This is a genomic window from Streptomyces sp. 2131.1 (genome assembly GCF_900105515.1).
GTDB classification, from domain to species: Bacteria; Actinomycetota; Actinomycetes; order Streptomycetales; family Streptomycetaceae; genus Streptomyces; species Streptomyces drozdowiczii.
On the sequence record NZ_FNSY01000001.1, the window covers coordinates 617,846 to 675,516 of the forward strand.

The 57,671-nt window shown below is 72.2% G+C and carries 45 protein-coding genes, 1 tRNA gene and 2 pseudogenes (1 of these 48 cut by a window edge); 16 read left to right on the forward strand and 32 right to left on the reverse strand.

Features of this window, described 5'->3' with window-relative positions; all coding sequences use genetic code 11:
• Positions 1–1,264 (reverse strand): annotated as a pseudogene (locus BLW14_RS03005) (AAA family ATPase); it reaches 1,369 nt to the left of the window's first position.
• A gap of 110 nt (positions 1,265–1,374) precedes the next feature.
• Here BLW14_RS03005 and BLW14_RS03010 point away from each other — a divergent pair.
• Together BLW14_RS03010 and BLW14_RS03015 are read left to right on the forward strand one after the other, a co-directional pair.
• Positions 1,375–1,863 carry a DUF309 domain-containing protein gene (locus tag BLW14_RS03010; protein WP_093704013.1) on the forward strand — a complete coding sequence of 163 codons (489 nt, stop codon included), beginning with the start codon at positions 1,375–1,377 and terminating at the stop codon, positions 1,861–1,863.
• 87 nt (positions 1,864–1,950) lie between these two features.
• Positions 1,951–2,349 carry a hypothetical protein gene (locus BLW14_RS03015; protein WP_177153886.1) on the forward strand — a complete coding sequence of 133 codons (399 nt, stop codon included), beginning with the start codon at positions 1,951–1,953 and terminating at the stop codon, positions 2,347–2,349.
• A gap of 12 nt (positions 2,350–2,361) precedes the next feature.
• On the opposite strand, the gene BLW14_RS03020 is transcribed toward BLW14_RS03015, so the two are convergent.
• Genes BLW14_RS03020 through BLW14_RS03030 form a run of 3 tightly spaced genes read right to left on the reverse strand, consistent with a single transcriptional unit; the run spans position 2,362 to position 6,486 of the window.
• Positions 2,362–3,576 carry an NAD(P)/FAD-dependent oxidoreductase gene (locus BLW14_RS03020; RefSeq protein WP_093704016.1) on the reverse strand — a complete coding sequence of 405 codons (1,215 nt, stop codon included), beginning with the start codon at positions 3,574–3,576 and terminating at the stop codon, positions 2,362–2,364.
• Positions 3,573–4,997 carry an NAD(P)/FAD-dependent oxidoreductase gene (locus BLW14_RS03025; protein WP_093704018.1) on the reverse strand — a complete coding sequence of 475 codons (1,425 nt, stop codon included), beginning with the start codon at positions 4,995–4,997 and terminating at the stop codon, positions 3,573–3,575. Before BLW14_RS03025 ends, BLW14_RS03020 begins: the two co-directional genes overlap by 4 nt.
• A 55-nt stretch (positions 4,998–5,052) precedes the next feature.
• The gene (locus tag BLW14_RS03030) at positions 5,053–6,486 is read right to left on the reverse strand and encodes an FGGY family carbohydrate kinase (RefSeq protein ID WP_093704020.1); all 1,434 of its coding nucleotides are present in this window, start codon (positions 6,484–6,486) and stop codon (positions 5,053–5,055) included.
• Positions 6,487–6,815: 329 nt separating this feature from the next.
• Between BLW14_RS03030 and BLW14_RS03035 the strand changes: the two genes are divergently transcribed.
• Together BLW14_RS03035 and BLW14_RS03040 are read left to right on the forward strand one after the other, a co-directional pair.
• Entirely contained in the window at positions 6,816–7,802 is a 987-nt protein-coding gene (locus BLW14_RS03035; protein ID WP_093704022.1) for a hypothetical protein, read from the forward strand.
• Positions 7,803–7,855: 53 nt separating this feature from the next.
• Positions 7,856–9,385 carry an amino acid permease gene (locus BLW14_RS03040; RefSeq protein WP_093704024.1) on the forward strand — a complete coding sequence of 510 codons (1,530 nt, stop codon included), beginning with the start codon at positions 7,856–7,858 and terminating at the stop codon, positions 9,383–9,385.
• A 63-nt stretch (positions 9,386–9,448) separates the two neighbouring features.
• On the opposite strand, the gene BLW14_RS03045 is transcribed toward BLW14_RS03040, so the two are convergent.
• From BLW14_RS03045 to BLW14_RS03055, 3 genes are read right to left on the reverse strand one after another with little or no spacing between them, the layout of a single operon-like run.
• Positions 9,449–10,081 (reverse strand): LutC/YkgG family protein, encoded by a 633-nt coding sequence (locus BLW14_RS03045; protein ID WP_093704026.1) that lies wholly within the window; start codon positions 10,079–10,081, stop codon positions 9,449–9,451.
• Positions 10,078–11,616: a LutB/LldF family L-lactate oxidation iron-sulfur protein gene (locus tag BLW14_RS03050; RefSeq protein ID WP_093704028.1), complete on the reverse strand. Its 1,539-nt coding sequence runs from the start codon at positions 11,614–11,616 to the stop codon at positions 10,078–10,080. The genes BLW14_RS03045 and BLW14_RS03050 overlap by 4 nt, the downstream gene beginning before the upstream one ends.
• Positions 11,613–12,380: a (Fe-S)-binding protein gene (locus tag BLW14_RS03055; protein WP_093704030.1), complete on the reverse strand. Its 768-nt coding sequence runs from the start codon at positions 12,378–12,380 to the stop codon at positions 11,613–11,615. Before BLW14_RS03055 ends, BLW14_RS03050 begins: the two co-directional genes overlap by 4 nt.
• 198 nt (positions 12,381–12,578) lie before the next feature.
• Between BLW14_RS03055 and BLW14_RS03060 the strand changes: the two genes are divergently transcribed.
• Positions 12,579–14,255, forward strand: coding sequence for an L-lactate permease (locus BLW14_RS03060; RefSeq protein WP_093704032.1), 1,677 nt, complete (start codon positions 12,579–12,581; stop codon positions 14,253–14,255).
• An 18-nt stretch (positions 14,256–14,273) separates the two neighbouring features.
• Here BLW14_RS03060 and BLW14_RS03065 read toward each other — a convergent pair whose 3' ends face one another.
• From BLW14_RS03065 to BLW14_RS03080, 4 genes are all read right to left on the reverse strand, one after another.
• On the reverse strand, positions 14,274–15,020 hold the full coding sequence (locus BLW14_RS03065; protein WP_093704034.1) for a FadR/GntR family transcriptional regulator: 747 nt from the start codon (positions 15,018–15,020) through the stop codon (positions 14,274–14,276).
• A 91-nt stretch (positions 15,021–15,111) separates the two neighbouring features.
• Entirely contained in the window at positions 15,112–16,152 is a 1,041-nt protein-coding gene (locus BLW14_RS03070; RefSeq protein ID WP_093704036.1) for a S66 family peptidase, read from the reverse strand.
• 9 nt (positions 16,153–16,161) lie between these two features.
• Positions 16,162–16,581, reverse strand: a complete 420-nt coding sequence (locus tag BLW14_RS03075; RefSeq protein ID WP_177153887.1) for a nuclear transport factor 2 family protein — start codon at positions 16,579–16,581, stop codon at positions 16,162–16,164.
• A gap of 32 nt (positions 16,582–16,613) precedes the next feature.
• Positions 16,614–17,354 carry a class I SAM-dependent methyltransferase gene (locus BLW14_RS03080; protein WP_093704037.1) on the reverse strand — a complete coding sequence of 247 codons (741 nt, stop codon included), beginning with the start codon at positions 17,352–17,354 and terminating at the stop codon, positions 16,614–16,616.
• Positions 17,355–17,528: 174 nt separating this feature from the next.
• Here BLW14_RS03080 and BLW14_RS03085 point away from each other — a divergent pair, with 174 nt between their 5' ends.
• The 3 genes from BLW14_RS03085 to fusA all read left to right on the forward strand — a co-directional run bounded on the left by BLW14_RS03085 (position 17,529) and on the right by fusA (position 21,302).
• Positions 17,529–18,452, forward strand: coding sequence for a DUF2510 domain-containing protein (locus BLW14_RS03085; protein WP_093704039.1), 924 nt, complete (start codon positions 17,529–17,531; stop codon positions 18,450–18,452).
• A 150-nt stretch (positions 18,453–18,602) separates the two neighbouring features.
• Positions 18,603–18,890: a hypothetical protein gene (locus BLW14_RS03090; RefSeq protein WP_093704041.1), complete on the forward strand. Its 288-nt coding sequence runs from the start codon at positions 18,603–18,605 to the stop codon at positions 18,888–18,890.
• A gap of 318 nt (positions 18,891–19,208) precedes the next feature.
• The gene (gene fusA, locus BLW14_RS03095) at positions 19,209–21,302 is read left to right on the forward strand and encodes an elongation factor G (protein ID WP_093704043.1); all 2,094 of its coding nucleotides are present in this window, start codon (positions 19,209–19,211) and stop codon (positions 21,300–21,302) included.
• Between the two features lie 59 nt (positions 21,303–21,361).
• Here fusA and BLW14_RS03100 read toward each other — a convergent pair whose 3' ends face one another.
• Together BLW14_RS03100 and BLW14_RS03105 are read right to left on the reverse strand one after the other, a co-directional pair.
• A complete protein-coding gene (locus BLW14_RS03100) occupies positions 21,362–22,807 on the reverse strand; it encodes a glyceraldehyde-3-phosphate dehydrogenase (RefSeq protein WP_093704045.1) in 1,446 nt (481 codons plus the stop codon).
• A gap of 80 nt (positions 22,808–22,887) precedes the next feature.
• The gene (locus BLW14_RS03105) at positions 22,888–23,874 is read right to left on the reverse strand and encodes a Gfo/Idh/MocA family protein (RefSeq protein WP_093704047.1); all 987 of its coding nucleotides are present in this window, start codon (positions 23,872–23,874) and stop codon (positions 22,888–22,890) included.
• A gap of 92 nt (positions 23,875–23,966) precedes the next feature.
• Between BLW14_RS03105 and BLW14_RS03110 the strand changes: the two are divergent.
• Together BLW14_RS03110 and BLW14_RS03115 are read left to right on the forward strand one after the other, a co-directional pair.
• Positions 23,967–24,564 (forward strand): annotated as a pseudogene (locus tag BLW14_RS03110) (GntR family transcriptional regulator).
• 132 nt (positions 24,565–24,696) lie between these two features.
• Positions 24,697–26,403 carry an RICIN domain-containing protein gene (locus BLW14_RS03115; RefSeq protein ID WP_093704049.1) on the forward strand — a complete coding sequence of 569 codons (1,707 nt, stop codon included), beginning with the start codon at positions 24,697–24,699 and terminating at the stop codon, positions 26,401–26,403.
• A gap of 61 nt (positions 26,404–26,464) precedes the next feature.
• Here the strand turns inward: BLW14_RS03115 and BLW14_RS03120 are convergent, their stop codons facing one another.
• The 4 genes from BLW14_RS03120 to BLW14_RS03135 form a co-directional block, all read right to left on the reverse strand.
• Complete coding sequence (locus tag BLW14_RS03120; protein ID WP_093704051.1) at positions 26,465–28,288, reverse strand: glycoside hydrolase family 2 protein; 1,824 nt, start codon at positions 28,286–28,288, stop codon at positions 26,465–26,467.
• A 67-nt stretch (positions 28,289–28,355) separates the two neighbouring features.
• A complete protein-coding gene (locus tag BLW14_RS03125; protein ID WP_093704053.1) occupies positions 28,356–29,255 on the reverse strand; it encodes a carbohydrate ABC transporter permease in 900 nt (299 codons plus the stop codon).
• Between the two features lie 2 nt (positions 29,256–29,257).
• On the reverse strand, positions 29,258–30,193 hold the full coding sequence (locus BLW14_RS03130) for a carbohydrate ABC transporter permease (RefSeq protein WP_093704055.1): 936 nt from the start codon (positions 30,191–30,193) through the stop codon (positions 29,258–29,260).
• 22 nt (positions 30,194–30,215) lie between these two features.
• Positions 30,216–31,589 (reverse strand): extracellular solute-binding protein, encoded by a 1,374-nt coding sequence (locus BLW14_RS03135; protein WP_093704057.1) that lies wholly within the window; start codon positions 31,587–31,589, stop codon positions 30,216–30,218.
• Between the two features lie 248 nt (positions 31,590–31,837).
• Between BLW14_RS03135 and BLW14_RS03140 the strand changes: the two genes are divergently transcribed.
• Positions 31,838–32,896 carry a LacI family DNA-binding transcriptional regulator gene (locus BLW14_RS03140; RefSeq protein ID WP_093704059.1) on the forward strand — a complete coding sequence of 353 codons (1,059 nt, stop codon included), beginning with the start codon at positions 31,838–31,840 and terminating at the stop codon, positions 32,894–32,896.
• A 61-nt stretch (positions 32,897–32,957) separates the two neighbouring features.
• On the opposite strand, the gene BLW14_RS03145 is transcribed toward BLW14_RS03140, so the two are convergent.
• From BLW14_RS03145 to BLW14_RS03180, 8 genes are all read right to left on the reverse strand, one after another.
• Positions 32,958–33,560 carry an HAD family hydrolase gene (locus BLW14_RS03145; protein ID WP_256332663.1) on the reverse strand — a complete coding sequence of 201 codons (603 nt, stop codon included), beginning with the start codon at positions 33,558–33,560 and terminating at the stop codon, positions 32,958–32,960.
• 132 nt (positions 33,561–33,692) lie between these two features.
• A complete protein-coding gene (locus BLW14_RS03150) occupies positions 33,693–35,174 on the reverse strand; it encodes a DHA2 family efflux MFS transporter permease subunit (protein ID WP_093704063.1) in 1,482 nt (493 codons plus the stop codon).
• Between the two features lie 378 nt (positions 35,175–35,552).
• A tRNA-Pro gene (locus BLW14_RS03155) sits at positions 35,553–35,626 on the reverse strand.
• A 119-nt stretch (positions 35,627–35,745) separates the two neighbouring features.
• Positions 35,746–37,941 (reverse strand): right-handed parallel beta-helix repeat-containing protein, encoded by a 2,196-nt coding sequence (locus tag BLW14_RS03160; protein ID WP_093704065.1) that lies wholly within the window; start codon positions 37,939–37,941, stop codon positions 35,746–35,748.
• A complete protein-coding gene (locus tag BLW14_RS03165) occupies positions 37,938–39,404 on the reverse strand; it encodes a M1 family metallopeptidase (protein WP_093704067.1) in 1,467 nt (488 codons plus the stop codon). The genes BLW14_RS03160 and BLW14_RS03165 overlap by 4 nt, the downstream gene beginning before the upstream one ends.
• Positions 39,401–41,074, reverse strand: a complete 1,674-nt coding sequence (locus BLW14_RS03170; protein ID WP_093704069.1) for an extracellular solute-binding protein — start codon at positions 41,072–41,074, stop codon at positions 39,401–39,403. The genes BLW14_RS03165 and BLW14_RS03170 overlap by 4 nt, the downstream gene beginning before the upstream one ends.
• A gap of 48 nt (positions 41,075–41,122) precedes the next feature.
• Positions 41,123–41,983, reverse strand: a complete 861-nt coding sequence (locus BLW14_RS03175; protein ID WP_093710634.1) for a carbohydrate ABC transporter permease — start codon at positions 41,981–41,983, stop codon at positions 41,123–41,125.
• 82 nt (positions 41,984–42,065) lie between these two features.
• Positions 42,066–43,085 carry an ABC transporter permease gene (locus BLW14_RS03180; protein ID WP_093704071.1) on the reverse strand — a complete coding sequence of 340 codons (1,020 nt, stop codon included), beginning with the start codon at positions 43,083–43,085 and terminating at the stop codon, positions 42,066–42,068.
• A 340-nt stretch (positions 43,086–43,425) separates the two neighbouring features.
• On the opposite strand from BLW14_RS03180, the gene BLW14_RS03185 reads away from it, so the two are divergent.
• The 5 genes from BLW14_RS03185 to BLW14_RS03205 all read left to right on the forward strand — a co-directional run bounded on the left by BLW14_RS03185 (position 43,426) and on the right by BLW14_RS03205 (position 51,520).
• Complete coding sequence (locus BLW14_RS03185) at positions 43,426–44,415, forward strand: hydroxyacid dehydrogenase (protein WP_093704073.1); 990 nt, start codon at positions 43,426–43,428, stop codon at positions 44,413–44,415.
• Between the two features lie 95 nt (positions 44,416–44,510).
• Positions 44,511–45,605 (forward strand): LacI family DNA-binding transcriptional regulator, encoded by a 1,095-nt coding sequence (locus BLW14_RS03190; protein WP_093704075.1) that lies wholly within the window; start codon positions 44,511–44,513, stop codon positions 45,603–45,605.
• Positions 45,606–45,762: 157 nt separating this feature from the next.
• Complete coding sequence (locus BLW14_RS03195) at positions 45,763–47,154, forward strand: M60 family metallopeptidase (RefSeq protein WP_093704077.1); 1,392 nt, start codon at positions 45,763–45,765, stop codon at positions 47,152–47,154.
• 29 nt (positions 47,155–47,183) lie between these two features.
• A complete protein-coding gene (locus BLW14_RS03200) occupies positions 47,184–49,571 on the forward strand; it encodes a polysaccharide lyase 8 family protein (RefSeq protein ID WP_093704079.1) in 2,388 nt (795 codons plus the stop codon).
• A 26-nt stretch (positions 49,572–49,597) separates the two neighbouring features.
• Positions 49,598–51,520 carry a DUF2264 domain-containing protein gene (locus tag BLW14_RS03205; RefSeq protein ID WP_093704081.1) on the forward strand — a complete coding sequence of 641 codons (1,923 nt, stop codon included), beginning with the start codon at positions 49,598–49,600 and terminating at the stop codon, positions 51,518–51,520.
• Here the strand turns inward: BLW14_RS03205 and BLW14_RS03210 are convergent, their stop codons facing one another.
• The 7 genes from BLW14_RS03210 to BLW14_RS03240 all read right to left on the reverse strand — a co-directional run bounded on the left by BLW14_RS03210 (position 51,521) and on the right by BLW14_RS03240 (position 57,573).
• The gene (locus BLW14_RS03210; RefSeq protein ID WP_093704083.1) at positions 51,521–52,108 is read right to left on the reverse strand and encodes a GAF domain-containing protein; all 588 of its coding nucleotides are present in this window, start codon (positions 52,106–52,108) and stop codon (positions 51,521–51,523) included.
• Complete coding sequence (locus BLW14_RS03215; RefSeq protein ID WP_093704085.1) at positions 52,105–52,839, reverse strand: GTP-binding protein; 735 nt, start codon at positions 52,837–52,839, stop codon at positions 52,105–52,107. The genes BLW14_RS03210 and BLW14_RS03215 overlap by 4 nt, the downstream gene beginning before the upstream one ends.
• Entirely contained in the window at positions 52,817–53,188 is a 372-nt protein-coding gene (locus BLW14_RS03220) for a DUF742 domain-containing protein (RefSeq protein WP_093704087.1), read from the reverse strand. The genes BLW14_RS03215 and BLW14_RS03220 overlap by 23 nt, the downstream gene beginning before the upstream one ends.
• 2 nt (positions 53,189–53,190) lie before the next feature.
• Entirely contained in the window at positions 53,191–53,625 is a 435-nt protein-coding gene (locus BLW14_RS03225; protein WP_028444308.1) for a roadblock/LC7 domain-containing protein, read from the reverse strand.
• Between the two features lie 7 nt (positions 53,626–53,632).
• Positions 53,633–55,540 (reverse strand): sensor histidine kinase, encoded by a 1,908-nt coding sequence (locus BLW14_RS03230; protein ID WP_256332664.1) that lies wholly within the window; start codon positions 55,538–55,540, stop codon positions 53,633–53,635.
• Positions 55,541–55,864: 324 nt separating this feature from the next.
• A complete protein-coding gene (locus BLW14_RS03235) occupies positions 55,865–56,863 on the reverse strand; it encodes an alpha/beta hydrolase (protein WP_093704091.1) in 999 nt (332 codons plus the stop codon).
• Positions 56,860–57,573: a C39 family peptidase gene (locus tag BLW14_RS03240; RefSeq protein WP_093704093.1), complete on the reverse strand. Its 714-nt coding sequence runs from the start codon at positions 57,571–57,573 to the stop codon at positions 56,860–56,862. The genes BLW14_RS03235 and BLW14_RS03240 overlap by 4 nt, the downstream gene beginning before the upstream one ends.
• Positions 57,574–57,671: the final 98 nt, after the last annotated feature.

Here is a 57,671-nt window from a genome sequence, read left to right on the forward strand (position 1 = left end):
GCGCGCTCCAGACAGCGCCGGGCGGCCTCGGGGCGCCGACGGCGAGGTGCTGCTTCGCGGCGGCCCGCAGTTGCGCGACGAGCTCCTGATCGTCGTCCGGGTGCACTTCGAGCAGGTGGCGGGAGGCCGCGGCGGGGCCGAGACCGGCGTCGGTGATCGCCCAGGCTGCCCTTCCGTGCATGGCTGTCCGGGTGGCCGGCGGAATCGAGCGGTAGATGGCGGAGGCGATCAGCGGGTGCACGAATTCCAGCGGGTCGAACCCGGTGACGATGCGGGCCTCGCGCAGCCGGGCGGTGCAGTCCGCCGCCTCGGCCGGGCTCATCCCGGCCAGCCTCGCGGCGAGGTCCTGCGAGATGTCGGTGCCGAGGACGGCGGCGGCCCAGGCGAAACGGTTGGCGTTGGTGCCGAGCCGTTCGAGGCGGGCGACGAGGCCGCTGCCCCGGGCGGACGCACCGAGTTCGCGCAGCAGCCCGGCGGACTCCTCCAGCGGGACCAGTTCCTTGTCCTGGACCTTGGCGACGAGCTCGACCGCCTCGTACGGGTTGCCGCCGGTGACGGCCCAGACCTCGCGGCAGAACGGGTCGTCGGCGTGCTCGCCGAGGGTGGCGCGGACCAGCTCGGCGGTGGCGTCCGGGGTGAGGGCGCGCAGGGCGACGCGGATCTGCGCGGGGTGGCCGCCGGCCGCGTTGCGCGCGGCCTCGCGGGCGGCGAGTTCCTCGGGGCGGTGCGCCTGGACGACGAGGACGCGCAGGTCGCCGAGGCGGGCGGTGAACGAGGAGAGCCAGGCCAGGGATTCGCCGTCCGCCCAGTGGGCGTCGTCGATGACGAGGAGCAGCGGGCGGTGGCTCAGCCGGGAGGCGAGCCGCTTCACGACGTAGTCGAGGCCGTCGCGCACACCCTGCGGATCGGTCTGCGGTCCGGACGGCTCGGCGAGGCCGAGTGCCGGGGCGGCGATGTCGAACCAGGGGCCGAACAGGGCCCGCACGTCGTCCGGCGGGAACTGGTTCAGTGCGGGCTGGAGCAGCTGCCGTACGACGTGGAACGGCACCGAGGTGACCGTCTCACCGCCGCGCGCCGACCAGATCGTGCACCGGTCGGCCGCCATGGCCTGGATCTCCTCCAGGAGCGCGGTCTTGCCGATGCCTGCCTCGCCGCTGTAGATCAGCAGCCCGCCGGTGGCCTGCGCCCCGCAGAGCGCGTCGATGGCTTGTGCGGCAGTGGCGAGTTCCGGTTCGCGCTCATAAAGCGGCCGGGACGGCTTCATGCCTACCCTCCCCCAAAGTGGTGACCATGGTGGCCGAGCCTAGTCGCGCGCGGGGTCGCACCGACAGGGGTTCGGACAGTTCGCCGCAGGTGCGGGGCACAATCGGGGGTGTGAACGAGACACGCAGGGACCGGGATGCCGAGGGCAGGGCGCACAACGCGCGCCCCCGCGACGGGCTGGGGCGCCCGCTGCCGTACGGGGCCCCGGGGGTGGAACGGCAGCCGGAGGGTGTCGAACGCACCGCCGGTGAGACCGTGCGCGAGGCGCAGCGCCTGCTGGACGCGGGCATGCCCTTCCACGCGCACGAGGTCTTCGAGGACGCCTGGAAGTCGGGCCCGGACGGGGAACGGGAGTTGTGGCGGGGGCTCGCCCAGCTGGCCGTGGGTCTGACCCATGCCGCCCGGGGCAACGCGACGGGCGGGGCGCGGCTGCTGCGGCGGGGTGCGGCGGCGCTGGAGGCGTACGGGGCGGGCGAGGCGCACGGGATGGGGATCGGGGAGCTGACCGGCTGGGCGCGTGGGCTGGCGGCGCGGGTGGAGCGTGCGGGCGCGGGCCCGGTCGACGCGGCGGCCGAGGCGCCGAGGCTCCGGACGGGCTGATTCCGGCGCCGCGAACTCGGCCTGGTTTCGACGGCGTTGGTTGACAACGGCGAACAGGCCGGGGTGGACGCATTACGATCCGGCGTCATGAGCACTTCTGACCAGGACCGGGCCGTGGACGCACCGATAGCCGAGGAGACCGCCGACGACGCGGCGGAGGCGAAGACCGAGGACGTCGTGACGGACGACCTCGCCGACGACTTCGCGGAGGGTGAGGACACCGGCGAGCGCCGGCTGACCCCGCGCCAGGCCAGACGGCTGCGCATCGTGCTCTCCTCGGTCGGGATGGTGGCGATGGCGGTGGTGCTCGGGCTGCGGCTGGCGAGCCGCGCCTCCGTCCTGGTGGTGGGGGTGTACGGGCTGGCGCTGGTCCTCTGCGGGATCGTGATCGAGCTGAGCCGCAACGGACGTACCCGGCTGGGGAGTTGGCTGCTGGCGGTCGGGCTGGTCGCGGCGATCGGTTCGGACTGGCTGCTGATTCCCTGAGCGGTACGGGGGTCAGGCGATCCGGAGGCACACCGCGCCGCCGTCCGGGGCGACGCGTTCCAGCCAGGCGGCGGTGAGGGCGAAGGAGCTGCCGGGCGGGACCGACCGTGCCAGGCGCCGGCGGTGCAGCGGTGTCCCGTCCTGGCTGACGACGAGCAGTGGCGCGGTCAGCCGCCGGCCGGTCCGCAGCAGGAAACGGCCGCCGCCGGGCCCGGCGAGGTTCGGCGCGATCCATTCCAGCGGCGGCGTGACGGTGAGCGGCGGTCCGCCCGCCGGCCAGGCGCCGGTGGCGAGGTGGCGCAGCACGGGTCCGGTGACGGCCCGGCCCTCGCGCGCGGCGGTCGCCGCGCTCTCCCCGCCGTGCAGGAGGTTCCCGACGGCGAAGACTCCGGGCTCCCGGGTGCGGTACGCGGGGTCGTGGGCGGGACCCTTGGTACCGGGGTCCAGCGGCAGGCCGCCGCGCCGGGCGAGTTCGTGGTCCGGGATCCAGTCGGCGGTGAACACCACGGTGTCGCAGGCCAGCGTGGTGGTGCGGCCGTACTCGTGGCGCACCCGGACGCCTGTGAGGCGCGGGCGGCCGGTGAGTGCGGTGACGGTGGTACGGGTGAGAAGGGGTGCGCCCCCCGCTTGTCGTACGGCGGCGAAGGGGCGGGGCGGGTGCTCGGTGACGCGGGCGACGAGGTGGACTCCGGCGGTGCGCAGGGTGTCGGCCGCGGCGAGGGCGACCGGCTCGTCACCGACGACCACCGCGCGGGTGCCGACGTGCTGGTGGTGGAGATGGACCGCCTGCTGGAGTTCGCCGGTGGTGTAGACGCCGGTGGGCCGGGTGCCGGGGACGAGCCGGGCGGCGCGGGGGCGTTCGCGGGCGCCGGTGGCGAGGACGACGGCCCGGGCGGTGATGCGTTCGAGGCCGCCGGGGCCGGTGGCGTCGAGGGTGCGCGGCCCCGCCCAGCCGGTGACGGTGACGCCGGTACGGAGGGTGGCGCCGGCCATCGTGGCCTCGGCCGCGCAGTGCAGGGCGTACGCGGGTCCGCCGAGGTCGCCGGTGCGGCGTGTACCGAATCCGCCGTGGGCGCAGTGCCGCGGGATGCCGCCCGCCTGCTGCTCGCGCTCCAGGACCTCCACGTCCGGCACTCCCGCTGCGGCGAGGCCGGCGGCCGCGGCGAGTCCGGCCGGTCCGGCGCCGACGACCAGGACGTCGACGCGGCGTTCGCGGCGGGTGGTCATGGGCGGGCCTCCTCGATGCGGGCGCGGAGCGCGGCCCCGCAGTGGAAGCCCTGGCAGCGGCCGTTGCCGGCCCGGGTCCTGCGGGCGAGCCCTTCGGCCGAGCGGGGCGGGAGCGTCGAGGCGAAGGCGTCGCGGATCTCGCCCTCCGTGACGCGTTCGCAGTGGCAGACCACGGTGCCGTGGGCGGGGTCGCGGGCGATGAGTGCGGCGTCGAGATACGGGCGCCCGCCGGCCTCGCCGAGGTTCGGCATCGTGAGCGGGGCGAGTTCACCGGGTTCGCCGGGGTCGAGTCCGGCCTCGGGGAGGAGGGAGACGACGTACGCGGCGATAGCCATGGAGGCGGTGAGCCCGGTGGAGCGGATGCCGCCGACGGTGATGAGGCCCCGGTCCGGATGGGCCGTGATCCGGTAGTCCTCCTGCCCGGTGGCCGCCCGCAGACCGGCGTAGACGGCGGTGACCTCCTCGTCGAGCAGCCGGGGCAGGACGCGGCGTCCCTTCTCGCGGAGCAGGGCGAGTCCTTCGGCGGTGGACTCGGTGGCCGTCTTGTCGTCGATGTCCTCGGCGGTGGGGCCGAGCAGGACGTTCCCGAAGACGGTCGGCGCCACCAGGACGCCCTTGCCGGCGGCGGTGGGCACGGGCAGCAGGATGTGGTGGACCAGGTCGCGGGCGAGCTTGTCGAAGACGATGAGCTGGCCCCGGCGCGGGCGCACGGTGAAGGTGTCGAGGCCGAGCAGGCGGTCGACCGCGTCGGCGTGCAGCCCGGCGGCGTTGATCAGCAGTCGGCTGCGCAGGGTGCCCCGGCCGGTGGTGAGGGTGTGCAGGCCGTCGTCGTACGCGAGGTCTCGGACGGGGCAGTCCAGGTGGAGGTGGACGCCGGCCCGGACCGCCTGGGTGGCGTAGGCGAGCGGGGTGGTCCAGGGGCAGATGACGGCTTCGTCGGGGATCTCCAGGGCGCCGAGCGCGCCCGGCCCGAGGTGGGGTTCGCGCGCGGCGGTCTCCTCGGCGTCCAGCAGCCGGGCCGCGTGGTGGCCGTTGCGTTCGGCCTTGGCCAACAGGCCTGGCAGCGCGTCGAGTTGTTCCCGGTCCCAGGCGACGAGGAGGGCGCCGACGGGTTCGACGGGGATGCCCGTGCGGGCGGCGTACCCGGCGAGCAGCCGCTGCCCCTCGCGGACGAGGCGGGCCTCCAGGGTGCCGGGGACGGCATCGAAGCCGGTGTGCAGGATCGCGGTGTTGGCCTTGGAGGTGCCGTTGGCGATGTCGTCGGTGGCCTCGACGAGGGCGGTGCGCAGGGGGTGGCGGGCCAGTTCGCGGGCGATGGCGGTGCCGACGACCCCGGCGCCGATGACGGTGACGTCGTACGGCGGGCCGTCGGGCAGCGGTTCTCCGGCGCGGGTGACGGTGGGCGTGGTCGCGGCTACCACGGAGGCCCCGTCCGGCGGACCGGGGTTGCGCCCCGGCCGTGATCCGCCGGACAGCTCACGACCGCTCCAGGAGCGTGCGGACATCCGCGCGGAAGGCGTCGAGGCGGGCGGCCGCACGGTCGGGGCCGATGCGGGGTTCGTAGACCGCGGCCGGTTTCCAGTCGGGGACGGCCCGGTCGAGCGGGAGGCCGGGGTCGGCGCCCATGCGGGCGGCCGCGCCGACGCCGAGCGCGGTGACGTCGGGCAGTGCGGACACCTCGACGGGGCGTTGCAGCAGGTCGGCCTGGGTCTGCATGAGGAGGGCGGAGCGGGTGAGACCGCCGTCGACGCGCAGGACGGACAGCGGTGCGCCCCGGTCGGCGGCGACCGCGTCGGCCAGCTCGACCACTTGCGCGGCGATCCCCTCGCACAGGGCGCGCACCAGGTGCCCGGCCGAGGTGTCGAGGCCTAGTCCGGTGACCGAGCCGCGCAGGTCGCCGCGCCACCAGGGGGCGGCGAGGCCCGCGAGGGCGGGGACGAACGTGACGCCTCCGGAGTCGGGGACGGTGGCGCCGACGGGGTCGAGGTCGGCGGCCCCGGAGATCACGCCGAGGTCGGTGAGCCAGCGCACCGCGGAGGCCGCCGTGTAGACCTGGCCGTCCAGGCAGTAGCGGGTGTGCCCACCGAACCGCCAGGCCACGCAGCTGACGAGGCCCCCGGCGCCCCGGCACGGCGTCGCCCCGGTTCCGGCGAGGAGGAACGCGCCGGTCCCGTAGGTGCACTTGGCGACGGACGGGTCCTGGGCGCTCTGGGCGAGCAGGGCGGCCTGCTGGTCGACGAGGAGGCCGGTGAGCGGGAGGTCGCCGCCGAACGCGCCCGTCGTGCCGAAGTCTCCGGCGGCGTCGACCACGGCCGGCAGCCGCTCGTCGCCGAGGCCGTAGGCCTCCAGCGCGGCCGGTGACCAGGCGACGCGGTCCAGGTCGAGGAGCTGGGTGCGTCCGGCGGTGGAGGCGTCCGTGACGAAGGCGCCCGTGAGCCGGTGGACGAGCCAGGCGTCGCTGGTGGTGACGACGCCTTCCCGGGTCCGTTCGCGGCGGATCCAGGCCATCTTCGGCGCGGCGAAGTAGGGGTCGAGCGGGAGGCCGGTGAGCCGCTTCAACTCGTCGCTCCGGTCCATGAGTTCCGCGCAGACGCCCGCGGATCGGCGGTCCTGCCAGACGATCGCCCCGGTGAGCGGGCGCCCGGTGTCCGGGTCCCAGGCGAGTACGGTCTCGCCCTGGTTGGCGAGCCCCACGGCATCGACGGTGCCGCCCGATTCGGCCAGCGCCCTCCGCCCGGCTTCGACGACCGATGCGAGTAATTCGGCCGGGTCCGTCTCGACCGCTCCGCCGGGACCGTACCGGGGCCGCACGGGGGCGGAGCCGGAGCCGATGACGCCTCGCTCGGGGCAGATCACGAGCGCTTTCGTTCCCGATGTGCCCTGGTCGATTGCCAGCACCGGGCCTGTCATCGGTTCTCCAGCGGTACGCAAGCCAGGGGCTTGAACGGAATCGTGATCTTCGGTCGCGGCCCCCCAGGGTGGTGCAGCCCAGCGGCCACGTCAAGCGTGCACCGGCCGTATGTCCGGAACCTTTCGGAGGTGGCGGGACGGCATCAACACGAGTCAGTTGCAAGCGACTTGAGCAGAATCAATGATTCGTTCGAGAGTTCCCCGCAAAGGGCTCTACACTCACCGCCGAGCAACAACCGGACGCCAAAAGCGGTTCGCACTTCAACTGTTCCTACGCCGCAATAATTCCTGAGGATCGATGAATTCAGCACCCAGTTCCGAGCGCGTCCATGGCCAACGGTGAGTTCCGGCCGGTTTACCATCCGGCCGGCCACGACAACGAACTCCGCGCGGTATTGCAGGAGTTACGCACCGGTCGCTGGCTCGCCATGCGCGACCTGCTGGCCCGCACCCCGGACTGGGCCCGGTGGACCCAGCGCACCCAGGTGCTCGGTGCGGTCGCCGCGGGATCGGACGCGGTCCGGGCCTGGCTGACCGAGGAGCCCGGCAGCGCCGCTGCCCTCGTGATGCGCGCCCGGGTCGCCGTGGAGCGGGCAGTCCGGGCCAATCGCGCCGGCCACCCCAGCGGCCGGGAGCTCTGGCAGGAGGCGTGGGAGGCGTGCCGGTCGGCGGCCCACGCCGCACCGGCCGACCCGGTGCCCTGGGTGTGCCTGCTGGCCCTGTCCCAGCTCGACGACGACCAGCGCCTCGCCGAGCACCGGATGCCGCCGCCCGGGCCCATGCTGTTTCCCGGTCCGTGGGGGCTGCTGGCCGAGGCCGACCGGCGCGACCCGCACAACCGCGAGGCCTACCACCGCATGCTCCAGTTCGTGTACGCCCGCAGGGCCGGCAGCGTGCTCTCCGAGGCGGTGAACTTCGTCCAGTGGGCGTCGTCCACGGCGCCCGAAGGCTCCCCCCTCCATGTGCTCCCGCTGTACGTACGCGTCGAGCGCTACCGCCGGGAGCACGACCACGACAAGGCCCTCGACCTGCACTGGGTCACCGAGGACGCCGAGCGTGAGGCCCTGCGCGCGCTGGAGATCTGGTACCACCGCTCCCCCGCCGCCACCCGCACCCTGCCCGACCTCAACCACCTGGCGCACGCCCTGTGGGGGGCGCTCCGGTTCGCGGAGGCCGCCGTGGTGTTCAGGGAGCTGGGCCCCTACTTCACCTCGCTGCCCTGGGCCTGTCGCTCGCGTACGGCCGAGGACACCGGCGGCGCCGAGGAAGTGTTCTTGCGCGCCCGAGCCCGCGCGCTGGCGGCGGACCCCGGCTGAACAGGCCCTCGCCACCCTCTCTTTCAGTTATCCGTCCCCCCAGGAGGTCCCCCATGTCCGTGTCCACCTCGCCCCGGAAGGGTGCCGAGAACCCCGCGCCGAAGGACGAGGAACAACGGCTCCGCGAGCTCGGCTACCAACCGGTCCTGGCCCGCCGCATGGGCGGGTTCGGCAACTTCGCCATCAGCTTCTCCGTCATCTCGATCCTGTCCGGGTGCATGACCCTGTACGGGTTCGGCATGTCGACGGGCGGACCGGCCGTGATGCTGTGGGGCTGGGCCGGGGTCGGCCTGTTCGTGCTGTGCGTCGGCATGGCGCTGGCCGAGGTGACGAGCGCGTATCCGACCTCCGGGGCGCTGTACTACATGGCGGACCGGCTGGGCGGCCGGAAGTGGGGCTGGTACACCGGCTGGCTGAATCTGCTCGGGCTGCTGGGTGCCATCGCGGGCATCGACTACGGCGCCGCGCTGTTCACCGGTGCGCTGATGAACCTCCAGTGGGGCTTCACGCCCACCGCGGGCAAGACGATGATCATCTTCGTCTGCATCCTGCTGCTGCACGCGGTGCTCAACCTGTTCGGCGTGCGGCTCGTCAGCATCCTCAACTCCATCAGCGTGTGGTGGCACCTGGCGGGTGTCGCGGTCATCGTCTCCGTACTGGCGATCGTGCCCTCGCACCACCAGTCGCCCTCGTTCGTCTTCACCGAGTTCGTCAACGACACCGGCTGGCACAACCCGTTGTACGTGGCGGCGATCGGGCTGCTGCTCGCCCAGTACACGTTCTGCGGTTACGACGCCTCCGCTCACCTCTCCGAGGAGACCTCGAACGCCTCGGTGTCTGCGGCACGCGGCATCGTCCGGGCGATCTGGGTGTCGTGGGTGGCCGGTTTCGTACTGCTGGCCGGGCTCACCTTCGCCATCCAGGACTACGTGGGTACGCAGAAGAGCGCCACCGGTGTGCCTCCCGCCCAGATCCTGATCGACGCGCTCGGCACCTCGGGCGCCACGGCGATGCTGCTGATCGTGATCGCGGCGCAGCTGTTCTGCGGCAACGCCGAGGTCGCCGCCGCCAGCCGGATGGTGTTCGCCTTCAGCCGGGACAACGCGCTACCGGGCTCGTCGCTCTGGCGCAAGGTGAGCGCGCGCACCCAGACGCCGGTGCCGGCGGTGTGGCTGTCGGTGATCGTCGCCGGGGTGCTCGCCCTGCCGTCGCTGTACTCGGCGACCGCGTACGGCGCGGTGACCGCGATCAACGTCATCGGCATCACGCCCGCGTACGCGATCCCGATCTTCCTGAAGCTGCGTGCCGGGGGCCGGTTCCAGCGGGGGCCGTGGCACCTGGGCCGCTGGTCGAAGCCGGTCGGCTGGATCGCCGTGGTGTGGGTGGCGATCGTGACCGTGCTGTTCCTGCTGCCGCAGTCGTCGCCGGTGACCATCGACTCGATGAACTACGCGTCGATCGCCCTGGTCGCCGTGCTGGTCCTGGCCACCGTCTGGTGGTTCGTCGCGCGACGCTCGTACGGCACGCCGTCGGCGTACGGGAACGCGCGCGAGCAGGCCGAGATCGAGGAGGACATCGTCTGACGGCCGCCGTCGCGCCCGCGGCCCCTCCGGACGACTGTCCCGAGGGGCCGCGGGCGGGCGTTCCTACGCGTCCGTGCGGATGACGACCGCGAGGGTGCGCGGGCCGTGGACTCCCTCGACCCGTTCCAGTTCGATGTCGGACGTGGCCGAGGGGCCGCTGATCAGGGTGGTGGGGCGCTCCGGCACCAGCCGGGCCACCGCTTCCGGTACACCCACCTCGACGGTCGACAGGTCGACGACGCACACATGGAGGTCGGGCACCAGGGACAGCGCACGGCGCCCCTGGTCGGGCGAGCCGTCCAGGAAGATGGTGCCGGTCTCGGCGCAGCTGACGGCGGACGCGGTGACGACGCCGTCGAGGACGTCCAGGCCGGGCGCCGGGATGTCCTCGGAGTCCTGCCGCACCTCGCCGTCGTACGCGGTCAGCCAGGCGGGGTCGAGCCCCTGGGGCACGCCGATCCGCGTGGCGCCCTGCTGCCGCAGCACCTCGGCGAGGACCTGGGCGGTCCGGTCGGCGGTGCAGGGGTGGACCTGCGCCTTGTAGTCGACGAGGCGGTCGGTGAAGAGCGCGAGGCGCTCCTCGTCGGGGAAGGTTCGCCCGGTGCGGTAGGCACGCGGTACGGGGGTGTCCTCGGCGGGTGCGAGGGCGAGCGCGTCCCGGATGCGGCCGAGCACGGTCTCACGGGCGGTGGTCACTTGCCGTCCTCCTGCTGCTGGTCACGGGTGTGCTCGGCGGACGCCTCGCGCATGGCCGCCGCGCCTTCGGCCGAGGCGAGCCACGCGCGGAAGCTCTGCTTGGGCGGGGCGGGGGTGTCGCGGCTGTCGCTCCAGCCGTTGAGCGGGGGCGGCAGCGCCGGGAGCTTCCCGTCCCGGGCCAGGGCGCGGCCGAGGCGTGACGCCTTCTGCGCGGCCGTGTACACCTTGGGCCGGCTCATCACCGCGCCCGCCGCCTTCATGGCCAGCTTCTCGGCCGTCGTGCCGGACTGCTCGGTGTGCTGGTGGCGCAGTTCGACCAGGAGCGACGGGATGTCGATCTTGACGGGGCAGGCGTCGAAGCAGGCCCCGCAGAGGCTGGAGGCGTACGGCAGCGAGCTGTTGGGGTCGTCCTTGGCGGCGTGCATGCCGGCGAGCTGCGGGGTCAGCACGGCACCGATCGGTCCGGGGTAGGTGGACCCGTAGGCGTGGCCGCCGGCCCGCTCGTACACCGGGCAGACGTTGAGGCAGGCCGAGCAGCGGATGCAGTTGAGGGCCTCGCGCCCGATGCGGTCCGCGAGGGCCGCGGTCCGGCCGTTGTCGAGGAGGACCAGGTGGAAGGTCTGCGGCCCGTCCCCGGGGGTGACGCCGGTCCACATCGAGGTGTACGGGTTCATGCGCTCGCCCGTGGAGGAGCGCGGCAGGAGCTGGAGGAAGACCTCCAGGTCCTGATAGCGCGGGAGGACCTTCTCGATGCCCATGACGGTGATCAGAGTGTCGGGGAGGGTCAGGCACATGCGGCCATTGCCCTCGGACTCGACGACGGAGAGGGTGCCGGTCTCGGCGATGCCGAAGTTGGCCCCGGAGACGGCCACCTTGGTCGTCATGAACTTCTCGCGCAGGTAGGCGCGGGCGGCGCCGGCCAGGTGCGCGGGAACGTTGTCCAGGGACGGGTCGACGCCGGGGATCTCCTTGAGGAAGATCTCCCGGATCTCGTCCCGGTTGCGGTGGATCGCGGGGACCAGGATGTGCGAGGGCTTGTCATGGGCGAGCTGCACGATCAGCTCGGCGAGGTCGGTCTCGTGCGCGGTGATGCCGAGGGATTCGAGGTGCTCGTTGAGCCCGATCTCCTGGGTGGCCATCGACTTGACCTTGATGACCTCGTCGCTGCCCGTCTCCCGGACCAGCCGGGCGACGATCTCGTTGGCCTCGACGCCGTCGCGCGCCCAGTGGACGGTGCCGCCGCGCGCGGTGACGTTGCGCTCCAGCTCCTCCAGGAGTTCGGGGAGCCGGTTCATGGTGTCGGTCTTGATGGCCGATCCGGCGTCGCGCAGCTCCTCCCAGTCGGGCAGCTCGCCGGTGACGTGCAGGCGCTTGGCGCGGATGGTGTGCGTGGCGCGGCCGAGGTTGCTCCGCAGCTGCTCGTTGCGCAGCTCGTCGTGGGCGGCGGCGGGGAACTTGCGGTCGCCGCGCAGGTTTCCGGTGCCGTACGGGGAGCGGGGCGGGGTCGCGGGCATGCCGAGAAACGTCGCGCTCATCGGGCGGCCTCCGTCAGGACGTACGGCGAGGTGCGGGTGGAGGAGAGGATCTGCGCCAGGTGCAGGGTGCGGGCACCGGCCTTGATCCGGGAGAGCCCGCCGCCGATGTGCATCAGGCAGGACGAGTCGCCCGCGGTGCACACGGCGGCGCCGGTCGAGGTGACGTTACGCATCTTGTCCTGGAGCATCGCGGTCGAGGTCTCGGCGTTCTTCACGGCGAAGGTGCCGCCGAACCCGCAGCAGGAGTCCGCCTCGGGCAGCTCGACTAGGTCGATGGAGTCGACGGCCCGCAGCAGCCGCAGCGGCTTGTCCCCGACCCGGAGCATCCGCAGCGAGTGGCAGGTGGGGTGGTAGGTGACCCGGTGCGGGAAGTAGGCACCGACGTCGGTCACGTCGAGCACGTCGACCAGCAGCTCGGAGAGTTCGTACGTCTTCGCCCTGACGGTGGCGACCCCGGCGCGCAGGGCCGCGTCCCCGTACCGCTCGGCGACGAGTTCGTGCTGGTGGCGGACCGAGCCGGCGCAGGAGCCCGACGGCATGACGACGGCGTCGATGGAGGCGTCGCCGAACTGGTCGGCGAAGTTGCGCACCAGCGGGACCGGCTCGCGCTGGTAGCCGGTGTTGACGTGCATCTGGCCGCAGCAGGTCTGGCCCGGCGGGAACACCACCTCGTGGCCCAGGCGGGCCAGCAGCACCGCGGTGGATTTCACCGCCTCGGGGAAGAGCGTGTCTCCCAGACAGGTGGCGAAGAGTCCGATACGCATGGAGTCTCCCCGATCGCAAGTTGTGGTCCGACCATACTACCCTCTGGCCGATTTCGTCAGGCTTGCACACGCTCCGTCCAACCCCTCTCGGACGTGGAGTGACCTGCCCGGCATTTGGTCTGACCTTATTGACATACGACATCTCCGGTGTCCTACTGATCGCTGAATCAGCTGCGTCACTCAGCGAGGAGTAATTCCGTGGCTTCCGCACCACCGGCCGGCGTGCCGGCTTCGTACACGCCCGATGTTCACGCCATCGGGGGCAGCCTCCTGGCGACCGCGCTGGTGAGCCTGGTCCCGCTCGCCGTGTTCTTCGTGCTCCTGATGGCGGCGAAGCGCTCGGCACTGGTGTCCGCGCTGGGCTCGGTCGTCACGGCGCTGCTCGTCGCGGTGATCGGCTTCGGGATGCCGGTCGGACTGGGACTGCTCTCGGCGTCCCAGGGGCTCGTCTTCGGCCTCTTCCCGGTGATGCTGATCGTCGTCGCGGCCATCTGGTTCTACGAACTCACGGTCGTCAGCGCCCGGTTCGAGGATCTCCGGCGTTCGTTCAGCGCCGTCGGCCGGGGCGACCTGCGCGTGCAGGCGATGCTCATCGCGTTCTGCTTCGGCGGCCTGCTGGAGGCGCTGGCCGGCTTCGGCGCGCCCGTCGCCATCACGGCCGTGATGTTGCTGGCCCTCGGGCTGCCCCCGGTCAAGGCGGCGGTGACCGTGCTCCTCGCCAACACCGCGCCGGTCGCGTTCGGCGCCATGGCCATCCCGGTCACCACGGCCGGCAACCTCACCGGCATCCCCGCCGAAGACATCGCCTCGGTCATCGGCCGCCAGTCGCCGCTGCTCGCGGTCTTCGTACCGCTGCTGCTGCTGTTCGTCGTGGACGGCATCCGCGGCGTCCGTCAGCTGTGGCCGATCGCCCTGGTGACCGGTGGCGTCTTCGCCCTGACCCAGTTCTGGTGCGCCAACCACTTCGCGTACGAGCTGACCGACGTGGTCGCCTCGCTCGTCGGGTTCGGCGTCGCCGTGCTGATGCTGCGCTTCTGGAAGCCGCGCACCCCGGACGACCAGCGTTCCCAGGTGGAGAACGAGCCGCTCACCCGGCGCCGGGTCACCTACGCCGTCCTTCCGTACCTCCTGGTGATCGCGGTTTTCGGCATCGCCAAGCTGAACGTGGGCGGGCTGGACGTCCCCGAGGCGCTGAGCCACGCCAACCTCAGGATCGAGTGGCCGGGCCTCCACGGCGAGCTGATGACCACCGGCGGGACGCCGTCGTCCAGCGCGGTCTACACGCTGGAGGTCCTGGGCAACCCGGGGACCCTGCTGATCCTCTCGGGCATCCTGGTCACGCTGATCTACCGCTTCGCCAAGGACCGCGACACGTACCCGATGAGCGCGGGCACGGCGCTGTCGGCGGCGGGCCGGACGCTGGAGAACATGCGGACCGCCATCGCGACGGTCGCCACGGTGCTGGCGCTGAGCTACGTGATGAACCAGTCCGGCCAGACCGTCGCCATCGGCACCTGGCTGGCCACGGCGGGCGGCCTCTTCGCCCTGCTCTCGCCGGTGCTCGGCTGGCTGGGTACGGCCGTGACCGGCTCCGACACCTCCGCCAACGCGCTGTTCGCCAACCTCCAGCAGACGGCCGGGCAGACCGCGGGGATCGACCCGACGCTGCTCGTCGCGGCGAACACCTCCGGCGGCGTGGTCGCCAAGCTGGTGAGCCCGCAGAACCTGACGATCGCCGCCACCGCGGTCGCGATGCAGGGCTCGGAACGCATCCTGCTGCGCAAGGTCGCCGGATACAGCCTGGCCATGCTGGCCGTCCTCTGCGTCCTGGTCTACCTGCAGTCCACGGCCGCGCTCTCCTGGATGCTGCCGTAGGACCGGGGCGGCGGGGTGCTACTCGGCGCCCTCGCCGCCGGTCCGTTCGTCGTCGACCAGCGTGCCGTGGAAGCCGCGGATGTGGAGCTCGGCGAGATCGGCCGCCTCCTCGCCGTGCCCGGTGCGCACCAGCCGCAGCATCTCGGCGTGCTGGGCGTTGAGCCGGGTCCGGGTGGCGGGCCAGTCGTCCACCTCTTCGAGGGCGCGCAGGATGAGGGGCCGCACGGACTCCCGGACCGCGGCCGTCAACGTGGAGGTGAGCGCGTTGCCCGAGCTGCTCGCCACCTCGACGTGGAACTGCGTGTCGAGCTCGTTGAACTCCTCGGGCCCGATGTCCTCCCGCGACATCCGGTGGACCACGTCGGCCGCCGCGTCCAGGTCCTCCTCGGACGCGTGCTCCGCGGCGGTCGCGAAGCTGGAGCGCTCCAGGGCGACCCGGGCCTCCATCACGTCGTGGAGGCTGTAGCTGCCCAGGGCGAAGTGCAGGCGCAGCAGCCGCCCGAGCGCGTCGTCCGGGTTGCGCACGATCCGGGCCCCGGAATCATGGCCCCGGCCGGGCTGGGCGACCAGCACACCGATGGTCTCCAGCACGCGGAGCGCTTCCCGGAGCGCGGACCGGCTCACCCCGAAGACCGGGGCGAGCTCGCGCTCGGGCGGCAGCCGGTCCCCGGCCCTCAGCTTCCCGGCGAAGACCTGCTCCTCGATGCTCTGGAGCACGAGTTCATGGGTCCGGGCCTGCCGCACGGGCTGCCACTCGACAGGCATCCGCTCCTCCACTCCCCGTCCGGGCGTATGCGTACATCCCGACTATGTCACACACGCCATGTGGTCGGACCGCAAGCGAGGAGCGCGGTGATCAGTAGGTGACGGTGATACGGCGGGCCGTGCCGTCCACCCGGACCCGGCCGCCGAACGGGATGATGGCCTGCGGGTCGGTGTGGCCGCAGTCGACGTCGAAGACGGCCATGGTGCCGGGTGCGTACTCCGCGAGGGCGCGCAGCACCGCCTCCCGCTGCTGCCGCCGGTACAGCGCACCGGCTTCGGCGTCGAGCGGCTTGTCGAAGGACCAGTTCTTGGCGCGCGCCATCAGCAGGGCGGGGAACCGCCGCAGCAGTCCCCGCTCCCCCATGTTGCGCAGGATCCGGTACACCTCGTCGGCGCTCGGCAGCTCCTCGGAGGTTTCGAGGAACAGCACCCGGCCGTCGTACGCCTCCGGCGGCAGGATCTCCCGGTCGGCCATCAGCATCCAGGCCAGGATCTCCAGGTTGCCGCCCCAGCTCGCCCCCTCCACCACCCGGTGCGGGTTGTGCCAGGTCCAGCCGTCGGCGGGGAGCAGGTCGGGCTCCTGCTCGAAGGTGTGCGGGTCCTTCCAGTCCCGGTCGACGCTGCCGCTCTCCTTCGCGGGCGCCAACTCGTACTCGCCGTGGGTGAAGAGCGCGGCCCGCAGTGACTCGGCCGTCTGCGGGTGCAGCGCGCCGGGCCGGCCGAACTCGACCATGAGCGAACCGCCGTGGTAGCCGACGATGCCGAGGTTGTCGAGCAGCACCAGCAGGTTGGTGTTGTCGCTGTAGCCGAAGAACGGCTTGGGGTTGGCCCGCAGCAGTTCGCGGTCCAGGTGGGGCAGCAGCGTGATCTGGTCGTCGCCCCCGATGCTGGCTATGACCGCCTTGATCTCCGGGTCGGCGAAGGCCGCGTGGAGGTCGGCGGCGCGCTGCTGCGGCGTGGAGCCCATCTTCCGGGTCGCGGGGTATTCCACCGGCTCCAGGCCGAAGTCCTCGCGGAGCCTGCGCAGTCCCAGTTCGTACGGCAGCGGGAGGAGGCCGGGAAGTCCGGAGGAGGGCGAGAGCACGGCGACGCGGTCGCCGGGCCGGGGCTTGGAGGGATACGAAGATGTCATCCGGTGAGCTTAGGCAGCGTCCCCGGGAACGACCTCCGGATTTTCCCCACCGGGACGCAACGGGCCGGCCGGGGTGCCCTGGTGGAAGTACATCCGCCAGGCGCCGCCGCTGCGGCGCCACACCGAACTGCGCCTGAACAGAAGGCCGTCGCGCACGGTGGCGTACGTCAGATGGACCAGGTCCGGGGCCAGCAGCCGGCCGGAGAGGTCGGTGACCTCCGGGCCGGGACCGTACTCCTCGACGGCGGAGGTGACGGCGAGGATGGAGGCGCGGTCATAGCGGCGTCCGGACGCGCCGAATTCGGTGAACTCCGGGTCGAGCAGCTCGCTCACCGCCTCGGGTGACGCCCGCACCTCGGGTTCGAGCAGCCGCAGTTCGCCCCGCATGGCGGCCCGTACGGCCCGCCCCTCCTCGTCGCTGAGTTTCATGCGGCCCGACTCTACGTCGACGATGTGCGGTGTCAGACCAGGACCAGCAGGTCCATCCAGCTGACGGCGGGCCGGTCCGGCTCCTGTTCCGCCGCCGTCCGCAGCCGGCGCATCCCGCGCTCGAACTCCTCGTCGTCCAGACCGCGCAGCTTGGCGTCGGTGTCCCGCCTGATCCGGTCGGCGAACTCGGCGAGGCTCGGCGCGCTCTCCTGCGGTACGGCGTGCAGCGCGACGCGGGTGAAGCCGGCCCCGGCGAACGCGGCGCACGTCTGCTCCACGGTCGGGTAGCCGTCGACGATGCGCTCGGCACCGGGGAAGAACCGAACCCGCAGGTCACGGGCGCACCTGCCGGGGAAGGAGTTGCGGACGAGCACCGGGGCGCCGGGCTTCAGCGCCCTGCGCAACTCCCGCGCGGCGGCGGCCAGGTCACCGATGTGGTGGACGACCGAACCGAGCCAGGCCGCGTCCGCGCAGCCGTCCGGCACGGGCAGCGCCTCGGCCCGCCCGTCCAGCGCCTCGATCATTTCGTGGCGGGGGATCAGCTCCCGCATGGCGTGGGCCGGTTCCACGGCCAGCACCCGGACACCGAACCAGTCGGCGAACGCGGAGGCGAAGGAGCCGGTTCCCGCGCCCACGTCAAGGACGGTGGCACCGGGTGCGAGGTCCACCTCCGCGGCAACGGCGGCGCGCCATGCGGTCAGCCCGTCGCGCGGAATCTCACGGGCGAGGCGGTAGTCCTCGGCGAAACGACGGTCGGGAGCGGTCGCTTCCATGGGCCCTCACTTCCGGGGGCGCTCAGGCCGGTCCGCCGCGCCTCGTGGGCGGATGTTAGCTACTGGCCCTTCAGTTGTCTAGACCAAGGGTGGTGGAGGTCGGCCGCCCCTGCTGCCCGAGAATCCGTCCACCCAGTTCATAGGATTCTCAGGCAACCCGGATACGGTGTCGGCGTGACCCAGACGAGCCCGCCCGGCTGGCATCCAGACCCCGGGTATTCAGGATTTGGCCCCCGCCAGGAGCGCTGGTGGGACGGCACCCAGTGGACCGACCACCTGCGCGTACCACCGGCGGCCGCCCGCAGCCGACGCATACGCATGGGGGCCGGCATCACCGCGGCCGTGGTGGTGCTCGCCGCTGTCGGGGGTGGTGTCTATCTGCTCAACGACGACTCGGGCGGCAGTAACGATTCCGCCTCCTCCCCGTCGGCGTCCCCGTCCCCCGGTCCCGACCGGCAGCGCGGCGGACCCGGCGACAGCGGCGGAAACGGTGACGACCGCGGTGACGGTGGCAGCAGCGGCGGCAGCGAGTCGCCCGAGCAGGACCAGCCGGAGATCGAAAAGGGTTACGCGACGGACCTGGCCAGCGGCATCAGCATTCCGGTGCCCGCCGGCTGGAAGGGCGAGTCGGGCATGGGCGCCGGGGTGACCACCGGTTCGTACGCCTGCCCGGGCGACACCGGCGAGAAGTGCGTGCGCGGCGGGGTGTTCTCCGCCCCCGCCGAGGCGCTGAAGCTGACGACCAAGACCGCGAAGGCCACCGCCGAGAAGGACATCGAGGCCAACGCCGAAGCGTCCTACGGCGAGAAGATCTACGGCGGCATCACCTCGCACGAGGAGCTGAAGTCCGAGGCGGTGACCGTCGCCGGGCAGCAGGGCTACCGGGTCCGCTGGAAGGTGGTGACCAAGAACGGCGACGACGGCTACGTCGAGTCGCTGGCCTTCCCCTCCCCGCTGGCCAAGGACATGCTGGTGGTGGTCCGCTCGGGCTTCGACATCAACGCCAAGGCCCCCGCGCTCTCCGTCCTCGACGACATGACCAAGGGCATCAAGGCGGCCTCGGGCGGCGGTACCGGCGGCGGCGGTACCGACGCCTGACCGTCCGAAGGTCAAGGCCGGTACAGAGCCGGACCGCACGGCCCCGGGTGCGCCCCCGGGGCCGCGGGCGGTCCGGCTGAGTACCCGGGCCGCTCGCTTCTGAGTACGTCACCCGATCCCCAGCCCGGCCGGCCCCGCTGGAATGGGGTCATGGCTCCCGACGCACAGCGCCTCCGCATCCGGCACGTCACCAGCGCCGGCACGACCCTGGCCCTTTCGCTCGCCCCGCTCGTGATCGGTGTGCTGTTCGCGCGCACGATGACCCTGGACCCGCACACGCCGGTGAACGCCCTGATCACCAGGGGTGGCAGGGGCGCGGTCCCGTCGCCCGCGCAGTGGGGCGGCTGCGGCCGGACCGCGCTGCGCCGGTGCCGGAGCGCGTGCCGCCCCCTCGCCCGGCCGAAAATCCGGTTCCCTCGCGTGCGCCGCCTTCCCTAGACTCGCCCCACACCGCGCGCCGGCCGTCCGCCGTCGCGTCCGCCGTGACCGTTGAGGGGAGACCGCCGTGCGCCACCGCACCGCCGCCGTCGTCCCCCCGTCGCGGTTCGAGGTGATCCTGGTGTCTCGTACCGCCCGGCGCCGGCTGCGCGGCCGGCCCCGGACCCCGTGACGAACACCCGGGCCTCTCAAGTCTTCTGACTCGTTGTCACCGCCCCCCGCACGGGAGCGGTGACGGGCTCCGCAGGCCCCTCTCCGGGCCGGTTCGTCCGGGCATCGCGCCGTCTTCTTCCGGATCATCCCGAAAGGCCACCGGCCGTGCGTACCCACCAGAACCGTTCCGTCGTCGCCGCACTCGACACCGTCCGCAACCTGGGCATCCTCGCCCACGTCGACGCCGGCAAGACCACCGTCACCGAGCGCATCCTGTACACCACCGGCACCACCCACAAGCGCGGCGAGGTGCACGACGGGACGACCATCACGGACTTCGACTCCCAGGAACGCGACCGGGGCATCACCATCTTCGCCGCGGCCGTCAGCTGCACCTGGGCCGGTCACCGCATCAACCTGATCGACACCCCGGGGCACGTCGACTTCGCCGACGAGGTCGAGCGTTCGCTGCGGGTGCTCGACGGCGCGATCGCGGTGTTCGACGCGGTGGCAGGGGTCGAGCCGCAGAGCGAGTCGGTGTGGCACCAGGCGGACCGGCACGCCGTCCCGCGCATCGCCTTCGTGAACAAGCTGGACCGGGCCGGCGCCGACCTGGACAGCGCGGTCGCCTCCATCCGGGAGCGGCTGCACACCGTTCCGCTCGTGGTGCAGCTGCCCATCGGGGCGGAGGACGCCTTCCGCGGAGTGGTCGACCTGGTGCGCATGCGGGCCCTGGTGTGGGCGGACGGCGCCGACACGTACGAGGAGGGCGAGGTGCCCGACGGGCTCCGCGAGGAGGCGGCCCGGCGCCGGCGGCTCCTGGAGGAGGCGGTGGCGGAGCTGCACCCGGCGGCGCTCGAGGAGTTCTGCGTCCGCTCCGAGCTCTCGGCGCGGACGCTGGCCGGGGCGCTGCGCGACCTGACGCGCACCGGCGAGGGAGTGGTGGTGCTGTGCGGTTCGGCGTACCGGAACCGGGGTGTCGAACCGTTGCTGGAGGCGGTCGTCGCGTACCTGCCCTCCCCTCTCGATGTGCCGCCGGTACGCGGCATGCTCGACGGGGCGGAGCAGGAGCGGGCCGCCGATCCGGAAGGGCCGTTCGCCGCGCTGGCGTTCAAGGTGAACGCGACCGCGACCGGCCGGCTGACCTATCTGCGCGTGTACTCGGGGACGATCGGGAAGGGGGAGACGGTGCTGGACGCGAGCACCCGGCGCGGTGAGCGCGTCGGCCGCATCCTGCGGGTCCAGGCGGACCGGCATGTGGACGTGGACGCGGCGGTGGCGGGCGACATCGTCGCGGTCATCGGCCCCAAGGCCGTCCGCCCCGGTGCCACGCTGTGCGCTCCCGGCGCCCCGCTGGTCCTGGAACCGCCCACGGTGGCCGACCCGGTCGTGTCCGTGGCGGTCGAGGCGAAGCGGAGCACGGACACGGAGCGGCTGATGGCCGCGCTGGTCCGGCTGGCCGAGGAGGACCCGTCGCTGGTGGTGCGTACGGACCCCGAGACCGGTCAGACCGTCCTCTCGGGCATGGGCGAACTGCATCTGGAGGTGGCCGCGGAGAAGATCCGCCGTGACCACGGTCTGGACGTAGGAATCGGCCGGCCACAGGTCGCGCACCGGGAGGCGCTGGTGCGCGGGGTGTCCGGGCTGGTCTACCGGCACGTCAAACAGGACGGCGGGGCCGGGCAGTTCGCGCATGTCGTCATCGACGTCGAACCGCTGGAAGCCACCGGCGGGGACGGCGGCGAGGGGGCCGCGGGGTTCGCGTTCCGTTCGGCGGTCGTCGGCGGCCGGGTGCCGCAGGAGTACGTGCGGGCGGTCGAGGCGGGCTGCCGGGACGCGCTGGCCGAGGGTCCGCTCGGCGGGCATCCGGTGACCGGGGTGCGGGTGACGCTGACCGATGGCGCCACCCATCCCAAGGACTCCTCGGAGATGGCGTTCCGCACGGCCGGGCGCTTCGCGCTCCGGGAGGCGCTGCGGGCCGGCACGACGGTGCTCCTGGAGCCTGTCGTCGAGGTCACGGTCACCGTGCCCGGTGACGCGGTCGGCGGGGTGCTCGGCGACCTGGCCGCCCGGCGCGGCCGGGTCTCCGGGTCCACCACGCGGGGCGGCGCGGCGGTGGTGACGGCGACCGTGCCGCTGGCCGAGCTGTTCGGTTACGCGACACGGCTGCGGAGCCGTACGCAGGGCCGGGGCACGTTCACCACCCGGGCCACGGGGTACGCGCCGGCCCCGGCCGTCACAGCCACCGGGACCGGCTGACGGAAACGGGTCCCGCCCGCCTCATCGGCGGGCGGGACCTGTCGTCGTCGCGGCCGGGGTCAGGCTCCCGGTACGGGGTACGTCGGGTACTCGACGCCGGAGACGTGCTGCACGACCCGGATGACCTGGCACGAGTAGCCGAACTCGTTGTCGTACCAGAGGTAGAGGATCGCGTTGTCGCCGTCGACCTGGGTGGGTCCCGCGTCGACGATGGAGGCGTGGCGCGAGCCGATGAAGTCGCTCGACACCGCGTCCGGGGCGGTCGTGAAGTCAATCTGGCGCTTCAGCGGGGAGGTGAGCGACACCTCGCGGAGGTGGTCGAGGACCTCTTCGCGGGTGGCCTCGCGGCCCAGCTTCAGGCTGAGGATCGCGATCGAGACGTCCGGCACCGGGACGCGGATCGAGCTGCCCGTGATCGTCGCCTCCAGGTCGGGCAGGGCCTTCGCCACGGCGGAGGCGGCACCCGTCTCGGTGATGACCATGTTGAGCGGCGCGGAGCGGCCACGGCGGTCGGAGCCGTGGTAGTTGTCCAGCAGGTTCTGGTCGTTGGTGAACGAGTGGATGGTCTCCACGTGTCCGCGCAGCACCCCGTACTCGTCGGCCATCGCCTTCAGCGGCGGCACGATCGCGTTGGTGGTGCAGGACGCGCAGGAGATGATCTGCTCGTCCGGCTTGATCATGTCGTGGTTGACGCCGTGCACGACGTTGAGGACGTCGCCCTTGCCGGGCGCGGTCAGGACGACCTTGGCGACACCGGGCCGCAGGTGCTTCGAAAGGCCCTCGCGGTCGCGCCACTTACCGGTGTTGTCGATGAGGATGGCGTCGTCGATGCCGTACGCCGTGTAGTCGACCGACGTCGGGTCGTCCGAGTAGATGACCTGGATCTCGTTGCCGTTGGCGATAATCCGGTCGTTGGCCTCGTCCACGGTGATCGTGCCCTGGAACTGGCCGTGGATGGAGTCGCGGCGCAGCAGCGAGGCACGCTTGACGATGTCCTGGCCCGCGCCCTTGCGGACCACGATCGCGCGCAGCCGCAGGCCGTTGCCGGAGCCCGCCTTCTCGATGAGCAACCGGGCCAGGAGGCGGCCGATGCGGCCGAATCCGTAGAGGACGACGTCGCGCGCCTCGCGGCGCTCGATCTTGTTGTCCCCCGTGGCGCCGGCGACGGCCTCCGCGGTGAACTCGGCGGCGGTCAGGCCCCGGTCGTCGGCCTTGTGCAGGGCGGCGAGCATGCCGATGTCGATCTGGGAGGGGCCGAGGTCCAGCGTGGTGAGGGCCTGGAGGAAGGGCAGGGTCTCGGTGACCGAGAGCTCCGCGCCGTCGATCTGCCGGGCGAATCGGTGGGTCTTGAGGATGCTCACCACCGATTTGTTCACCAGCGAGCGGCTGTGCAGGAGGACGGTGACGTCCCGCTCGCGGTGCAGCTTCCCGATGATCGGAATCATCGACTCCGCGATTTCCTCGCGGTTCTTCCAGTTGGTGAACGCGTCGTCATTGACAGTCACAGGTTTATCTTTCGAGCTAGGAGGCGCTCATATGGTAACCGGACCTTCATTCGAGCACTCACCCGGTCCGACCTCCGCCCTCACGCCTCGACGCGCACCGGCCGACCCGTGCGCAGCGACCGGTCGGCGGCCTCCGCGATCAGCAGCGCGGCCAGCGCGTCGCCCCCGGTGCAGGGGCTCGGCCGCAGTCCCGAGGCGACCTCTGTGAACGCGGCCATCTCGGCGACGTATGCCTCGTGGAAGCGGCTGAGGAACCCGTCGTACGGAGCGGCGGAGGACACCGCGCCGGTGGTGGTCCGCAGCGGGGCGCGCTCGTCGTATCCGGTGGCCAGGGTGGAGCGCGAGCCGGCGACCTCCATGCGCACGTCGTAGCCGGCGCCGTTGTAGCGGGTGGCGGTGCAGCTGACCAGGGTGCCGTCGTCGAGCGTGAGGACGGTGACGGCGGTGTCGACGTCCCCGGCCGCGGCGAACGCCGGATCGCCCCGGTCGGCCCCGGTGGCGCTGACCTCGACGACCTCACGGCCGGTGACCCAGCGCACGCTGTCGAAGTCGTGCACGGCGCAGTCGCGGAAGATGCCGCCGGAGAGCGCCAGGTATCCGGCCGGCGGCGGCGCGGGATCGGCGGTGCACGCCCGTACGGTGTGCAGCCGGCCCAGGTCCCCGGCGGCGACCGCGTCGCGCAGGGCGGCGTAGCCGGCGTCGAAGCGGCGCTGGAAGCCGACCTGGAGCGGCACCCCGGAGCCGGACAGCTCGGCGAGCAGGGCGCGGGTCGCCGCGGGGCCGACGGCGATCGGCTTCTCGCAGAAGACGGGTACCCCTGCGGCGGCGGCCGCGCGGACGAGCGTGTCGTGGACGGCGGTGGGGGCAGCGACCACGACCCCGTCCAGACCGGAGCCGAGCAGCCCGTCCAGGTCGCCCGCCCAGTCGGCGCCGATCTTCCCGGCCAGTTCGCGGGCCTGCTGCTCGACGGCGTCGTGCAGGACCAGGCGGCCGACCGCGGGCAGGGCGGCGAGGGTGGCGGCGTGGAACGCGCCGATGCGGCCGGTTCCGATGAGTCCGATGCGCATGCGCGGTGCCTCCGGGTCGGGAAGGGGCCGGCTGGCCGATGCCCCTGATCTTCGTCCTTGTATCCTCGCCGATCACGCATAGGGAGCCCGGCGTGGAACCGCTCACCAGGCTGCACCATCGACCGGACCAGCCCGGTTCCGCTGTACTTCCAGTTCGCCCAGCAGCTCCAACACCTCATCGAGACCGGCGTGTTGGCGCCCGGAGCGCCGGCGGGTGGAGCTGACCGGCCTCTACGGGGATCTGCAACGCGAGAACCGCCGCCCGCGCACCGAGGTCCTGTCGCTGCGCACCCGGCCCGCCGAGGGGCGGATCGCCTCGGCCCTCCGCCTCGGACCCGGGGCGGACACGCTCGTGCTGCGCCGGCTGCGGTACGCGGACGACGAGCCCATGGCGCTCCCGGAGAACCACCTCCCGGCCGGCCTGCTGGACCCGGGCGAGAAGGAGCTCTCGGCGCACGGCCTGTACGCCCTGTTCCGGCGGGCCGGCCTCGCCCTGCGCTCCGCCGAGCAGACCATCGGGGCCCGCCGGGCCACAGCGTCCGAGGCCCGGCTGCTGGCGGAGGCGCGCGGCGGCGCCCTGCTCACCATGGCGCGCACGGTCCTGGGCGACGGGGGCGCCCGGTGGAGTTCGGCTCCCACCTCTACCGGGCGTCCCGGTACTCCTTCGAGATGACGCCGACAGGCTCCTGACGGGATCGGGCAGCTACTGAAGCGGAAGCTGTCCGCCTTGTTTACATCGATGTACATGCGGCTTTACTGTTTCGCCGTCAGCAGCCCCACTCGGCCACCCCCCACGCCTCCGTGCCCCGAGGAAGGAAGCCCGTGCTCTCCTTGCGCCGACCCCCCGGACCCGCATCTCACCGCTCCCCCGCGCCGACCGGCCGCCTCGCCCGCTGGGCGGCGCGCGCCGCCGCCCCGGTCCTGGCCGCGGCAATCGGCCTGTCCTCCGGCCCCGCTTCGGCCGCTCCCGCGGCCTCCCTTTCCGCACCCGCCGTCGCCGCGGCCAACGGCACGCCCCTGGGCAGTGGCACCGGCCTCTACCCCAGGGCCATCCGGCTGGAGCACAACGGCGCCGCCAACGGCCGGGTGCTCGCGAGCGTCGTGAGCTTCAAGGGCAACAACGGCATCGGCGCCATCCACGAGAGCACCGACGGCGGGGCGACCTTCCGGCAGGTGGGCAGCGTGGCCGACCCGGAGTCGTCGGGCGGACAGGGCCTGTGCTGCTCCACCCTCTTCGAACTCCCCCGGCAGGTCGGCATGTTGGCGCCCGGGACCCTGCTGTGGGCCGCCTCATCCGGCGCGGACGAGCAGAACCGGCGCATGGCGCTGCGCGTCTGGCGGAGCAACGACGTGGGCCGGACCTGGTCCTACCTGTCCACCTGCGCCACCGCGAACGGCACGGGCGGGCTCTGGGAGCCCGAGTTCTCCGTCGCCGCCGACGGTGCACTCGTCTGCCACTACGCGGACGAGACGGACCCGGCGCACAACCAGAAGCTCGCGGCCGCCCGCAGTCACGACGGGGTCACCTGGCAGGACCGCCGCGACACGGTCGCCAGCTCCTGGGAGCCGGACCGGCCCGGCATGCCCATGGTGCGCCGGCTGCCGAACGGCACGAACTTCATGAGCTACGAGATCTGCAATCCCGGCGGCCAGTACCAGTGTGTCGTGCACTACCGGACCTCCCCCGACGGCTGGAACTGGGGCGACCCCGCCTCGCTCGGCTACCGCCCGGAGACCGTGGACGGCAAGTACTTCCGCGCCGCGCCCACCATCGCCTGGGCCCCCGCGCCGGGCGGCGGCGCGAACGGCCGGCTCCTCCTGATCGGCCAGCAGCTCCTCAACCGCGACGGCACCCCCGCCGCCGACAGCGGGCGCACGATCCTCGCCAACACGGAGAACGGCACCGGCCCGTGGTATGAGATCGAGGCCCCCGTGGAGGTCGCGGCACCGACCGCCACGTACTGCCCGAACTACAGCTCCCCGCTGCTGCCTTCGGCCGACGGCCGCACCGTCCTTGAGATCGCGACGGACTGGGACGGCGGGGTCTGCCGCCCGTACGTGGCCACCGGGCCGGTCACCGGCAGCGGTGACGCGGCCGGGGTCGCGGACGGGGCGCGGTACCGGCTGGTGAACGCCAACAGCGGCCACTGCCTGGACGTCGCCGCCGACTCACGGGACGCCGGCGGCAACGTACAGCAGTGGACCTGCAACGGCCTCGGCCCGCAGGCGTGGACGCTGCGGTCGCACGGCGACGCCTTCACGCTCACCGGTGTCAACAGCGGCTACTGCCTGGACGTGGAGAACGGCTCCGCCACGCCCGGCGCCAACGTCCGGCAGTGGTACTGCAACGCGGCGACGGCCCAGGACTGGCGGCTTCAGAACGCCGGACGGGGCTACTACCGCCTGGTCGTGAAGTCCTCCGGGCAGTGCCTGGACGTGTCGCAGGGCTCCCGTACGGCGGGGGCCAACGTCCAGCAGTGGACGTGCAACGGCCAGCAGCCGCAGCTCTGGCGGCTCGAACGGGTCTGACGACGACGGATTGCCCGCCCCCCTCCCGGCGGAGGGGGCGGGCATCCGTGGTGCGCTGCCGTCAGCCGGCGTCCGGTCCCTCGATCGCGGCGGGCCGCAGCTGGGCCTCCCGTATACGGGCGATGTCCAGCTTGGTGCCCCGGTCGAAGCGGTAGACGCCGTTCTGCTCCTGGAAGACGTCGGTCAGCTGGGTGTAGCAGTAGCCGAACATGTCCGGGTCCTCCAGCAGCGCACCGGTCAGGCCGGCGAACCGCTCGTGGAACTCGTCCTCGGCGCGCACCCGGTCGCCGTAGCCCCAGGAGACCGTACGGTCGCTGCCGGACTGTTCCGCGGCGGCCTCCGGGTCCCACCAGATCCCGCCGAACTCGCTGACGAAGTACGGCTGCCCCCGGTACGGCTGCGAGTACGGGGCGCCGTTCTCGTACGTGTTGACGAACGGCTCCCCCTCGGCGAGTCCGGAGACCAACTGCCGGAAGGCGGCCGGGTCCTGCTCGTAGGTGTGGGAGTCGTAGATGTCGGTCTCCAGGACCCGGTGCGCGTAGCCGGAGGCGTCGATCACCGGGCGCGAGGCGTCCATGGCCTTGGTGGCGAGGAACATCGCCCGGGTCACGTCGTCGAGCTGGGTGATCCGGTCGTGGAGCTTCTGGTACGTCTCGTTGAGCGGGCACCAGCCGATGATCGAGGGGTGCGAGTAGTCGCGCTCCACCGCTTCGAGCCACTGGGCCACGAACGACGCGTCCGGCCGCTGGTTGTCGCCGGAGGAACCGCCGGTCTCGCAGCCCCAGTCGCCGAACTCGCCCCACACCAGGTAGCCGAGCCGGTCGGCGTGGTGGAGGAAGCGCTCCTCGAAGACCTTCTGGTGCAGCCGGGCGCCGTTGAAGCCGGCTTCCATGGCCAGTTCGATGTCGCGGACCAGGGCCTCGTCGGAGGGGGCGGTCATCAGCCCGTCCGGGTACCAGCCCTGGTCGAGGACGAGGCGCTGGAAGCGGGGGCGGCCGTTGAGGAGGACGGCCTTGCCCCGGATGCCCACCGCGCGCAGGCCCGCGTAGCTCTCGACGGTGTCGGCCGCCTCGCCGTCGGGGCGGAGGAGTTCGAGGCGCAGCCCGTACAGGTGGGGGTCCTCGGGGCTCCACTCGCGGCGCCGGTCCTGCGGGACGGGCAGGTGCAGGCGGGGTGCGAGGTCGAGGTCGGCGCGGGCCTCGGCGCGGCAGACCTCGCCGGTGTCGTCGCTGAGGACGGCGCGCACCCGGAGGCCGGGGCGGTTGGCGGACAGGGGCAGTTCGAGGTGGAAGGCGCTGCCGGCGAGGTCGGGGGTGATGCGGGGGCGGCGCAGGTGGGCGTCGGTGACCGGCTCGGCCCAGACGGTCTGCCAGATCCCTGTCGTACGCGTGTAGCTGCAGTCGTGGTTGGCGTACTGGACGGCCTGCTTGCCGCGCGCCTGCGGGCCGGACTTCGGGTCGCGGGCGCGGACGGTGATCTCCACCTCGCGTCCGGCCGGGGCGAGTTCGCCGAGGTCGGCGGTGAAGGGGGTGAACCCGCCGCGGTGGCGCACGACTTCGGTGCCGTCCACCCAGACGGTGGTGTCGTGGTCGACGGCCCCGAAGTGCAGCAGGACCCGGCGGCCGGCCCACTCGGCGGGCGGGGTGAACCGGCGCCGGTACCAGACGGCCTCCAGGAAGTCGGTGTTGCCGACGCCGGACAGCTCGGACTCGGGGGCGAAGGGTACGAGGATCTCGCCGGTCAGGTCGCGGTCGAGGAGGCCCCGTTCGAGACCGCTGTCCCCCTGGTCGGTCTCGAACTGCCAGGTCCCGTTGAGGTTGAGCCAGTCGCGCCGTACGAACTGCGGGCGCGGGTACTCCGGACGGGGGACGGAGGGGGTGTGCACAGGTACTCCAGGTGGATCGTGGTGGCGGCCGGGAGGCGGGCGCCGGGGCAGGGACAGTCGGGCGGGGTCAGCCGCCGCCGAGGCCGGTGGTGGCGACGGAGTTGACGATGCGCCGCTGGAAGAGCAGGAACATCACGATCAGTGGGAGCGCGGCCAGCAGGGCGGACGCCATGGACTGGGCGTACTGGATGCCGTACGCGTCCTTCACGGTGGCGAGGCCGACCGGGAGCGTCATGAGGTCCGGGTCGTTGGTGACGATGAAGGGCCACATGAAGTTGTTCCACGCGCCGATGAACACGAAGATCGCGACGGCGGCGACGATCGGCCGGGACAGCGGGAGCACGATGGATGTGAAGACCCGCAGTTCGGAGGCGCCGTCGATGCGCGCGGCGTCCTCCAGTTCGCGGGGTATCCCGTCGAAGAAGCGCTTCAGGATGAAGACCATCATGGGTGCGACGACCTGCGGCAGGATGACCGCCGTGTAGGTGTCGACGAGGTGGAACATCGTCATCTGCTCGAAGAGCGGGACGATGAGGAGCTGTGGCGGCACCATGATCGCGGCGACGGTGATCGCGAGGAGGGCGCGGCGGCCGCGGAAGGTGCCGCGCGAGAATCCGTACGCGGCGAGCGTCGAGACGGCCGTGGTGAGCACGGTGACGAGGACGGATATGAACAGGCTGTTGAACGCCCAGGTCGGCACGTTCCCCCGGTCCAGGATCTGCCGGTAGGCGGAGAGCGTCAAGGCGCCCTTGAACGGCGAGAGCCCCGACCTCATCACGTCCTGCTCGCTCTGGAGCGAGGTGGCGACGGCCCAGAGGAAGGGCAGCAGCCAGACGACGGCGAGGACGGTCAGCGTGCTTCCGGCGAGCACCTTCGGCAGGCGCCCGTGGCCGAGCAGCAGGGGCGAGCCGGACTCCTCGCGGCGTGGCCGGCGCGGCCGGCGCACGGGGGTGGAGATGGCGGACACGGTCAGCCCTCCTGACGGAAGAAGCGGAGTTGCAGGACGGAGACGACGATGACGATCGCGAAGAAGATGTAGCTGACCGCGGAGGCGTAGCCCAGCCGGTATCCGGTGAACCCGACGTCGTAGACGTACTCCAGGATCGGGCGGGTCGAGCCGTTGGGGCCGCCCTTGGTGAGGATGTAGATCTGGTCGAACACCTTGAGCGACGCCAGGACTTGGAGCATCGCGACCAGCACGGTGGTGTGGCGCAGCTGCGGCAGCGTGACGGACCACAGCCGCCGCCAGGCGCCCGCGCCGTCGAGCGCGGCGGCCTCGTCGTAGGTGACGGGCAGGGACTGCAGGGCGGCCAGGTAGAGCAGGAAGTTGAAGCCGACGGTCCACCAGACGGTGAGCGCGGCGACCGACCACATCGCCACCGACTCGTCGGAGAGCCAGCCGACGGGCTCCATTCCCAGCGAGGTCAGCAGTTGGTTGCCGAGGCCGATGTCCGGCTGGTAGAGCCACGTCCAGATGAGCGTGACCACCGTGACCGGCAGCAGGTACGGGGCGAAGTAGGCCAGCCGCCACACCCACTGGCCGGCCAGTCCGCTGTGCACGAGCAGCGCCATGCCCAGGGCGACCAGGACGAGCGGTACGCAGGAGATGAGGGTGAAGAAGGCGGTGTTGCCGAGGCTGCTCCAGACGTCCGGGTCCCCGAACGCCTCGGTGTAGTTGGCGAATCCGACGAACTCGGTGCCGCGCAGGCTGAGCGAGGCGTCGGTGAGGCTCATCCAGAGGCCCTGGACGACGGGCCAGACCAGGAAGAGCGCGAAGACGACCAGGAACGGCAGGACGAACAGCCCGCCGCCCCGGGTCAGCGAGCGGCGGCGCCCGGGGGCAGCCGGTTTCGCGGAGGGGGGCTGCGGGGGCGCCGCGGCTCCGGCGGGCGCGGTGGTGGTCACGATGCGGCTCCTTCGGCTGTCGTCAGGCGACCGGGTTGGGCCGGCGCAGCAGGGTGTCCGCCTCGCGGACCATCTGCCGTACCGCCTTCTCGGCGGAGGTGTTGCCCAGCAGCGCCGACTGGAGCGGCTGGCACATGCGGTTCTGGAAGTTGCCGCCGGCTCCGGCGAACCAGTTCGGCGGGTCGAGCACGGCGATCTCGCCGGCGGCCGCGTAGGACGACTGGGGGTCGAGCTTCGCGTACTCGGGGCGGGCCTGCACCGGCAGGTAGGCGGGGATGTGGCCCGCGCTCGCCCAGGTCAGGCTCTGCTTGACGATCTCGGCGATGTACCGGTGGGCCTGCCGGCGCCGGGCCGGGTCCGGGTCGCTCTGGTGCGGCAGGACGAAGCTGTGCGAGTCGGCGTAGACGGCCGGGCGGGCGAAGACCTGCGGGAAGGGGGCGGCGCCGAGGTGCTTGATGCCGGACTTGCGGAACGTGGGCAGCTCCCACTCCCCCGCCATGATCATGCCGCCCCGGCCGTCCATGAAGGCGGCCATCGCGCCGTTGTAGTCGAGGTTGTTGGGGTTGGTGCGCCCGTCGAAGAGCTGCTTCATGAAGGTCACGGCCTTCACCGCGGCGTCGATGTCGATCTTCGGCGGCCCGCCGTCGGGCAGCGTGAAGGAGGCGCCGGTCTGGGCGTACAGCGCGGCGAACTGGCGCCAGCTCTGGGCGGTGTCGGTGACATGGCCGAAGAGCACACCGGACTTGCCGGTGACCTCGGCGAGCTTCTTGCCGGCGTCCAGGAACGCCTCGGGCGATCCCATCGGCGCCAGGTGGCCGGAGGGGTCGAGCAGACCGGCCTTGTCGGCCACGTCCTTGTCGTAGAAGACGATGAAGGGGTGGACGTCCAGCGGGACCGCGTAGACCGTGCCCTTGTGCTGGGCGCGCTTCCAGACGGCGGGCGCGAAGTCCTTCTCGCTGACGCCGAATTCGGCGAGGACGTCCAGGTCGAGCGGGTCGAGCAGGCCGCCGGGTGCGTAGCCGGCCAGCCGTGACAGGTGCATCACCGCGACGTCGGAGGCCCGGCCGCCGGCGGCCGACATGGCGAGTTTCGTGTAGTACGACGGGCCCCAGTCCAGGATCGTCCGGTCCACGTCGAAGCCGTCGGCGCCCTTCGAGACGGTGGCGATCATCTCGTCCATGAGCATGCCGTCGCCGCCCTGGAACAGGTCCCAGACCTTCAGCGCGGACGCCTCACCGGCGCGGGCCGGCGAGGCGCAGCCGGTGAGCGGGCCGGCCGCCAGCAGCGCGGCCGCTCCGGCGGTCCCGTAACGCAGCAGCTCACGGCGGCCGAGGCCGGGCGACCGGTCCGGGTACCGGGCTCCGGGCAGCCCTCGTGCGGGAGGTGCAGAGTTCATCACTGACCTTTCGACGCCGGACGACGTGCCCGGCCGACGGCAGGCCATCGGCACGGCAGCCGTCGGCCGCCCGTGCACATCGGGGGTGATCCGCGCCGGTCTCCCGATGCGGTGCCCTGTTTTTACATCGATGTACATTGGCTGTAAAGAGCTGGGTCATCACCTGTGCCGGATGCACCGCCCATCCGGCCCGGGCCGCCGGAGTCCACGGCATAGACTCGGCGCGGACCGAGGGTGGGGAGCTACGGGTGGCACGACCGAGGATCAAGGACGTCGCACGGCACGCGGGGGTGTCGGAGAAAACGGTGTCCAACGTGCTCAACGACTATGTGCACGTCTCCGAACGGACGCGGCGCGTGGTGCAGGAGGCCATCGACCACCTCGGCTACCGCATCAACCTCGCCGGACGCCACCTGCGCAGCGGACGCACCGGGATCATCGCTCTTGTGGTGCCCGAACTCGACGTCCCGTACTTCGCCGAGCTGGCCCGGCACGTCGTCCGGGAGGCCGAAAAACGCTCCCTGACCGTGCTGATCCACCAGTCCGGCGCCGACCGGGAACGCGAGAAGGCCGCCCTGGCCGGATTCGGCTCCGACTTCGTGGACGGCGTCATCCTCAGCCCCCTCGCCCTCGCGCCGGACGACTTGCGCGCCCACACCGGGCCACCCCCGACCGTCCTGCTCGGCGAGCTGCTCAACGAGGGCGCCGACCATGTCGCGATCGACAACGAACGCGCGGCCCATGAGGCCACCGCGCACCTGCTGGCCCTGGGCCGCCGCCGCATCCTCACCGTCGGCGGCCGGGAGGACGGCTGCGTCGGCACCGCCCAGGCCCGCACCCGGGGCTTCCGCCTCGCGCTGGCCGCGGCGGGCGTGCCGTACGATCCGGCTTCGCTGCTGCCGGTCGAGGCGTTCCACATCGGCGACGGCGCCGAAGCGGTGCGCCGGGTGCTGAGCGAGGGCGTCCGGCCGGACGCCCTGCTGTGCCTCAACGACCAGTTGGCGCTGGGTGCGCTGCGCGCGCTGCACGGGTACGGGGCACGGGTCCCCGAAGACGTGGCGGTGATCGGCTTCGACGACGTGGAGGGCGGCCGCTACAGCGTGCCGTCCCTGAGCACGGTCGCCCCGGACAAGGAGGCGGTGGCCCGGGTCGCGGTGGACCTGCTCCTGCACCGCATCGACGAGGCCACCCGGCCCGAGGGGGCCGGCTTGGCGTCCCCGGTGTCCCCGCAGGACCGTGTGGTGGCGCACCGGCTGGTCCTGCGCGAGTCCACGGAGGGGTCGGGCGCGCGCGACGGGGTGTGGTGAGCGGGCGGGCCCCGGGCCTCGGCGGGTGAGCGGGCGGATCCCGGTCGGTGAGCCGCGGGGTTCAGCCCGTGAGCAGCTGCTCCAGGGTCCGCCGGAGTGCGGCGCCACCCTCGAAGAGCACCGCGGTCAGGCCCAGCTCGCGGGCCGCCCGGACGTTGGCCTCGCGGTCGTCCACGAAGAACGCCTCGGCGGCGGTGGCGCCGAGCATGCCGAGCGCCCCCGCGAAGGCTTCCTCGGCGGGCTTGGTCGCGCCCAGCACGCTCGAGAAAGCGAGCACGTCGAAGCGGGCGTGCACCTCGGGCAGCCCGTCGGGGAGAGCGGCGCGCAGCAGCGCGTCGTTGTCCGTGAACAGCGCCGTCGGGTGCGCCCGCACGAGGTCGACGGCGGCGAGGACCTGCGGGTCGGGCTCGAACGCGCCGCACCAGACGCGACGCAGCTCCTCGGACGTACCGGCGAATCCCAGGCGCCGCCCGATCTCCGCCTCCACGTCCTCGGCGCTCCCCTGTCCGCGGTCCCAGGCGCGGATCAGCCCTGAGGCGTAGAGCTCCGCCTCGACGCGGTGCGCGGGCAGCCCGCAGGCCGCGCCGAGGAGCTCCAGCCGCCGCTCACGGTGGAAACGGCAGACGACACCGCCGAGATCGAAAAGGAACACCCGAGGCTTCATGCGCGGCAACCTAGCTCATCGCGCCCGGACGGGCCGCTTCCGGAAACGGAGGAGGGCCGGTCCCGAGAACGGAAGAGGGCCGGTCCCGGATCGCTCCGCGACCGGCCCTCGGTCAGGCCGTCTGCTGTGGGATCAGTGCCCCATCATGGCGGCCGGGTCCGCGGCCTTGACCTTCTTGCGCGGCAGGAGCAGCGCGGGGACGAGGCACACGGCGACCAGGATGGCCGCCACCAGGAACACCGAGGCGAACGCGTCGCCCATCTGGTCCTTGATGCCGACGGGGGTGGTCGCGGTGATGTCCTTGATGCCGTTGGTGAGGAGCACCGAGAACAGGGCGGTACCGATCGAGGCGGCCACCTGCTGGACGATGTTCATCAGGGTCGAGCCGCGGGCCACGGTGTGCTCGCGCAGGGTGGCCAGCGCCGACGCCATGATCGGCATCATCGAGGCGCCCATGCCGAGACCCATGATGGCGAGCGCGGTGATGATGTACGCGTAGGACGTGTCGGCGGTGAGCTGGGTGAACATGCCCATGCCGACGGTGATGACCGCGATGCCGGTGATGACGATCTTGCCGGGGCCGATGCGGTCCGCGAGCATACCGGCGATCGGCATGGTGATCATCGCGCCGATGCCCTGCGGGGCGAGAAGCAGCCCGGCGTCGAACGCCGACTCGCCGCGCACCTGCTGGAAGTAGAGCGGGAACAGCAGGCTGGCGCCGAAGAACGCCATGGCGAACAGCGACATGGCGATCACCGAGACGCTGAGGTCGCGGTTCTGGAAGAGCCGCAGATCGATCAGCGGGTGGATGTTGCTGGGGCGCAGCGCCCAGGGGACGAACGCGACGAGCAGCACCAGGCCGATGGCCGCGGGCACCAGGACCTTGGCGGCCCAGACGGTGCCGGTCTCCGGGATGGAGGAGACGCCGTACAGGAAGGTCGCGAGGCCCGGCGAGAGCAGCAGGACGCCCACCCAGTCGAAGGTCTCGGACGGCTCCACGTTGTCCTTGGGCAGCACGAGCACCGCGTACACCAGGGCTATCGCGCCGATCGGCAGGTTGATCAGGAAGATCCAGTGCCAGGAGGCGTGGTCGATCAGCCAACCGCCCAGGATGGGACCGAAGATCGGACCGAGCAGCATGGGGATGCCGAGAACGGCCATCACACGGCCGACCCGCTCGGGGCCGGCAGCGCGCGTCAGGATCGTCATGCCGAGCGGCATCAGCATGCCGCCGCCCAGGCCCTGAATGACCCGGAACGCGACCAGCATCTCAAGGGAGTTGGCAGCGGCGCAGAGCGCCGACCCGGCCGCGAACAGCACGACCGCGAGCAGATAGAGACGTTTTGTCCCGAACCTGTCGGCGGCCCAGCCGGTCAGCGGGATGACGCTCGCGAGGGCCAGCGTGTAGCCGGTCATCGTCCAGGCCACCTGGGCCGAGGTCGCGTTGAAGGTCTTCTGGAACGTCTGGAGCCCCACCGAGACCACGGTGATGTCGAGAATCGACATGATCCCGCCGAGCACGACTACGCCGGCGACGAGGAGGACTTTACTGTCGAGCTTGTCGCTGGGCGAGCCCCCTGGGGGACTCGACTCGATCCGTTGCGACGTGGTCATGAATCAGCCTTTCGGAGAAGAGACGGAACTGCCCCATGTCGCTTGACCGGTCGACGCATGCAACCCCCCGGCCGGCGGCGAAGCGCTCCGGCGTACGTGAGAAGAATTCTGCGCCCATGGGGCGGCCCGAACTCGACCGGGGTGCGGTCCACAACGGACGGATCACCGGCGCGGGATTCATCTGATCCGTTATGGACCTGAATGTACCAGCGGCGGTTGACGGCGGGCCGTCCCGGTCGACCCCAGGACCCTACGGCCCGGGCCCGGCGATTTCCTCTTCTTTTCGGCGCCGACGGCACGGCTTTCGGCGGCGACGCACGGCAGAGGGCCGGTCTCGGATTTCTCCGAGACCGGCCCTCGATCTACGACTGTCACCAGTCGGGACGACAGGATTTGAACCTGCGACCCCTTGACCCCCAGTCAAGTGCGCTACCAAGCTGCGCCACGTCCCGATGCCCGCCTGACCTGGGGTTTCCCCCTGGCCGAACGCGCATGAGAACAATACCGCACTTCATCGGGTGGTCACGAACGCCTTTCACCGGCGAAGCACTCCGTGTCCGCTCGGACACCCTCAGTGGATCAGCACCTGGGAGAGGGCGACCCGGCCGGTTCCGGTCCTCACGATCCGTACCGTGCGGGTCCGGCTGTCCAGGTCCACGACGGTGGGGCGCAGGGCCTGGCCGCTGATGTGGACGGTGCCGTCGTCGGTGACGATGTCGAAGTCGGCCGTGGTGGTGGAGGCGTCGTTCCAGACCTCTACCTGGCGGATGTGCCGGGTGGTGCCGAGGTCCACCTGCCACCAGGCGCCGTCCTCGGCGAGCGTGCGGCTGTCGGTGTTGGTGTCCGCGTCCAGGGCCAGCGCGGCGGTAGCCGTGCCGTCGGTGGAGGACTGGGTGGCCGTGCCGGTGCGGGCCAGGTCGGTGCGGAGCTGCTCGACCGGCCCGCCGTGGGCACCGGCGCGGGCGGCGACGGCGAGGGCGGCGGCCGGGAGCCGGTCGAGCCCGGTGTGGTTGCCGGTCATGACGGAGCCGGTGCCGCCGAGCGCGGGGGCGGCGGTGTCCGTCCAGTTGCCGCGCGCGGTGTTCCGGATGCCGTAGTCCGCCCAGTTGGACACCCACTTGTAGCCGATGCGGGTGATGACGTTGTTCTCGACGGTGATGTGCGAGGACTGCTCGTCGAGGTAGATGCCGTTGCCGTCGCGCTCGGTGTTGCCGTACGCGGAGCGGTTGATGTAGTTGCCGCTGACGACCGTGCCGGGCTGGGCACCCTGCGTGTAGACGGCGCCGCCGTCGTGCTGCTGCCGGGCGACCTCCATGACGTCGGTGATGCGGTTGTTCGTCACCTTGTTGTCGCGCAGGACGGACTTCTGCGCCTCCGGCTGGTTCCAGCCCCAGCCGACGGAGACCGCCGAGTACGGGAGGTGGTCCAGGCTGTTGTGGTCGACGGTCAGCCCGGCCTCGTAACCGGCCCAGATGCCGACCGAGTCCGTGTACTCGACGCCGGTGCGGCTGATCGTGTTGTACGCGACGGTGTTGCGTTCCCCGGAGAGCGCGGGCTCCGGCAGGGGCTCGGTGTCGCCGACGTAGACCGCGCCCGAGGAGAGGTCGGTGAACGCCGAGCGGGTGAGGGCGCTGTCCTTGGTACCGGCCTCCAGGACCGCTCCGGCGCCGCCGAGGTGGGTGAAGCTCGCCGTGTCGACGGCGACCCGCCGGCCGCCGCGCACGGTGAGCGCGGCGGCCGGCTTGGTGTAGTAGCGGCCGGCGTGGTCGACGGGGCCGGTGGCTCCGGTCAGGGTGAGACCGGCCTGCATCCCCGCGTAGCCCTCGTCGGTGTCGGGCTGCCGGTAGGCCGCGTACGCGAAGCCGATGCCGCTGACCGTGAGGTCGTGGGCGCCGTCGACGGTGAGCAGCTGTTCGGTGTGCGGGGTGACGGCCCGCGCGTGACGCATGTTCTCGCCCTCGCGCGGGAGGTAGGTGACCGTACGGGCGGCGGAGTTCCACACGAACTCGCCCGGCTCGTCGAGGAGTTCGGCGGCGTTCTCGAAGAACGCGACGCCGCTGTAGCGGGTGGAGTCGACGGCGGTGGTGTCCCAGGCGGGGCCGGTGCGGTCGGTGCCGCTCGCCGAGTTGGTCCAGCAGGGCTGGGCGAAGGTGAGGGTGTCGCCGCCGACGCCCGCGATCCGGCAGTGGTAGTTGCGCCAGCGGATACGGATGACGGCCTCGGCGTCCGTGGGGTGCGCCCAGTGGTCGATGCCGGTCGCGGTGGCGCCGGTCATGCCGGTGGCCGTGGCGTCGCAGGTGCTCGCGGCGCATGCCTCGCCCCGGGCGCGGGTGGCGCGCCGGCCGTCGACGAAGAGCTGGCGCGGGGTGACACCCTCGGGGACGGCGGCGGTCCAGGTTCCGTCGGTGTTCCGGTGCCAGCCGGTGAGGTCCCGGCCGCCGGAGAGGACGGGGTGGGCGCCGGGCGCGGCGGCCCAGGTGGTGCCGGAGTCGGCCGCGCCGAGCTCCAGGGGCGCGTCCAGCCGGTAGTTGCCGTCCTTCAGGAGTACGCGGACGGCGCGGCGGTGCTCGGTGCGGGCCAGGTCGCGGGCGCCGTCGAGAGTGCAGGGGCGGGCGGCGGTGCAGGAGGAGCCGCGGCCGTCCGGGGCGGCGTACAGGGTGCGGGTGGTGCCGGGCGCGGCGCCGGCCGGGGCGGCGAGCAGGGCGGTCAGGAGGGCGGCGGTGGCGGACGCGGCGGTGGCTCGTACGACGTTCAGGGGGCGGTTCACGCGGTGGCCTTCCAGTCGGGGTGGCCGGGCATGGGCGGGTTGACGGCCCCGTAGAGCCAGTCGCGCAGGAACGGGTCGAGGGAGCGGTCGCGGGTGAGGTCGACGGTGTGCCGGATGAACTGTTCGGAGGTGTACGTGGAGTCCTTGAAACGCCTCACCCACTCGCGCATGACCGTGTCGAAGGACCGCCGGCCGACGCGCTGGTTCAGGGCGTAGAGGACCAGGGCGCCGCCGTCGTAGATGTTGGTGCCGCCGAGCGCCTTGGGGAGTCCGGGCGGGCCGTCGGCGGCGCGGACGGCGTCGAGCTTCTCGTACGTGGCCTTCATCTTGTCGGCGAGGACGGACCAGCCGCGCTCCTCGCCGTACAGGCCGGCGTAGTAGACGGCGGGGCCCTCGTTGAGCCATGCCTGCTGCCAGTCGTGCGGGGTGACGGAGTCGCCGAACCACTGGTGGACGAGCTCGTGGACCATCGTGGTCTCGTAGCCGGGGCGGCCCTGGGCGTCAGGCTTGAACCAGTTTGTGCCGAAGAGCGAGAGCGTCTGGTTCTCCAGCGCGTCGGTGTAGCCGTCGTAGATGTGCACCCCGTAGACGGAGAACGGGTAGCGGCCGAACTTCGCCTCCAGCCAGGCCAGATGGTCGGCTGTGCGGGCGACGATCGAGGCGTACGTGTCCTCCTGGCCGCAGGGCACGATGTGGCGCAGTGGCAGGCCGCGGTGGCTGCTGCCGTAGAGGTAGGTGCCCTTGACCACGGCGATGCCGATGAGTTCGGTGGCCATGCGCTCGCGGAGGGCGAAGTGCCAGACGGCGGAGCCGTCGGAGCGCGGTGTGCGGTGCGTCAGCTCGCCGTTCGCGGTGGCGACGTAGCCCTCGGGGGCGCTGATGTGGAACGTCCACGTCGCCTTGTCGGAGGGGGTGTCGTTGCAGGGCAGGAACGTGTCGGCGCGGGAGGACTGGGCGGCCGAGGCGAAGCCGCCGTCGCTGCCGAAGCGCCAGCCGGTGAGGCCGAGCCGGGGTGCCTTGCCGTTGCCCCGGTAGCGGATCTCCACGGTGAGCGCCTGGTGTTCGCGGATCGGGTGGACCGGGGTGACGGTCAGCTCCTGGCCGCTCCGGCCGGCGGTGAGCTGCCAGGCGGCGGGGCGGCCCGCGACGGTGACGGCGTCGATGGTGTGGCCGTCGGTGTCCAGGTTGAAGGCGGACAGGTCCTGGGTGGCCTTGGCGCTGATTCTCACCGTGGCGGTGAAGTCGTACGTCACCGGGGTGAAGTCGAAGGTGAGGTCGTAGTGCGTGACCTGGTAGCCGCCGTTGCCGAGGGTCGGGAAGAGCGGGTCGCCGACGCCGTCGGAGCCGGGCTCCGGGTCGAAGCGGTGCGGCCGGGCGGCGGCGGGCGTGGAGAGTGCGGGGACGGCGACGGCTGCCGCCGCGGCGGCGGTGCCGAGTGCGAGGACCGAGCGTCGGGTGGTCACTTCTTCCCCTTCTGGAAGGCTTCCTCGAACTCGCCGCGGGCCTTCTCGCCGCCCTTGGCCAGGTAGTCCTTGACCAGCTGGTCGTAGGCGGACATGGGCTTGCGGCCGGAGATGATGTCCTTGAGCACGTCGCCCTTGAGGGTGCCGAGGCTGCCGGCGCTCTTGGAGTCCCAGGTGGGCGAGGAGTACTGGAGCGTCGGGTCCGGCACCATCATCGGGATCATCTTGGTGAAGGTGTCGTGGACGTGGCGCACGCCCTGCTCGGAGTCGGCGCTGAAGATCGCCGGGACCGCGGACGCGGCGAACTTCCAGGGGACGGTGACGTCCTGGGTGCCCTGCTTGGTGAGGGCCGGGTTGCCCTTGTCGTCGCGGGTGAAGTCCTTGCCCTCGACGCCGTAGTTGATGAGCGTGTACTCCAGGCTGCCGAACGGCGAGGCCGCGAAGTCGGCGAACCGCAGGATCTCCTTGACGCGGTCCCCGGAGGCCTTGCTGATGTGGGTGTTCTGGAGCGCGACGTTGTCCATCCAGGCGACGGCGTCCTTGCCGACCGGTACGAAGGGGCGCGGGTCGAACTTCTTGTTGATCGCCTTCATCGCGGCGATGTAGCCGACGCCCGGGGCGAGGTACGTGGGCATGCCGTCGTAGACGTACGCGCCCTTGCCGTTCTTGAACATGTCCGTGTACTGGGCCTTCTGCGCCCCGGACATCTGGAGGGTGCCCGGGTAGTAGCAGCCGGCCTTGTACAGCAGGCGGGCCGTCTCGACCGCCGTGCGGTACTCCGGGGTCTCCAGGTCCAGGGTGAACTTGCCCGTCTTCTCGTCCAGGCGCCAGAAATTGGGCGCGCCGGCGGACATGGCGAGCATGGTGGTGACGCCCGCGATGATGGCGTACCGGTCCTCCTTGGGGCGGGTCAGCTCCTTGCAGACCTCGACGAACCGGTCCAGGTCGGTGATCTGGTCCAGGCTGGTGACGCCGACCTCCTCGAAGAGGTCGTGGCGGTAGACCCCGGCGCCGGCGGTGCCGGTGCGGGCGATCGGGATGCCGTAGAGCTTGCCGCCGAAGATCGCGCCCTGCCAGGCGCCCTTCGGGATGGCGGCGAGGTTGGGGTAGTTTTTGATCGCGTCTCCGGCGAGGTGCGGGGTGAGGTCGGCGCACTTGGCCTGGAGGAAGGCGGCCTTGTTGTCGACGCCGCCGCTCTCCGGGTACATGAAGAGGTCGGGGAGGCTGTCGCTGGCCACCATGGTGGAGAACTTGGTGCCGTAGTCGTCGGCGGGGACGGCCGTGATGTCCACCCGGCCGCCGAGCAGCTTCTCGATCTCCTGCCAGGCCGCGTTCTTGCCGCGCGAGGGCGGCGGCGGGGAGAAGGTCTCCATGGCCGCGCTGATGGGCTTCGCCCCCTTGAGCGGTGTGGTCTTCGTGGCCCGCAGCGGCTTGGCCGGGTAGCTGAAGAAGCCCTGCGGGACGCCGGCCGCGGTGCCCGCCAGGTCGGGCTTGAGCCCGATGTTTCGGACGGCGCTGCGCGGGAGCAGGGACGCGCTCTTGGCCTCGGCCTTCGCGGTCGTGCCGCCGTCGCCGCAGGCGGCGAGCAGCGGGGCGGCGGCCAGTCCGAGGCCGGCACCGGCACCGAGGCGGAAGAGCGCTCTGCGGTTGATGGGGGTGGAGCTCGACACCTGGATCTCCTTGGAAGAGGGAGGGAGAGGAGTGGCGGACGGCGGCGGTCAGCCCTTGATGGCGCCGGTGAGCACGCCCTTGGTGAAGTAGCGCTGGAGGAAGGGGTAGACACAGAGGATCGGGACGACCGCGACCACCAGGACCGCCATCTGCACGGCCTGCTGCGGGGCGAGCACTTCGCCGGCGGACGCGGAGTCGAGGCTCTGGCCCTGGAGGACGTAGGTCCGCAGCACCATGGGCAGCGGCCACTTGTCGGAGTCGTTGAGGTACAGGAGCGAGTTGAAGAAGGCGTTCCAGTACGTCACCGCGTAGAAGAGGCTGATGACGGCGAGGACGGCCTTGGACAGCGGCAGGACGACGCGGACCAGGATGCGGAAGTCCCCGGCGCCGTCAACCTTGGCCGCGTCGTACAGCTCCTCCGGCAGGTTCATGAAGAAGGAGCGCAGGACGACCAGGTTGAAGGCGCTGACCAGGGTGGGCATCACGAGCGCCGCGTAGGTGTCGTACAGCCCGAGCCCCTTGACCAGCAGGAAGTTCGGGATGATGCCGGCGTTGAACAGCATCGTGAACAGGGCCGTCATCAGGATGAAGCGGGAGCCGGTGACCTCGCGGCGGGAGAGCCCGTACGCCATGCCTACGGTGACGAGCAGACTGGCGAGGGTGCCGAACACGGTGATGCCCAGGGACACGATCAGGGCCCGGCTGACGACGCCTCCGGTGAAGATCGTGCGGTACGCGTCCAGCGTCGGGTGGTCCGGCCACAGGACGAGGCCGGAGCTCCTGATGATGTCGGTCTGCGAGGCGAAGCTCGTCCCGATGACGCCGACCAGCGGGTACGCGACGGCGAGGACGACCACGACGACGGCGACGGCCTTCGCGGTCTGACCGAGGCGGGTCGGGCGCTCCATCCACGGCGGGCGGCCGTCGGACCTGCGTACGGGGGCGGGCGGGGGCGCCGGTGTGGTGCTCCGGGCCGTGGCGCGCGTCTTCTCAGCGGTCAGCACCGCGGTACACCCCTTCGTGGCCGAGTCGGTGGGCGAACTTGTTGGCACCCAGCACGAGCGCGGTGCCGATGACCGCCTTGACGAGTCCGACGGCGGCGGCGACGCCCCAGTCGTTGTCCTTGATGCCGTGGTAGTAGACGTAGGTGTCGAGCACCTCGCCGGCGTCCGGGCCGACCGCGTCGCGCTGGAGCAGGATCTGCTCGAAGCCGACGGAGAGGATCTGCCCGAGGTTGAGGATGAGCAGCAGGATCAGCACGGGCGCGATGCCCGGCAGCGTCACGTGCCACAGCCGGCGCCTCGGCCCCGCTCCGTCGATCGCGGCGGCCTCGTACTGCTGCCGGTCGATGTTGAGGAGGGCGGCGAGGATGATGATCGTGCCCCAGCCGGCGTCCTTCCAGGCCACCTGGAGGGTGAGCAGCCAGGGGAAGGCGTCCGGGTCGCTCATCATGTCGTAGCGGGGCAGGCCCATGCTGCCGAGGAAGTCGGGCAGGACGCCGGCGCCGCCCAGGATCTGCTGGAAGATCGAGACGATGATGACCCAGCCGATGAAGTGCGGCAGATAGACGACGCTCTGCACGAAACGGCGGATGCGGTCGCTGGCGATGCTGTTGAGCAGCAGGGCCAGGGCGATCGGCACCGGGAAGAAGAACACCAGCTGGACGAGGGCGATCTCCAGGGTGTTGAACGTGGCGGTCCAGAAGGCCGGTTCGCTGAATGCCGCGGAGAAGTTGGCGAAGCCCACCCAGACGCTGTGCATGTAGCCGAGGTAGGGCTGGTAGTCCTGGAACGCCACCACGTAGCCGAGCAGCGGCACGTAGTGGAAGACGACGAAGTAGAGCAGGCCGGGCAGGGTGAGCAGCAGCATCACACGGTCGCGTTTGAGGCGCTGTCCGAGCGTGAGCCGGTGCGGGGCGGCGATGTCCGGGCCGGGCGGGGCGGGTTCTTCGCCCCGCTTTCGCCGCGTTCGCCGCTTCTCGCGCGGCAGCGGGGGTGCTGTGTCAGCCATGGTGGGTCCTGTTCGGCTGGGTGGCGCGTGGTGTGCCTTCTGCGGCGGCAAGTTAGTAAGCGGTTAACCCAAGCGTCAAGGGATCCGCACGAACGACTTCACCGACGGGCGCTCATCGAGCGGAATTCCGGCAATCCGAAGTGGGAAAAACCGGCAACAACAAGCCATTCTGCGACGTCGTGCGCTTGACGGTCGGGCGTCGGCATCCCTAGCGTGCCGGTCAATCCATAGAACACGATTACTATCCGGAGGCAGGGTGCGAACCACCGAACAGGCGCCGGCCCGTCCCGGTACCGATGCGGCTGACCCTCACGGGAGGCGTCCGCGCACGGTCCTGGTCATGAGCACGGGCCTGCTGGACGACGTCTTCCCGCCCGCCGTCCGGTCCCGGCTCGAAGAGACCGCCGAGCTGCTCGAACCCTCGGTGATCAGCGAGTTCGACTCCCCCGCCGCCGCCCGGGCGCTGTCCGGGGCCGAGGTGCTGCTGACCGGCTGGGGCTGCCCGCCGGTGGACACCGCGCTGCTGGACCGGGCCCCGGGGCTGCGGGCCGTCGTCCACGCGGCCGGCACGGTGAAAACGTTTCTGTCACCGGCCGCCTTCGACCGCGGGATCGTCGTCTCGTCGGCCGCCGCGGCCAACGCCGTGCCGGTGGCCGAGTTCACCCTCGCGGCGATCATCATGGGCGCCAAGCGCGTCTTCCCGCTCGCGGGCCTCTACCGGACCCGCCGCACCCACCGCACCGCCGCCGACCTGGACCGCCACCACTGGCTCGGCACCCACGGCCTGACCGTCGGGGTGGTCGGCGCCTCCCGGATCGGCCGCCGCGTGATCGAGCTGCTGCAGGGGGCGCTGGACGCGGAGGTGCTGCTCCACGACCCGTACGTGAGCGCTGCCGAGGCCGCCCTGCTCGGTGTGACCCCCACCGACCTGGACACCCTCGTGGCGACCAGCGACGTGGTGAGCCTGCACGCCCCGGACACGCCCGAGACCCGGAACATGATCGACGCCCGCCGCATCGGCCTGATGCGCCCCGGCACCCTGCTCGTCAACACCGCGCGCGGCCCGCTGGTGGACACCGAGGCGCTCACCCCGCACCTGGTCAGCGGCCGGCTCGACGCGGTCCTCGACGTGACCTCGCCGGAGCCGCTGCCGGCCGGCCACCCCTTGTGGGACCTGCCCAACGTGTTCCTGACCCCGCACCTGGCGGGCGCCCAGGGCAACGAGGTCGGCCGGCTCGGCGCGCTCGCCGTCGACGAACTGGCGCGGTACGCGCGCGGCGAACCCTTCGGGCACCCCGTGCACCGGGCCGACCTGGGGAGGATCGCGTGACGTCCCTTCCGCCGCGGGCCCCGGTGCCGCGGCGGACACCGCCCGCCCCGGCACTAGGCTCGTCGTCACACAACAGCCTTCAGGGGGTGAGCCGGATGCGCCGGCAGAGCACGGCCGGGGACGGACAGCGGCGTGCGACGGTCACCGACGTCGCCCGGCGCGCGGGCGTCTCGACCGCCACCGTCTCCCGCGTCCTGAACCGCAACTACCCCGTCGCCGAGGCGACCAGGGAGCGCGTCGAGTCGGCCATGCGCGAGCTGGGCTACGTGGTCAACGCGCACGCCCGCGCCCTGGCCGGCGTCTCCAACCGCACGGTGGGCATCATCGTCAACGAGGTCATCGACCCCTTCTACGCGTACATCGCGCGCGGGGTGGAACGGGAGGCCGCGCTCGGCGGGCGGCTGTGCCTGGTCTGCTGCACCCAGGGCGACCCGCAGCGCGAGCTGGCCTTCATCGACCTGATGCACGAGCGCCGGGCGGACGCGGTCGTGGTGGTCGGCGGCTCCATCGCGGACCGCGGCTACACCTCCGAGCTGGCCCGCCGGGCGCGCGAACTGGACGCGGGCGGCTCGAAGCTCGTCCTGTGCGGCCGGCCCCCGCTCGGCGAGGCGGCGCCGACCGCCGCCGTGGAGTACGACAACGAGGGCGGTGCCTTCGCGATCACCGACCACCTGCTGATGCAGGGTCACGAGCGCATCCTCTACCTCGGCGGCCCGCCCAAGCTCTCCACCACCCGCGACCGGCTCGCCGGCCACCGCCGCGCCCTGGAGCTGCGGGGCGTCCCCGTCGATCCGGAGCTGGCCCAGCCCGGCGCCTTCAGTCGCAACTTCGGCTACCGGCGGATGGCCGAACTACTGCGGGACGGACCGGAGTTCACCGCCGTCTTCGCGGCCAACGACATGGTCGCCGCCGGTGCGGCGCAGGCCCTGGAGGAGGGGGGTCTGCGCGTACCGAAGGACGTCTCACTGGTGGGGTACGACGACATCCCGGTCGCCCAGGAGCTGCGGCCCCGGCTGACCACGGTCCACGTCCCGCTGGAGGAGATGGGCCGCCAGGCGGTGCGGCTCGCCGTGTCCGGCGGGGACGAGGACGAGTGGCGGGAGCCCACCACCGGTGCGCTGCGGCTCGGCACCCACATCGTCGTACGCGATTCCGTGGCCCCCCGGTCCGGCAGACCGCCCCGCAAGTGACCGGTTACTTCCCGCCTGTCCGCAGTTGGCCATAGAAAATCACAGTAACTTCCCGACTCCCCTTGCGGCTCGACAGCAACCGCTTACATGCTGACGGAGCACCCCGCCCGTTCCGCACGCCTCCGCCCCTCATTCATTTCTGCAGGGAGAGTTCCGCATGCGTAAGCCCAGCCACTCCGTCGCCCCGGCCGCCTCCCCCACCACCGAAGCCGCCTCCTCCATGGGCCGCCGCGCCGTCCTCGCGGCAGCCGCCGGCGCGGGAGCGGCGGCCCTCGGCGTCACCGCCACCGCCGCCCAGGCCCGGCCCGCGACCGGCCGGCCCACCGGGCGGCCCGTCTCGGTGACCGTCACCGGACGCCCCGCTGCCGAGGCCGAACGGCTGCGGCTCGCCCAGGCGTTGCGCGGCTCGGAGTTCCAGCCGACCGGCCTGTACGTGCCCGCCGGCACCCCGCTCTCGCTGACCGTCCAGCCGCAGGACGGCCTGGTCCCCACGCTCTGGATCGGCGCCTGGGACTACTACGGCGAGGTCACCGAACCCCGCGGCTACGCGCTGACCGCCGGCGCCAACACGGTGACCGACCCGCACGGCGGCCCCGTCTACCTGACGCTCACCGGGGACGGCGAGCGGGCGGGCGTGCTGTTCCGGTCCGGCGCGGTACGGATGCCGGTGTTCACGCTGGGCCGCACCGGCGAGGCGGACTACCAGCACCAGCTGGACACGCTGACCGCCTCGCCCTGGGTGGAGCTGCACGCCCCGCACACGATCATGACGCTGACCCGTGAGGGCGCCCTGCTGTACCGCGACGAGGACCACGCGGCCCTGCTCCGGCTGGTCGAGACCATCGTCGACTCGCACGCCCGGATCAGCGGCCTCGACGGCTCGAAGCCGGTGCACAGCCGCAAGGCCGGCCCGTACCACTTCACCGAGGTCAGCAAGGTACCGACCGGGGTCGGCGCCTACGCCACGCACGGCTACAACGGCTTCCCGCGCGCCTACCTGGACCGGGCCACCACCGTCGAGGGCCTGCGCACCCGGGGCTGGGGGCTCTACCACGAGCTGGGTCACCTCCATCAGCAGATGGCGTACAAGCCGGGCGGCCTCACCGAGGTCACCGTGAACATCTACTCACTGGCCGCCCAGCGCACCCTGCAGCAGCCGTCGAACCTGCTCACCGTCGACCCGGCGACCGGGCTCACCGTGTTCCAGAGCTCGCGGGCCAAGTTCGGCACGCCCGGTCTCACGTACGAGAAGTCCTTCGGGGCGTACGAGAAGCTCGTGCCGCTGCGCCAGCTGGAGCTGGCCTTCGGGGAGGACTTCTGGCCGCGCCTGCACAAGCTGGTGCGCGAGGAGAACCCGCAGTCGGACTACACCGAGGACGCCAAGCGCTACCGGGCCCTGGCCACTTACTCCAGCCGGATCGCCGGCTACGACCTGACGGACTTCTTCGTGAACACCTGGGCGTTCCCCATCGACGCCACGGGCCGGGCCGAACTCGCCGCGCTGAACCTCCACCAGCCACCCGTCGACCCGAGCACCCTCTCCGACTGAGACCGCGACGACGAGGAAAGGAAGTCACCATGCACATGAGCAGAAGGACCCTTCTCGCCGCGACCGGTGCCACGGCGTCGGCAGTCCTGACGGCGGGCCCGGCGCGTGGAGCGGCACGCGAGGAGGAGTCCGTGAACGACTTCGACGCCCTTCTGGGCCGAGCGGAAACCCTCCTCACGGGTGGCGCGTTCAACCCGGCGGACCGGGATTTCGCCGCCGGAGTGGCCGCGCTGGACACCACCGCGGGCGCCCTCTGGGACAGCCTCGACCGGAGCGCCGGGCGCACCGCCTTGTGGTCCGACCTGACACCGCTCACCGACCCGGGCAACTTCGGCCAGAGCTACACGCGACTGCGCACGATCGCCGTCGCGTGGGCCACGCCCGGCACCGCCCTCTACGGGCAGGCGGAGACGGCGGAAGCGCTGCTCGGGGCGCTGCGGTTCGCGTTCGACACGGCGTACCACCCATCGGCCGCCGAGACCGGCAACTGGTGGTTCTGGGAGATCGGGGCGCCGCGCGCGCTGATGGACTGCTGTGTGCTGCTGCGGGCGCAGTTGCCGGCCGCCGATCTCGCGGACTATCTCGCGGTCGTCGACCGGTTCTGCCCCGACGCGGACCGCCGCACCAACTCCCCCGCGCTGCCCGAGACCGGCGCCAACCGCACCGACAAGGCCGTGATCGTGGCGCTGCGCGGGCTGCTCGGCAAGGACGCGGCCAAGGTCGCGTCGGCGCGGGACGCCCTGTCCGACGTACGCGACTCCGGACGCAACAGCCTCTTCCGCTACGTGACTTCGGGTGACGGATTCTACGAGGACGGTTCGTTCGTCCAGCACTCGGAGGTGGCGTACACCGGCTCCTACGGCACCGTTCTGCTCGGCGGCGCCGCCTGGCTGCTCTCCCTCCTCGCCGGCTCCCCGTGGGCCGTGACCGACCCCAAGGTGTCGGTGATGTACGAGGCCGTGGAGCGCAGCTTCGTCCCGGTGGTCTTCGACGGGCTGATGATGGACGCGGTGCGCGGCCGGGCCATCTCCCGGGAGCGGGCCGGTGACCACCGGGACGGAGCGTCGGCAGTCGCCGCGATCCTGCTCCTTGCGACCGGCGCCCCTGCGGACCTGGCGGAACGCTGGCGCTCACTGGTCAAGGGCTGGCTCACTCGCAACCGCACCACCCCGTTCACCTCGCTGGCCACCTTGCCCCAACTCGCCCTGGCCAAGGCGATCCTGGCCGAGACAAGCATCCCTTCAGCGCCGCGCACCACGGGCAGCTTCGTCTTCGCCGACATGGACCGCGTCGTCCACCGCCGCCCCGGCTGGGCCTGCACGCTGTCGCTGTCCTCGAAGCGCATCTCCGCGTACGAGGCGGGCAACGGCGAGAACCTGCACGGCTGGTACACCGGCGACGGCATGACATACCTCTACGACGGCGACGACCTCGGGCAGTACAACGACGGCTTCTGGCAGACCGTCGATCCGTACCGCCTGCCGGGCACCACGGTCGACACCCGCCCCCGCGAGGACCTCGGCACCGGCGCCGGCACCTCCACCTACCGGCCGCCGAACGCGGTGGCGGGCGGCGCCGACCTGGACGGCCGGTACGGCGCCGCCGCGATGGAGCTGATCGGCGCCCCGGGCAGCAGCCTGCGCGCCAGGAAGACGTGGTTCCTGCTCGACAACTCGGTCGTCGCGCTCGGCGCGGGCATCACCTCGGACGACGGCCGCCCGGTCGAGACCGTGATCGAGAACCGCAACCTCGGAGCGGACGGCCGCAACCGGCTGCTCGTGGACGGCATCCCGCGCCACAACAGCACCTCCGGCGTGGCTCGTTGGGCGCACATCGAGGGCGTCGGCGGCTATGTGCTGCCCGGCGGCGCCGCCCTGCGCACCCTGCGCGAGGAGCGCACCGGCACGTGGCGCGCCATCGACACGGGCGCGGACACCGGTGGCAGCACCGACCCCGTCACCCGCCGCTACCTCACCCTCTGGCTCGACCACGGGGCCTCGCCGGACGGTGGCGGGTACGCCTATGTGCTGCTGCCCGGTGCCTCGGCCGCCGCGACCGCGGTGTGGTCGGCGTCCCGGCCGGTGCGGATCACCGCCAACGGCGCCACCGCCCAGGCCGTGGAGGACCGCAGGGCCGGTCTGACAGCGGTGCACTTCTGGGCCGCCGGCACGGCCGCCGGTATCACCGCGTCCGGTCCGGCGACGGTCCTGGTGCGGTGGCGGGGCGCACGGGTGTCCGTGGCGGTCGCCGACCCGGGCCGGACGGGGACCTCCGTCACGATCGGCCTGCCGTTCGCCGTGCGCCGGGCGACCGCGGCCGACGACACCGTGGAACTCACCCCGGGCCGCCGGCCGGTGCTCACCGTCGCCGTGGGCGGTTCCCGGGGCCACACCCACCGCGCAGAACTCGTCCAGTAACCACCGAAGACAGGAGCAGCACCACCATGTCCGTCGCCCCGCATCTGAAGCTGCCGCCCACCGACCGGATCCTGTCGTCCCGCACCGGCTGGACCCGGGCCCACTGGGAGGCGACCGCCGACCGGATGCTGGAGGCGCTGACGCCGTACGCGACTCCGGGCTTCGCCCAGTACCGGCTGCCCGGCCGGAACAGCTGGTCCGGTGTCGTGTCCGACGGACTGGAGGGCTTCGCCCGGTCGTTCCTGCTCGCCGCCTGCCGCATCGCGGGCGCGGGCGGGGCGGTGGACCCCGCGCTGACCGAGCGGTACGCGGCGGGGCTCGCGGCCGGCACCGACCCGGCGAGCGGGGAGGCGTGGCCGAGGCTGACGGACTGCTCGCAGCAGATGGTGGAGGCGGCCTCCGTCGCGATCGCGCTGCACGAGACCCGGCCGTGGATCTGGGACCGGCTCGACGCCCGGGTGCAGGAGCGGGTCGTCGACTGGCTCTCCGGCTTCGTCGGCGGGCGGACCTGGGACAACAACTGGCGCCTGTTCCAGGTGGTTTCCGAGCAGTTCCTGGCGTCGGTCGGCGCGCCGCACAGCCGGTCCGACATCGAGGGCGGCCTCGACAGGATCGAGGACTGGTACGTCGGTGACGGCTGGTACACCGACGGCAGCGGGCGCAACTTCGACTACTACATCGGCTGGGCCATGCATCTGTACCCGCTGCTGTGGGCACGGATCGCGGGCCCGGACGACGACGGCGGCCGGGCCGCCGTCTACCGGGAACGGCTGAGCCGCTTCCTGGAGGACTACCCGCACTTCTTCGGCGCCGACGGCTCCCCGGTCCACCAGGGCCGGTCGCTCTGCTACCGCTTCGCCGCTCTGGCCCCGGTCTGGATGGGCGCCCTGACCGACTGCACCCCGCTCGCGCCGGGCCTGACCCGGCGGCTCGCCTCCGGGGCGCTGCGGCACTTCGCGGAGCGCGGGGTGCCCGACGAGCGGGGGCTGCTGACGCTCGGCTGGCACGACACGTTCCTGCCGGCCACGCAGCCGTACTCCGGGCCGGCGTCGCCGTACTGGGCGAGCAAGGGCTTCCTCGGGCTGCTGCTCCCGGCCGACCACGAGGTGTGGACGGCACGCGAACTCCCGCTGCCCGTCGAGGAGTCCGACACCTACACCGCGCTTCCGGCGCCCGGCTGGCTGCTGCACGGCACCAAACACGACGGGATCGTCCGGCTGGTCAACCACGGCAGCGACCACAATCCGCTCCCGGAGGCGGGTGACACCGACCCGGACGCGGGGGCCGGTGAGGACGACCCGCACTACGCGAAGCTGGCGTACTCCACGGCGACCGCCCCGGAGGCCGCGCCGCACGCGTTCGCCCGGAACATCGACAACCACCTGGCGCTGCTCGCCCCGGACGGCACCCCGTCCCGGCGCCGCCGCATCCACCCGGTGCGCTGCGAGGACCGCGTCGCCGCGTCCTGGTCGGCGGCCCGGCTGCCGGGCGACGAGCGCGCGTACCGCGTCGACACCACGAGCGTGCTGCACGGGCCGTGGGAGGTCCGGGTGCACCGGGTCGAGGCGCCGCAGGGCGCGGTGGTCCGCGAGGGCGGGCACGCCGTCGCGCACGGGGCGAACCCGTTCGCCTCGTCGGGCCCCGGCTGGGCGCTCGCCCGTACCGCCGATGGACTGTCCAGCGCGGTGGTCGGGCTGTACGGCTGGGACGGCGGGCCGGAGAGCGCCGGGGTGGCGCGCGACGTCGAGTCCAACGCGCACGGACCGCACTCGGCCGTCCCGTATCTGCGCGGCGCTCCCCATCAGGGCGGCCGGAGCGTCCACGTCACGCTCGTGGTGCTCTCCCGCGACAGCGTGCACCCGGAGGCACTGCGCACGGCCGTCCGGGTGCGGGTGGACGGGGACGCGGTGACGCTGGGGTTCCTGGACGGCCGTACGGTCGAGGTCTGATCAGAAGCCGAAGGTGCTGTCCTCCCTGCGGTGGAGGTGGCCGACGAGCTCCTGCGCCAGCGACTTGATGGTGTCGAGCCCCGCCCTCCCCCAGGGGCGGGGCACGGTGTCCACGGCGCAGACGGCGCCCAGCGCGATCCCGGTGCGGTCGATGAGCGGCGCCCCCAGATAGGAGCGGATGCCTATGTCGTCGACGACGGGGTTGCCCGCGAACCGGGGGTAGTCGCAGACGTCCTCCAGCACCAGGGCCTTGCGGCGGACGACCACGTGCGGGCAGTACCCGTGATCGAGGGCCACGTACCGCCCTCTGCTGCCGCTGCCCGCCGCGGTGGCGCCCAGGTCCGAACCCCGGCGGGTGCCCGCCGGGGTGTGCAGTCCCGCGTAGAACTGGCGGTTCCCGTCGATGAAGTTGACCATCGAGAACGGCACGTCCGTCACTTCGGCCACCCTGTCGGCGAAGGCGTCGAAGTTGTCGAACGAGGCGTCGTCGCGCTCCCCCAGGCCGAGGCCGCGCAGCCGCCGCGTACGGGCGGGTGCCTCGCTGTCGACGGGGGTCAGCAGCAGCCGTCCGACCGCGTGCGGGATCACCGCCCGGCCCCGAATCCGACGGCACCGGGCAGCGGCACGGCGGCGTCGGTCGCGTTGATGAGGTGCTGGACCAGCGTGACCAGGGTGCCGGTGCCTGAGCTGGCCATGCGGGCGTCGCACAGCACGACCGGCACCTCGGGCGACAGGTCGAGCGCGGCCCGCACCTCCTCGGGGCCGTAGCGGTAGGCGCCGTCGAACTCGTTGACGGCGACGACGAATCCGATGCCGCGCCGCTCGAAGAAGTCGACGGCGGCGAAGCACTCCTCCAGCCTGCGGGTGTCCGCGATCACCACCGCTCCCAGCGCGCCTTGCGAGAGCTCGTCCCACATGAACCAGAAGCGTTCCTGGCCCGGTGTGCCGAACAGGTAGAGCACGTGCTGTTCGTCGAGCGTGATGCGGCCGAAGTCCATCGCCACGGTGGTGGAGGTCTTCGACTCGACGCCCTCCAGGCTGTCGGTCGCGGCGCTCGCCTGGGTCAGCAGCTCCTCCGTGCTCAGCGGTGCGATCTCGCTGACCGCGCCGACGAACGTCGTCTTGCCGACGCCGAAGCCGCCCGCCACCAGCACCTTGAGCGCGACGGGAAACCCCTCCGACGGGACGGCCGCGGCGGCGTACTCGGCAGTGGCGGTCTCCTGCGCGTACCCGCCCGCTGAGCCGTCGTCCGCATAGCCGTACCCGTAGCCGGAGCCGTCCGGGTAGCCGTAGCCGTCAGAGCTGTCGTCGTAAGCCATCGAGCACTGCCTCCAGCAGATGTCGGTCGGTGGGCGTGTCATGGAAGGCGGGCGCGTGGGCGGTGACGGCGCCGCAGTCGACCAGGTCGGAGACGAGCACCTTGGTCACGACGGCGGGCAGCCTCAGGTGTGCGGCGATCTCGGCCACCGATGTGGGCCCCTCGCACAGTCCCAGGGCCACCGAGTGCTCGGGGCCGAGGTGGGTCTGCGGGACGGAACCGGTGGCCATCACCAGGGAGAGCAGGTCGAGAACGGCCGTGGGACGGGTGCGGCCGTTGCTCACCGTGTAGGGGCGGATGAGGCGGCCCGCCGCGTCGTCGAGCAGCGGCCCGTCCTGGGTGACCGCCATGCTCACAGCCCCGAGCCGCCCGGAGTCGCGGCCGCCTGTCTCACCGGGGTCATGAGGTAGGGCCGCACGCTCTTGACCAGCATGGCCATCTCGTAGCCGAGCACGGCGGCGTCGGCGTTGCGGCCGGCCAGCACGGCGAGACAGGTCCCGGAGCCGGCGGTGGCGACGAAGAGCAGCGTCGAGTCGAGCTCCACGACCACCTGGCGGACCTCTCCGTTGTCCCCGAACCTCGCTCCGGCGCTGCGGCCCAGCGAGTAGAGGCCGGCCGCGAGTGCCGCCATGTGGTCGGCGCTGTCGGCGTCCATCCCGTGCAGGGACTTCACCAGCCCGTCGGCGGAGAGCAGGACGGCGCTGCGGGTGTACGGCACGCGCTGGACCAGGCCGCTCAGCAGCCAGTCGAGGTCCGAGACCTGACCGGACGGCATATCGGTCGCCATGGTGCATCTACTCCTTGGTGGGGTTCGCTGCGAGTGGGTCGTGGTCGCCGGAGTACGCCCCGGCTCCGTGCAGTTGCGCGGGCGCGGCCGTGCCCCGGACGGGGAGCGGCCGGGACGGTGCTCCCAGCTGCGCGGCGGTCGTCGTGCTCGTGGCACCGGCCGGGGCCTGGGGCGCGGGCTCCTGCTCGGACTCGGCGCGTGCGTCGGCGAGGTCGATGCCCCGCCGGAACGCGGCGACGAGCCCGGGGTCGTGGAGGACGGGCTCGTCCTCGGACCTGGGGGCGGGCGCTTCCCTGAGCTGCGGGACCAGACTCTCCTGGTTGGCGCGCTTGGGGAGCGAGGGACGGTCCGACGAGGCCTCCGCCGGCGCGGGCGGCGCGGCATCGGCCGGCCGGTCCACGCGCTCGGCGCGCAGCGGCAGGGGCGGCGCTACGCCCTGGCCGGCCTGCTGCGGCTGCGGCGCGGTGCGCTGGGGGCGCGGCTGCTGCTGGCTGGGGACGTAGGGCCGGCGCTCCGGCTCGGGGGCGGGCGCCGGGTCGCGCGGTGCGTGGCCATTCGCCGCCGTGCCGCTCGGTGCCAGGTCGCCGCGTGCCGGGCCGTCCTCCAGGGGCGGTGGGCGGTGTACGGGGCCGGCGGGCGGGACCGGGGTCTCGCCGGTGCGGCCGGAGGCGTCGTCGTCGGCGCCGAGCAGGGTCTGCGGGAGGACCAGGACGGCCTGGGTGCCTCCGTAGATGTTGCTCTGGAGCCGTACGGCGATGCCGTGCCGCCGGGCCAGCGAGGCGACCACGAAGAGGCCGATCCTGCCGTCCTGGAGGAGGCGGGCGACGTTGACCTGGTCCGGGTCGGCCAGCAGGGCGTTCATCCGCTTCTGCTCGTCGCCCGGCATGCCGAGTCCGCGGTCCTCCACCTCCAGGGCGAGCCCGGCGGTGACGTGCTGGGCGCGCAGGAGCACCTGGGTGTGCGGGGCGGAGAACACCGTGGCGTTCTCGACGAGTTCGGCGAGGAGGTGGATGACGTCGGCGACGGCGTGCCCGCGCAGGGTGCCGTCGATCGGGGGGACGAGCTTGACCCGGGGGTACTGCTCGACCTCGGCGATCGCGGAGCGCAGCACCTCGGTCATGGTGACGGGGTTGCTCCACTGGCGGCGCGAGACGGCGCCGCCGAGCACCGCGAGGTTCTCGGCGTGGCGGCGGATGCGGGTGGCGAGGTGGTCGACGTGGAAGAGGCCCTTGAGCAGGTCCGGGTCCTCGACCTCGTGCTCCAGCTCGTCGAGCAGCTGGATCTCGCGGTGCACCAGCGACTGGAGGCGCCGGGCGAGGTTGACGAATACCTCGACCTTCTGGTCCTCGCCGCCGCCGGTGGGCTCGGAGAGCCGGGAGGCGTCCACTACGGCGGCGACGGCCGCCTCCTGCTGGCGGGCCAGCTCCTGGGCCAGCAGCTCGAAGGGTTCGCCGCCGGGCGGCGGGTTCTGCGGGGCGCGCCGGGCGGGCACGGGCTCGCCGTTGCGCAACTGCTCCACGACGCGTACCAGCTCGGCCTGGCCCTGGACGCTGGTCCGGCGCAGCGCGAGGCAGCGTCCGAGGACCGTGGTGGCGGCGCGGTTGGCGGCCAGGAAGGCGGCGCCGATCGCGCCGGACGCCAGTGCGCCGGCGGAGCCCAGGGCGATCCAGAGGTCGCCGGACGGCCGGGCGTGGCCCGCGCGGGCGGTGAAGATGACGGCCGCGGCGCCGGCGAGGGCGACCGCGAGGGCCGGCAGCACGGCGGTGCGCAGGAGTTGGGGGCGTATGCGCGCCTCGGGGGCCGGGCGTGCGGTGCGCGGTCTGGCCGCGGCCGAGTGGGAACGGGCGCCCGGACGGCCGTGCCGCCCGCCCTCTCGTCGTTCCGGTCGCGCGTCGGGTGCGCGAAGTTGAGACATCAGCGTCCTCGGTACGTGGGGCCCCAGGCATCTGCGTTCATGTGGTGGCACCTACGGTGGTCGGGCATTCTCGGGTCATCGGCCGGGCAGGCCCGGAGAATGTGAGCCCACCGTTGATCACCGGGCACACACGGTAGTCGCGAGAAGTGCGGCCGTGATGGGCAGTTGTGGAACTTGCCCGCCATCCGTCCCGCTCTGGTATGAGCGCTCGTACGGGCGACCGATTCCCGAGGGCCCGACTCCGGGGCGGCCGTGGGGCCGTACGCGGGCGAGCCCCCTCGACGTGTGTCGAGGGGGCTCGCCCGCCGGTGTGCGGAGCCGGCGCTACGCCTTGCGGAGCCGGGCGATGATTCCGTCGAGGTCGCTCCTGAAGAGGGCGGGGCGCACGAAGTGCCCGCCCGGCTCCTCGTGCCACTCGTGCGCGATCCCCGCCTTGCCGAGCAGCGAGCGGAACTCCCGCTGTCCGGCGAGCACCTGGGTCTCGTTGGCCTGGTCGAACCAGTTGACCGGGTCGGGGCTGGTGCCGGCGACCAGGAACACCCGCTTGTTGCGGTAGCTCTCGATGCGCTGGACGGGGTTGTCCGCGCTGACCCGGGCCTCGTCCCACAGGGGAACGCCGTAGACCGAGCCGCCGGCCAGGTCGAGCGCGGCGGACGAGACGTTCGCCCAGTGCGTGACGAGTCCGGCGTCGCGGCGCAGGCTGGCCGGGCCGGAGTGCGCGCTCACGGACGCGAAGTGCCCGTAGTACTTGGCCGCGTACTTCAGCGCGCCGAACCCGCCCATGGAGAACCCTGAGACGGCGCGGCCGTTGTATTCGGCGTACGTACGGAAGTTGGCGTCGATCCACGGGAGCAGCTGGGCGATGTGGAAGGTCTCCCAGTTGCGGGGGCCGGTGTTGGAGCTGACCGGGTTGGAGTACCAGCCCGCGTGCCCGCCGTCGGGCATCACGACGATGATCGGCTTCCCGGCCGTCCAGGCGCGGATGCCCATGCGGTCGAAGGTGATGAAGTCCTGGTCGGTGCCGCCGCCGTGGAAGAGGTGGAGCACCGGGTAGGTGCGGCCGCTCGTGTGGTAGCCGTCGGGGAGCAGGACGTTGACGCCCGGGTTCCAGCCGATGGCGTCGGTCGCGAAACGGTAGTACCGCATGCGCAGGTCGCTCTCGTTGCGGTCCACGATGCGCAGGCCGAAGCCGTCGCCGGCCGCGGCGGCCGGTGAGGCGGAGGCGAGGAGGCCGGCCGCGCCCAAGGCCGTCGCGGCGGAGAGTCCGCCGGCCGTCCTGAGGACGTTCCTGCGGCTGGGGCGGTCGTTCGCTCGGTCTCTCATGCGGAGTAGCCCTTCGGCGGGATCAGGGTGGCGAGCTGGTCGAAGGAGAGCCAGTAGATCTGGTTGCCGCCGAAGGAGGCCGGGTCGGCGATGAGAACGGTGCGGTCGGCGGAGTCGTAGCCGATGACCGTGAAGTAGTGGTAGATCGTCTGGTTGGACGGGTAGCCGGGCGGCTGGTTGCCGGGCGGGGCCACGATGTTGGTGACCAGCGGGTAGTTGCGGTCGATGTCGAAGACGACGTCGTACCAGAGCAGGTCGCGCTGGGCCTGGGTCGGCGGGTCGTTCGGCATCTCCTTGGTCTCGTACCAGCCGCCGCCGAGGTTGGCGTTGAGCACCCCGGTGACCTGGGATATGTGGTCGGTGCCGTTCACGGTGGTGCCGAGCTGCCCGGCGAGGACGGACTGGCTGGGCGGGGCGATGCGGGCGGAGAGCGCGATGCGGGTGGCGGCGGGACCGCACCAGTAACCGGTCTGCTGGACCTGGTAGTCGACGTCCAGCCAGTGCGCGGTGGCGGTGGATCCGGCCTCCACCTTGATCCGGGTGCCGGGCTGGTTGTGCCCGCTGACGACGGCGGTTCCGGCCGTCGAGCCGTGGGCGGCGACGGCGGCGGTGCCGATGTGCGGGGTCGGCGAGGCGATGGCGGTGCCGGGCTGGACGAGGGCTCCGAGGGCGATCGCGGCGACGGCCGCGGACACGAGTCTCCTGCGCATGAAGGCTCCTGAGGGTGGGGGGACGGGCCTGTGGCCCGGAACGCACGGCCGCGCGGGTGAGCGCGCGGCCGTGCGTTCCGGGCCACCAGGGTGGTGCC

Coding starts and splice junctions, on each gene's coding strand:
- BLW14_RS03215 (WP_093704085.1), bottom strand. CDS start 52,839: ATGGCTTACGACGACAGCTCTGACGGCTACGGCTACCCGGACGGCTCC.
- BLW14_RS03175 (WP_093710634.1), bottom strand. CDS start 41,983: ATGGAGCGCCCGACCCGCCTCGGTCAGACCGCGAAGGCCGTCGCCGTC.
- BLW14_RS03145 (WP_256332663.1), bottom strand. CDS start 33,560: ATGAAGCCTCGGGTGTTCCTTTTCGATCTCGGCGGTGTCGTCTGCCGT.
- BLW14_RS03090 (WP_093704041.1), top strand. CDS start 18,603: ATGGCTCCCGACGCACAGCGCCTCCGCATCCGGCACGTCACCAGCGCC.
- BLW14_RS03200 (WP_093704079.1), top strand. CDS start 47,184: ATGCACATGAGCAGAAGGACCCTTCTCGCCGCGACCGGTGCCACGGCG.
- BLW14_RS03180 (WP_093704071.1), bottom strand. CDS start 43,085: ATGGCTGACACAGCACCCCCGCTGCCGCGCGAGAAGCGGCGAACGCGG.
- BLW14_RS03105 (WP_093704047.1), bottom strand. CDS start 23,874: ATGCGCATCGGACTCATCGGAACCGGCCGCATCGGCGCGTTCCACGCC.
- BLW14_RS03020 (WP_093704016.1), bottom strand. CDS start 3,576: ATGACCACCCGCCGCGAACGCCGCGTCGACGTCCTGGTCGTCGGCGCC.
- BLW14_RS03040 (WP_093704024.1), top strand. CDS start 7,856: ATGTCCGTGTCCACCTCGCCCCGGAAGGGTGCCGAGAACCCCGCGCCG.
- BLW14_RS03015 (WP_177153886.1), top strand. CDS start 1,951: ATGAGCACTTCTGACCAGGACCGGGCCGTGGACGCACCGATAGCCGAG.
- BLW14_RS03220 (WP_093704087.1), bottom strand. CDS start 53,188: ATGGCGGTCACCCAGGACGGGCCGCTGCTCGACGACGCGGCGGGCCGC.
- BLW14_RS03240 (WP_093704093.1), bottom strand. CDS start 57,573: ATGCGCAGGAGACTCGTGTCCGCGGCCGTCGCCGCGATCGCCCTCGGA.
- BLW14_RS03050 (WP_093704028.1), bottom strand. CDS start 11,616: ATGAGCGCGACGTTTCTCGGCATGCCCGCGACCCCGCCCCGCTCCCCG.
- BLW14_RS03070 (WP_093704036.1), bottom strand. CDS start 16,152: ATGACATCTTCGTATCCCTCCAAGCCCCGGCCCGGCGACCGCGTCGCC.
- BLW14_RS03190 (WP_093704075.1), top strand. CDS start 44,511: ATGCGCCGGCAGAGCACGGCCGGGGACGGACAGCGGCGTGCGACGGTC.
- BLW14_RS03185 (WP_093704073.1), top strand. CDS start 43,426: ATGAGCACGGGCCTGCTGGACGACGTCTTCCCGCCCGCCGTCCGGTCC.
- BLW14_RS03035 (WP_093704022.1), top strand. CDS start 6,816: ATGGCCAACGGTGAGTTCCGGCCGGTTTACCATCCGGCCGGCCACGAC.
- BLW14_RS03055 (WP_093704030.1), bottom strand. CDS start 12,380: ATGCGTATCGGACTCTTCGCCACCTGTCTGGGAGACACGCTCTTCCCC.
- BLW14_RS03235 (WP_093704091.1), bottom strand. CDS start 56,863: ATGAGAGACCGAGCGAACGACCGCCCCAGCCGCAGGAACGTCCTCAGG.
- BLW14_RS03150 (WP_093704063.1), bottom strand. CDS start 35,174: ATGACCACGTCGCAACGGATCGAGTCGAGTCCCCCAGGGGGCTCGCCC.
- BLW14_RS03135 (WP_093704057.1), bottom strand. CDS start 31,589: ATGAACTCTGCACCTCCCGCACGAGGGCTGCCCGGAGCCCGGTACCCG.
- BLW14_RS03195 (WP_093704077.1), top strand. CDS start 45,763: ATGCGTAAGCCCAGCCACTCCGTCGCCCCGGCCGCCTCCCCCACCACC.
- BLW14_RS03205 (WP_093704081.1), top strand. CDS start 49,598: ATGTCCGTCGCCCCGCATCTGAAGCTGCCGCCCACCGACCGGATCCTG.
- BLW14_RS03080 (WP_093704037.1), bottom strand. CDS start 17,354: ATGGAAGCGACCGCTCCCGACCGTCGTTTCGCCGAGGACTACCGCCTC.
- BLW14_RS03225 (WP_028444308.1), bottom strand. CDS start 53,625: ATGGCGACCGATATGCCGTCCGGTCAGGTCTCGGACCTCGACTGGCTG.
- BLW14_RS03030 (WP_093704020.1), bottom strand. CDS start 6,486: ATGACAGGCCCGGTGCTGGCAATCGACCAGGGCACATCGGGAACGAAA.
- BLW14_RS03065 (WP_093704034.1), bottom strand. CDS start 15,020: ATGCCTGTCGAGTGGCAGCCCGTGCGGCAGGCCCGGACCCATGAACTC.
- BLW14_RS03075 (WP_177153887.1), bottom strand. CDS start 16,581: ATGAAACTCAGCGACGAGGAGGGGCGGGCCGTACGGGCCGCCATGCGG.
- BLW14_RS03230 (WP_256332664.1), bottom strand. CDS start 55,540: ATGTCTCAACTTCGCGCACCCGACGCGCGACCGGAACGACGAGAGGGC.